The 57,671-nt window shown below is 38.2% G+C and carries 58 protein-coding genes (2 of these 58 cut by a window edge); 29 read left to right on the top strand and 29 right to left on the bottom strand.

All coding sequences use genetic code 11. The features are described from left to right. From AAY42_RS12000 to AAY42_RS11985, 4 genes are all read left to right on the top strand, one after another. A protein-coding gene (locus tag AAY42_RS12000; protein ID WP_055395517.1) for an aminotransferase class V-fold PLP-dependent enzyme crosses the window boundary here: on the top strand, positions 1–650 show its 3' portion. 577 nt of this gene lie to the left of the window's left edge; 650 of the gene's 1,227 nt are visible here — the last part of the coding sequence; its start codon lies off the left edge, out of view; its stop codon occupies positions 648–650. Positions 651–722: 72 nt separating this feature from the next. Then, a complete protein-coding gene (locus AAY42_RS11995; protein ID WP_055395515.1) occupies positions 723–1,145 on the top strand; it encodes a SufE family protein in 423 nt (140 codons plus the stop codon). 5 nt (positions 1,146–1,150) lie between these two features. Continuing rightward, complete coding sequence (locus AAY42_RS11990) at positions 1,151–1,480, top strand: SUF system Fe-S cluster assembly protein (RefSeq protein ID WP_055395513.1); 330 nt, start codon at positions 1,151–1,153, stop codon at positions 1,478–1,480. Between the two features lie 24 nt (positions 1,481–1,504). Next, complete coding sequence (locus tag AAY42_RS11985; RefSeq protein WP_055395511.1) at positions 1,505–2,008, top strand: DUF2480 family protein; 504 nt, start codon at positions 1,505–1,507, stop codon at positions 2,006–2,008. 46 nt (positions 2,009–2,054) lie between these two features. Here AAY42_RS11985 and AAY42_RS11980 read toward each other — a convergent pair whose 3' ends face one another. Then, positions 2,055–3,581 (bottom strand): IPT/TIG domain-containing protein, encoded by a 1,527-nt coding sequence (locus AAY42_RS11980; RefSeq protein WP_055395508.1) that lies wholly within the window; start codon positions 3,579–3,581, stop codon positions 2,055–2,057. A gap of 219 nt (positions 3,582–3,800) precedes the next feature. Here AAY42_RS11980 and AAY42_RS11975 point away from each other — a divergent pair, with 219 nt between their 5' ends. From AAY42_RS11975 to AAY42_RS11960, 5 genes are all read left to right on the top strand, one after another. Beyond that, entirely contained in the window at positions 3,801–4,727 is a 927-nt protein-coding gene (locus AAY42_RS11975) for a DUF3078 domain-containing protein (protein WP_055395506.1), read from the top strand. 512 nt (positions 4,728–5,239) lie between these two features. Then, a complete protein-coding gene (locus tag AAY42_RS11970) occupies positions 5,240–7,969 on the top strand; it encodes a hybrid sensor histidine kinase/response regulator transcription factor (protein ID WP_175288763.1) in 2,730 nt (909 codons plus the stop codon). A gap of 128 nt (positions 7,970–8,097) precedes the next feature. Then, positions 8,098–8,616, top strand: a complete 519-nt coding sequence (locus AAY42_RS11965) for a hypothetical protein (RefSeq protein ID WP_055395504.1) — start codon at positions 8,098–8,100, stop codon at positions 8,614–8,616. Next, positions 8,600–8,734 (top strand): hypothetical protein, encoded by a 135-nt coding sequence (locus AAY42_RS18580; protein WP_262491957.1) that lies wholly within the window; start codon positions 8,600–8,602, stop codon positions 8,732–8,734. Before AAY42_RS11965 ends, AAY42_RS18580 begins: the two co-directional genes overlap by 17 nt. Positions 8,735–8,846: 112 nt before the next feature. After that, complete coding sequence (locus AAY42_RS11960) at positions 8,847–9,416, top strand: porin family protein (protein ID WP_055395503.1); 570 nt, start codon at positions 8,847–8,849, stop codon at positions 9,414–9,416. Here the strand turns inward: AAY42_RS11960 and hflX are convergent. Further along, positions 9,413–10,624: a GTPase HflX gene (gene hflX / locus AAY42_RS11955; RefSeq protein WP_055395501.1), complete on the bottom strand. Its 1,212-nt coding sequence runs from the start codon at positions 10,622–10,624 to the stop codon at positions 9,413–9,415. The genes AAY42_RS11960 and hflX overlap by 4 nt on opposite strands. A gap of 97 nt (positions 10,625–10,721) precedes the next feature. On the opposite strand from hflX, the gene AAY42_RS11950 reads away from it, so the two are divergent. Next, positions 10,722–11,669 carry an endonuclease/exonuclease/phosphatase family protein gene (locus tag AAY42_RS11950; RefSeq protein ID WP_245625617.1) on the top strand — a complete coding sequence of 316 codons (948 nt, stop codon included), beginning with the start codon at positions 10,722–10,724 and terminating at the stop codon, positions 11,667–11,669. A 158-nt stretch (positions 11,670–11,827) separates the two neighbouring features. Further along, on the top strand, positions 11,828–14,023 hold the full coding sequence (locus AAY42_RS11945) for a S8 family serine peptidase (protein ID WP_055395499.1): 2,196 nt from the start codon (positions 11,828–11,830) through the stop codon (positions 14,021–14,023). Positions 14,024–14,118: 95 nt separating this feature from the next. On the opposite strand, the gene AAY42_RS11940 is transcribed toward AAY42_RS11945, so the two are convergent. Continuing rightward, positions 14,119–14,832: a 3'-5' exonuclease gene (locus tag AAY42_RS11940; protein WP_055395497.1), complete on the bottom strand. Its 714-nt coding sequence runs from the start codon at positions 14,830–14,832 to the stop codon at positions 14,119–14,121. Positions 14,833–14,965: 133 nt separating this feature from the next. On the opposite strand from AAY42_RS11940, the gene AAY42_RS11935 reads away from it, so the two are divergent. Beyond that, complete coding sequence (locus tag AAY42_RS11935) at positions 14,966–15,763, top strand: hypothetical protein (protein WP_055395495.1); 798 nt, start codon at positions 14,966–14,968, stop codon at positions 15,761–15,763. Positions 15,764–15,773: 10 nt separating this feature from the next. On the opposite strand, the gene AAY42_RS11930 is transcribed toward AAY42_RS11935, so the two are convergent. From AAY42_RS11930 to hemA, 12 genes are read right to left on the bottom strand one after another with little or no spacing between them, the layout of a single operon-like run. Next, a complete protein-coding gene (locus AAY42_RS11930; RefSeq protein WP_055395494.1) occupies positions 15,774–16,244 on the bottom strand; it encodes a methylated-DNA--[protein]-cysteine S-methyltransferase in 471 nt (156 codons plus the stop codon). Further along, complete coding sequence (locus AAY42_RS11925; protein WP_055395493.1) at positions 16,244–17,365, bottom strand: CNNM domain-containing protein; 1,122 nt, start codon at positions 17,363–17,365, stop codon at positions 16,244–16,246. Before AAY42_RS11925 ends, AAY42_RS11930 begins: the two co-directional genes overlap by 1 nt. Before the next feature lie 53 nt (positions 17,366–17,418). Then, the gene (locus AAY42_RS11920; RefSeq protein WP_055395492.1) at positions 17,419–18,711 is read right to left on the bottom strand and encodes a serine hydrolase domain-containing protein; all 1,293 of its coding nucleotides are present in this window, start codon (positions 18,709–18,711) and stop codon (positions 17,419–17,421) included. A gap of 24 nt (positions 18,712–18,735) precedes the next feature. Then, positions 18,736–19,725 carry a porphobilinogen synthase gene (gene hemB / locus AAY42_RS11915; RefSeq protein ID WP_055395490.1) on the bottom strand — a complete coding sequence of 330 codons (990 nt, stop codon included), beginning with the start codon at positions 19,723–19,725 and terminating at the stop codon, positions 18,736–18,738. 5 nt (positions 19,726–19,730) lie between these two features. Beyond that, positions 19,731–20,519: a PhzF family phenazine biosynthesis protein gene (locus tag AAY42_RS11910; protein WP_055395488.1), complete on the bottom strand. Its 789-nt coding sequence runs from the start codon at positions 20,517–20,519 to the stop codon at positions 19,731–19,733. 16 nt (positions 20,520–20,535) lie between these two features. Then, complete coding sequence (hemF, locus tag AAY42_RS11905) at positions 20,536–21,438, bottom strand: oxygen-dependent coproporphyrinogen oxidase (protein WP_055395486.1); 903 nt, start codon at positions 21,436–21,438, stop codon at positions 20,536–20,538. After that, positions 21,438–21,929: a DUF6973 domain-containing protein gene (locus tag AAY42_RS11900; RefSeq protein ID WP_055395484.1), complete on the bottom strand. Its 492-nt coding sequence runs from the start codon at positions 21,927–21,929 to the stop codon at positions 21,438–21,440. Before AAY42_RS11900 ends, hemF begins: the two co-directional genes overlap by 1 nt. Continuing rightward, entirely contained in the window at positions 21,926–22,468 is a 543-nt protein-coding gene (locus tag AAY42_RS11895) for a GNAT family N-acetyltransferase (protein WP_055395482.1), read from the bottom strand. Before AAY42_RS11895 ends, AAY42_RS11900 begins: the two co-directional genes overlap by 4 nt. A gap of 14 nt (positions 22,469–22,482) precedes the next feature. Beyond that, positions 22,483–23,508 (bottom strand): uroporphyrinogen decarboxylase, encoded by a 1,026-nt coding sequence (gene hemE, locus AAY42_RS11890; protein WP_055395480.1) that lies wholly within the window; start codon positions 23,506–23,508, stop codon positions 22,483–22,485. Next, positions 23,501–24,166, bottom strand: a complete 666-nt coding sequence (locus tag AAY42_RS11885; protein WP_055395478.1) for a uroporphyrinogen-III synthase — start codon at positions 24,164–24,166, stop codon at positions 23,501–23,503. The genes hemE and AAY42_RS11885 overlap by 8 nt, the downstream gene beginning before the upstream one ends. Further along, a complete protein-coding gene (hemC, locus tag AAY42_RS11880; RefSeq protein WP_055395476.1) occupies positions 24,144–25,070 on the bottom strand; it encodes a hydroxymethylbilane synthase in 927 nt (308 codons plus the stop codon). The genes AAY42_RS11885 and hemC overlap by 23 nt, the downstream gene beginning before the upstream one ends. Continuing rightward, positions 25,067–26,323 carry a glutamyl-tRNA reductase gene (gene hemA / locus AAY42_RS11875; RefSeq protein ID WP_055395474.1) on the bottom strand — a complete coding sequence of 419 codons (1,257 nt, stop codon included), beginning with the start codon at positions 26,321–26,323 and terminating at the stop codon, positions 25,067–25,069. The genes hemC and hemA overlap by 4 nt, the downstream gene beginning before the upstream one ends. A 209-nt stretch (positions 26,324–26,532) precedes the next feature. Here hemA and AAY42_RS11870 point away from each other — a divergent pair, with 209 nt between their 5' ends. Together AAY42_RS11870 and AAY42_RS11865 are read left to right on the top strand one after the other, a co-directional pair. Next, positions 26,533–27,411, top strand: a complete 879-nt coding sequence (locus AAY42_RS11870; RefSeq protein WP_055395472.1) for an AraC family transcriptional regulator — start codon at positions 26,533–26,535, stop codon at positions 27,409–27,411. A 78-nt stretch (positions 27,412–27,489) separates the two neighbouring features. Further along, positions 27,490–28,353 (top strand): ThuA domain-containing protein, encoded by an 864-nt coding sequence (locus AAY42_RS11865; protein WP_055395470.1) that lies wholly within the window; start codon positions 27,490–27,492, stop codon positions 28,351–28,353. Between the two features lie 8 nt (positions 28,354–28,361). Here AAY42_RS11865 and AAY42_RS11860 read toward each other — a convergent pair whose 3' ends face one another. Further along, entirely contained in the window at positions 28,362–29,174 is an 813-nt protein-coding gene (locus AAY42_RS11860; RefSeq protein ID WP_055395467.1) for an N-acetylmuramoyl-L-alanine amidase-like domain-containing protein, read from the bottom strand. 122 nt (positions 29,175–29,296) lie between these two features. On the opposite strand from AAY42_RS11860, the gene hemH reads away from it, so the two are divergent. Both hemH and AAY42_RS11850 read left to right on the top strand, forming a co-directional pair. Then, a complete protein-coding gene (gene hemH, locus AAY42_RS11855; protein WP_055395465.1) occupies positions 29,297–30,328 on the top strand; it encodes a ferrochelatase in 1,032 nt (343 codons plus the stop codon). Then, positions 30,329–31,702: an MATE family efflux transporter gene (locus AAY42_RS11850; RefSeq protein WP_055395463.1), complete on the top strand. Its 1,374-nt coding sequence runs from the start codon at positions 30,329–30,331 to the stop codon at positions 31,700–31,702. It begins immediately after the preceding gene. Here AAY42_RS11850 and AAY42_RS11845 read toward each other — a convergent pair. The 4 genes from AAY42_RS11845 to AAY42_RS11830 form a co-directional block, all read right to left on the bottom strand. Next, positions 31,699–33,138: a serine hydrolase domain-containing protein gene (locus AAY42_RS11845; RefSeq protein WP_055395461.1), complete on the bottom strand. Its 1,440-nt coding sequence runs from the start codon at positions 33,136–33,138 to the stop codon at positions 31,699–31,701. The genes AAY42_RS11850 and AAY42_RS11845 overlap by 4 nt on opposite strands. A gap of 24 nt (positions 33,139–33,162) precedes the next feature. Continuing rightward, entirely contained in the window at positions 33,163–33,588 is a 426-nt protein-coding gene (locus tag AAY42_RS11840) for a nuclear transport factor 2 family protein (RefSeq protein ID WP_055395459.1), read from the bottom strand. Between the two features lie 28 nt (positions 33,589–33,616). After that, positions 33,617–34,759 carry a PQQ-dependent sugar dehydrogenase gene (locus AAY42_RS11835; protein WP_055395457.1) on the bottom strand — a complete coding sequence of 381 codons (1,143 nt, stop codon included), beginning with the start codon at positions 34,757–34,759 and terminating at the stop codon, positions 33,617–33,619. Between the two features lie 79 nt (positions 34,760–34,838). Further along, positions 34,839–35,852, bottom strand: a complete 1,014-nt coding sequence (locus AAY42_RS11830; RefSeq protein WP_055395456.1) for a helix-turn-helix domain-containing protein — start codon at positions 35,850–35,852, stop codon at positions 34,839–34,841. An 82-nt stretch (positions 35,853–35,934) separates the two neighbouring features. On the opposite strand from AAY42_RS11830, the gene AAY42_RS11825 reads away from it, so the two are divergent. Next, positions 35,935–37,029, top strand: a complete 1,095-nt coding sequence (locus AAY42_RS11825; protein ID WP_055395454.1) for a lactonase family protein — start codon at positions 35,935–35,937, stop codon at positions 37,027–37,029. Positions 37,030–37,035: 6 nt separating this feature from the next. On the opposite strand, the gene AAY42_RS11820 is transcribed toward AAY42_RS11825, so the two are convergent. The 3 genes from AAY42_RS11820 to AAY42_RS11810 are packed head-to-tail and all read right to left on the bottom strand — an operon-like array spanning position 37,036 to position 40,594. Continuing rightward, on the bottom strand, positions 37,036–38,349 hold the full coding sequence (locus AAY42_RS11820; protein ID WP_055395452.1) for an SMP-30/gluconolactonase/LRE family protein: 1,314 nt from the start codon (positions 38,347–38,349) through the stop codon (positions 37,036–37,038). Between the two features lie 16 nt (positions 38,350–38,365). Beyond that, positions 38,366–39,457, bottom strand: coding sequence for a TFIIB-type zinc ribbon-containing protein (locus AAY42_RS11815; RefSeq protein WP_055395450.1), 1,092 nt, complete (start codon positions 39,455–39,457; stop codon positions 38,366–38,368). 3 nt (positions 39,458–39,460) lie between these two features. Continuing rightward, positions 39,461–40,594, bottom strand: a complete 1,134-nt coding sequence (locus AAY42_RS11810; RefSeq protein ID WP_055395448.1) for an SPFH domain-containing protein — start codon at positions 40,592–40,594, stop codon at positions 39,461–39,463. Positions 40,595–40,735: 141 nt separating this feature from the next. Here AAY42_RS11810 and AAY42_RS11805 point away from each other — a divergent pair, with 141 nt between their 5' ends. The 11 genes from AAY42_RS11805 (at position 40,736) to AAY42_RS11755 (ending at position 52,682) form a co-directional block, all read left to right on the top strand. Continuing rightward, a complete protein-coding gene (locus AAY42_RS11805; protein ID WP_055395446.1) occupies positions 40,736–43,873 on the top strand; it encodes a WD40/YVTN/BNR-like repeat-containing protein in 3,138 nt (1,045 codons plus the stop codon). Positions 43,874–43,948: 75 nt separating this feature from the next. Further along, on the top strand, positions 43,949–44,497 hold the full coding sequence (locus AAY42_RS11800; protein ID WP_055395444.1) for a CopD family protein: 549 nt from the start codon (positions 43,949–43,951) through the stop codon (positions 44,495–44,497). 111 nt (positions 44,498–44,608) lie between these two features. After that, on the top strand, positions 44,609–46,018 hold the full coding sequence (locus AAY42_RS11795) for a sensor histidine kinase (protein WP_055395442.1): 1,410 nt from the start codon (positions 44,609–44,611) through the stop codon (positions 46,016–46,018). A gap of 36 nt (positions 46,019–46,054) precedes the next feature. Next, positions 46,055–46,837 (top strand): enoyl-CoA hydratase/isomerase family protein, encoded by a 783-nt coding sequence (locus tag AAY42_RS11790; RefSeq protein ID WP_055395440.1) that lies wholly within the window; start codon positions 46,055–46,057, stop codon positions 46,835–46,837. A gap of 24 nt (positions 46,838–46,861) precedes the next feature. Then, positions 46,862–48,415 (top strand): hypothetical protein, encoded by a 1,554-nt coding sequence (locus AAY42_RS11785; protein ID WP_313777882.1) that lies wholly within the window; start codon positions 46,862–46,864, stop codon positions 48,413–48,415. A 6-nt stretch (positions 48,416–48,421) separates the two neighbouring features. After that, positions 48,422–48,868: an META domain-containing protein gene (locus AAY42_RS11780; RefSeq protein WP_082433420.1), complete on the top strand. Its 447-nt coding sequence runs from the start codon at positions 48,422–48,424 to the stop codon at positions 48,866–48,868. A 101-nt stretch (positions 48,869–48,969) separates the two neighbouring features. Beyond that, positions 48,970–49,425, top strand: coding sequence for an META domain-containing protein (locus tag AAY42_RS11775; protein WP_055395429.1), 456 nt, complete (start codon positions 48,970–48,972; stop codon positions 49,423–49,425). Between the two features lie 53 nt (positions 49,426–49,478). Then, positions 49,479–50,552, top strand: a complete 1,074-nt coding sequence (locus AAY42_RS11770; RefSeq protein WP_055395427.1) for a PA0069 family radical SAM protein — start codon at positions 49,479–49,481, stop codon at positions 50,550–50,552. Positions 50,553–50,654: 102 nt separating this feature from the next. After that, positions 50,655–51,008, top strand: coding sequence for a YciI family protein (locus AAY42_RS11765; RefSeq protein ID WP_055395425.1), 354 nt, complete (start codon positions 50,655–50,657; stop codon positions 51,006–51,008). A 12-nt stretch (positions 51,009–51,020) separates the two neighbouring features. Beyond that, positions 51,021–51,386, top strand: a complete 366-nt coding sequence (locus AAY42_RS11760) for a YciI family protein (RefSeq protein WP_055395423.1) — start codon at positions 51,021–51,023, stop codon at positions 51,384–51,386. Positions 51,387–51,428: 42 nt separating this feature from the next. Continuing rightward, complete coding sequence (locus tag AAY42_RS11755; RefSeq protein ID WP_055395421.1) at positions 51,429–52,682, top strand: RNA polymerase sigma factor; 1,254 nt, start codon at positions 51,429–51,431, stop codon at positions 52,680–52,682. A 2-nt stretch (positions 52,683–52,684) separates the two neighbouring features. On the opposite strand, the gene AAY42_RS11750 is transcribed toward AAY42_RS11755, so the two are convergent. The 6 genes from AAY42_RS11750 to AAY42_RS11725 all read right to left on the bottom strand — a co-directional run bounded on the left by AAY42_RS11750 (position 52,685) and on the right by AAY42_RS11725 (position 57,431). Next, a complete protein-coding gene (locus AAY42_RS11750; RefSeq protein ID WP_055395419.1) occupies positions 52,685–53,356 on the bottom strand; it encodes a hypothetical protein in 672 nt (223 codons plus the stop codon). A 10-nt stretch (positions 53,357–53,366) separates the two neighbouring features. Beyond that, positions 53,367–54,791: a Gfo/Idh/MocA family protein gene (locus AAY42_RS11745; RefSeq protein ID WP_055395417.1), complete on the bottom strand. Its 1,425-nt coding sequence runs from the start codon at positions 54,789–54,791 to the stop codon at positions 53,367–53,369. 48 nt (positions 54,792–54,839) lie between these two features. Beyond that, positions 54,840–55,505 (bottom strand): HD domain-containing protein, encoded by a 666-nt coding sequence (locus AAY42_RS11740; protein ID WP_055395415.1) that lies wholly within the window; start codon positions 55,503–55,505, stop codon positions 54,840–54,842. Next, positions 55,502–56,239: a lysophospholipid acyltransferase family protein gene (locus AAY42_RS11735; RefSeq protein WP_055395413.1), complete on the bottom strand. Its 738-nt coding sequence runs from the start codon at positions 56,237–56,239 to the stop codon at positions 55,502–55,504. The genes AAY42_RS11740 and AAY42_RS11735 overlap by 4 nt, the downstream gene beginning before the upstream one ends. 2 nt (positions 56,240–56,241) lie before the next feature. Continuing rightward, entirely contained in the window at positions 56,242–56,958 is a 717-nt protein-coding gene (locus tag AAY42_RS11730; protein ID WP_055395411.1) for an SDR family NAD(P)-dependent oxidoreductase, read from the bottom strand. Between the two features lie 62 nt (positions 56,959–57,020). Then, on the bottom strand, positions 57,021–57,431 hold the full coding sequence (locus tag AAY42_RS11725) for a BrxA/BrxB family bacilliredoxin (protein WP_055395409.1): 411 nt from the start codon (positions 57,429–57,431) through the stop codon (positions 57,021–57,023). Between the two features lie 124 nt (positions 57,432–57,555). On the opposite strand from AAY42_RS11725, the gene AAY42_RS11720 reads away from it, so the two are divergent. Then, on the top strand, positions 57,556–57,671 hold the beginning of the coding sequence (locus tag AAY42_RS11720) for a TerB family tellurite resistance protein (protein WP_055395408.1). 622 nt of this gene lie beyond the right edge of the window; only the first 116 of its 738 coding nucleotides appear in the window; it begins with the start codon at positions 57,556–57,558; its stop codon lies off the right edge, out of view.

Below are 57,671 nucleotides of genomic sequence, written 5' to 3'. Positions count from 1 at the left end.
ATAAAGTTAGCGCAGCTGTTTTAATTGATGGTGCTCAGGCCGCTCCTCATATTAAAGCGGATATGCAAGCTCTGGATGTTGACTTTTATACCGTTTCGGCACATAAGGTTTGTGGTCCAACCGGAGTGGGAATGCTATACGGCAAGGAGGAATGGCTAAATAAATTACCACCATACCAAGGAGGAGGAGAGATGATTGCAGAGGTTACTTTTGAAAAGACTACATACGCAGATTTACCGCATAAGTTTGAAGCGGGAACCCCAAATATTTGTGGCGGAATAGCTTTTGGCGCTGCTTTGGACTACATGAACAGCATAGGTTTTGAAGCTATTGCCCAATATGAAGAAGAACTGCTTCAATATGCTACAGAGCAACTGCTTGCCATTGATGGCTTAAAAATCTATGGAACCGCTAAAAACAAAACTTCTGTTATCTCCTTTAATATCGATGGAATCCATCCGTATGATATCGGAACTATTTTAGATAAATTGGGCATAGCCGTTCGCACTGGTCATCATTGTGCACAGCCCATTATGGATTTTTATAAAATTCCGGGTACAGTTCGAGCTAGCTTCAGTTTTTATAACACCAAAGAAGAAGTTGATGTTTTGGTTGAAGGAGTAAAACGAGCTAAAAATATGTTGCTTTAGCGTAGAAGTTATCTTTATCTTAAACGTTTGACTAACAATCATCCTAATTGTATTTTTGAACAAAACTGACAGATGACCATAGAAAGTATTCAAGAAGAGATTGTAGATGAGTTTTCCATGTTTGATGATTGGATGCAACGGTATGAATACATGATCGAATTGGGGAAATCACTTCCTCTGATTGATGAGCAATACAAGACCAATGATAATATCATCAAAGGCTGTCAGAGTAAAGTGTGGGTACATGCAGAACTGGATACTGATAAATTAGTTTTTACTGCGGATAGCGATGCGATAATCACCAAAGGAATCATTGCAATTTTGATTAGGGTATTTAGCAATCAGAGGCCGCAAGATATTATCGATGCCAACACAGATTTTATTGATGAAATAGGTCTTAAAGAGCATCTTTCGCCAACAAGGGCAAACGGATTGGTGAGTATGGTAAAGCAATTAAAATTGTATGCCATCGCTTATCAAACACAATTAAATTGAGAAAAATGAGCGAAGAAATCACAATAGACACACAAGAACTGGGAGAGAAAATAGTAAGGGTCTTAAAGACCATTTACGATCCAGAAATTCCGGTTGATATATATGAGTTGGGTCTTATTTACGATGTATTCGTAAATGAGGATAATGATGTAAAAATTCTAATGACCTTAACATCACCTAACTGCCCGGTAGCAGAAACATTGCCAGTTGAGGTAGAAGAAAAGGTTAAATCGTTGGACGCGTTGAAAGATGTTGAAGTTGAGATTACCTTTGATCCTCCATGGACCCAAGAGTTGATGAGCGAGGAAGCCAAATTGGAGTTGGGAATGCTTTAAGTAAAATAAGATATCTGAATTCATATGTCTGAAATAGTAAACAGAGTAGCACAAAGTAAACTAATAACTTTTGACCTTGAGGAGCTATACCCCAAAGGCCAAAGAGTTGTGTTGGATATAAAAGATTGGCTTCACGAAGGTTTTATTTTAAGGGAGAAGGAATTCAGAAAACACTTGGAAGAGCATGATTGGTCAGCTTATACAGACGCTTATGTTGCGTTGGGTTGTTCCACTGATGCAATTGTCCCAGGATGGGCCTATATGTTGGTCGCCTCCAAACTCAATCCCTATTCCAAAAAAGTGGTAATTGGAAGCTTGGACGATTTAGAATTATCCTTATATCAAACCCTTTTGGAGGATATGGATGTTTCCAGTTTTGAGGATAAACCAGTTATCATTAAAGGGTGTTCCAACAAACCAGTTCCTGAAAACGCCTATATCTTGGCAATGTCTAAAATTCAAGCTGTTGCAAAAAGCGTCATGTATGGAGAGGCATGTTCTTCGGTACCTCTTTATAAAAAGAAATAACCTAAACTTGTTCGGGGGTTATGTAGTTAGACGATACATTCCATGACTATTTTACAAATACCGAAAAGGCCCTGGCCGGAGTGACTCCGTCACTTAAATTTGTGGCAACACCATTTTTCCACATTTTGGCTGTATCAATTGCGTTTACACTTTCCTCATATCCTGCTACATAGATATCAGTTCCATTTATAAAAATAGAGTTTGCGATAGCTGGGTTGGTACCATCAGTTAGGTTATAAAGAATTTGTCCGTTCTTCCATACAAACAAGGCGTTACCCTCGGCTCCGGCAGCATACACATCTGTGCCCTTTACAACTAAAGATATTGCGTAGCTATATGTAGAACCATCAGTTAGATTATATAAAGGAACCCCATTTTTCCAAATTTTTGCAGTTGCCCCGTTTTCCGTTTCCTCATTTCCAGCTACATAAACGTCATTTCCATCTACATAAACTGAATATGCCTTGGCACTATTGGATCCATCGGTAATATTTGTTACAACTCCATTTTTCCATAGTTTGGCAATGTCCATACCATTTTCATTTCTCTCAAATCCAGCAGCATAGATATCAGTATTATTAAGGAAAAGCGAATACACCGCTGAAATTTTAGAGCCGTCTGTAAGATTATAAAGGAGTTGACCATTCTTCCAAATTTTACTAAATGTATTGAAGGATTCATTGTTAGCTTCTCTTCCTGCGACATAGACGTCAGTATTGTTCGCTACTACGGAATAAGCGTATGCATTTTCAGTTCCGTCGGTAAGATTGTAGAGTACTTGTCCGTTTTTCCATAGCTTGGCAACCTCTTTACTTCCTTCTATTTCTTGACCTGCTACATAAATATCGGTGCCATTCACAAAAATTGAGTTTGCTTGTGCTGCTGCACTTCCATCCGTTAAATTGATAGGTGTTCCGTTCTTCCATATCATGGCTATATCATCGTTACCGTTATCTTCTCTTCCTGATATAAAAACACTGGGGTTAACTTTTATCATACATTCAACATAAGCATCATTGCCCAAATCTGCGGTAATGATTACGCTTCCTTCCGCAACACCCGTAACTTTTCCATTTTCATCAACAATGGCAATTGCCTCGTCTTTTGAGGTCCATTCAATATCCGCGGCCGTCGCCGTTCCCACAATGGTAGGAATTAGGGTTTCACTATCCAGGGTGAAAAGTTCCAAAGTATTCTTGTTCAGGGAAATACTGTTTTCCGGAAGGCTTTCCATAACGGTAAAACCCCCAGCGGTATCAGTTTCCCCATCCACGGTAACGCTTATGGCACCGCTTACAGCGCCCTCTGGGACGGTCACAAAAATCTCAGTGGTGGAGGAACTGCTTATTGGAGCCACCACACTCCCTATTTTTACCGTGTTGGCTGATGAGGTACTACCAAAGTTTTTTCCGGTAATCCAAATGGTTTCTCCCACTTCCCCAAATAGCGGGGTAAAACTTAAAATACTTGGTCCTTCCTTTTCGGGAGTACTTGGACTATCTTCTTTGGAACAGGAGACGAAGAACAAGACCGCCGACAAGATTATTGTTGGTAAAAGTAAAAGCTTTTTCATAGTGTGGATTTTGTTGCTTAATTAAGCAAGTAATCCATAATTTGGGCTTCTATTATCAATCAGTTTGCGGATATGTCTTTTAGTTTGACAGATGCCCTGTTAGAGGAAACGGATTTAGCCAAATAGCCTTAACAACAACTTAGTTAAGGGCTATAAAAAAGTATATATTTCAATGTGACATTTCTTACTTTTGTGTTTCTAAACATAAAACTCCATACTATGAAAAAACTACTTTTTACTTTAATTGCATTCTTTATTCTCATTGCCGTTAAAGCACAAACAGAAGAAGAATTGAAAGCTTTAATGGCCCCCAAAAAAGATTCCATTGCTGCAATCCAAGGACGTGTTAATGCGCTACAAGCCCAAATAGATGCCTTGCCAGGATGGAAGTTGGGAGCATTTGGCACCATTGGTGGCAGCCTTTCAAATTTTAGCAATTGGTATGCCCAAGGGGTTCCAAACAACTCCTCAGGAAATATTGGTTTTACCTTTAATGCCTTTGCCAACCTAAAAGAAGAAAAATTCTTCTGGAGAAACGCATTGACCACAAACTTTGCCTGGATCAAGTTGGACGATAAAGACGACCCGGATGATGATGATGGTTTTACGGCAACAACGGATGTTTTTAACCTTTCCTCATTATACGGGAGGAACATTAGCAAAACATGGGCAGCTTCGGCTTTGTTGGAATACCGCACAACGGTATTGAACAATTTCAACGACCCAGGATATTTGGATATTGGTATCGGTTTTACCTGGAATCCTATTACAGATTTAGTTGTGGTAATCCATCCATTGAACTACAATTTTGTGTTTGCAGATGATGATACCATTTATGAGTCTTCTACAGGTGCTAAAATTGTTGCGGATTATACCAAAAAGTTGGGTGCCGTTAATTTCAAGACCAACCTTTCCATGTTTCAGAGCTACAAAAGTGGAGATTTGAGCAATTGGACCTGGACCAATTCATTTTCGTATACCTTATGGAAAGCAATAGGTGTTGGGTTCGATTTTGGGCTTCGAAACAACAAGCAAGAAGCTTTGGATTATTCCATCAATACTCTAGGGAATGATACAGAAACCTTTGCTACTCTTGATAATGAACTACAAACATATTGGACGCTAGGTCTTAGCTATGCCTTTTAAACTTGTAACTAAAAGAAAACAAAAAAGCCCTCAAATTTTGAGGGCTTTTTTTATGGGGTTATTCTACTAATTTGGGGTGTTTTGTTTACCAAGGTCTAAGTAGGTTAAGCTTATGGAGACCGGGTTATAACACTAACACTTAAAAACAATATGAAAGTAGTTTTTCTGTGGTTTATGCCTAAACTTTTGTTGTGAACAGGCAAAAAGATGTGGTAGAAAATGTTAAGGGATACACTTCAACGGTAAACTATGCAACTCGTCTGATTCTAAATATAACACCTCACTTTACTAAGGAGATTAAACAAATCTCTGTTAGCTTTTGAAACTCCAGTATTAGCAGGGCAGAAATTTTTCCATCAATTTGGTTTGTATACAACAACCTTAAAAAAAAGTACCTTTAGTCGTATAATATTTTGGAGATGAAACGATTAGCTCTTTCCTTTTTATTCCTTTTCCATTCGTTCTTGTTTTCGCAATCAAGGGTTGATAGTATCCTTCAAAATATACCCTTGATGCTAGATGACAGCACGAAGGTCAAGGCCTATTTTGATTTGTTTTGGGAAAGTTATAGACGAGATTATAAAATCTCTTTGGAATATGCTTCAAAGGCGGAAGAACTATCCAGAGAATTGGGACTATCATTTCAACTGGCAGATGCCCACAGAGTAAAAAGTTTCCCCCTCTCTGGAATGGGGAGGTATAACGAATCCAAAAAGGAGCTTGAAAAGGCGTTAGAGATTTTCAAAAGGTTAAACGATAAGAAAATGACCGCTTGGGTCCTAACTGAATTTGGATGGCTAAGTAAAACCCAATCCAATTTTGAGGAGGCTCTATCTTTTTTTTGGGATGCCCTGAGAATTTCAAGTGAAATAGGGGATAAAGACAATATGGCCCAAAACCGAAACTACATAGCTGCGGTTTATGTGGAACAAAAACAATACAACAAGGCGATTGAAAATTACAAAAAAGCACTAGATCTTGTTGAAGAGTTGGGAATAAAACCTGGAATTTCTGCCTGTTTAACCAATTTGGCCTCCGTATACACCCTAGCGGGGAGTTATGAAGAGGCCCTGAATATGAATGCTAGGGCTTTGGAGTTGAAAATTGAAATGGGTGACCGCCTCGGAGAAGCAAGAGTGCGGAACAACCTCGGCTCACTGCATAGTCGGCTCAGAAATTTTTCGAAGGCCGAAATGAACTTTGAAAAAGCTTTGGATATTGCAATGGAGGTTGGTGATAAAAGAACTCTTTCCACTATCCAGTTTGAAATGGCCCAATTCCATTTTGACCAGGGTAATTATTCAAAAAGCCTTGAGGTTTCCAGTACACTTAAAAACAGTACAAATCCAAATGAAGAATTGGAGCTTTCCGTAAAGCTCCGAAAGTTGCTTTTTGAGACTTACGGCAAGCTTGGGGATTATAAAAAAGCCCATGGCAATGCCTTGGAATGGAAATCCCTTGCAGATAGTCTATACAATAAAAACATGTTGACAGTTGCCAATGATTTGGAGGCAAAATATCAAAGCGAACAGCAAAGCAAGGAGATAGCGTTACTGGCCTCTGAACGGGAATTACAGGAATTGCAGCTCAGCAGCCGCGAAAACCAACGCAACGTCCTTATTGTGATTGCAGTTTTGGCGCTATTAATTATTGGATTACTTTACAACCAATACCGTATCAAACAAAAAGCAAATAAGGAGCTTCTGGAAATCAATCAGTTGAAGTCGAATTTTTTTGCGAACATTTCCCATGAGTTCAGAACCCCACTTACCCTGATAAAGGGCCCCATTGAGCAACTCGAACAAAATCCGGAGGAAAAATTGGAAAGGGAAGAGGTCAAAATGATTCGACGAAATACGAATAAGGTTTTGGGTCTGGTCGATCAGCTGTTGGAACTATCAAAAATTGATCAGGACAAACTCCAACTAAAACCTACGGAGGGAGATTTGTACAAATGCTTACGAACCGCTGTTTTCTCATTTAATTCCCATGCTGCCCAGCGACATATAGACTATAGGGTGGAGATTCCCAATAAAACACTTTGGGCTTCATTTGATCGGGATAAATTAGAAAAAGTCATCTATAATCTGTTGAGCAATGCCTTTAAATTTAGCGAGGATGGGGCCATGGTCAGTTTTTCAACTTCCTACGCCAATGATTACCTGAATATTCAAGTGTCTGATAGTGGAAAAGGAATTTCAGAAGACAAATTACCCTTTATTTTTGACCGGTTTTATCAAGTGGATGGAGGAACCACAAAGGAACAGGGAGGCTCTGGAATTGGATTGTCACTGTCCAAAGATTTGATAGAGCTAATGGATGGGACAATTACCGCATCAAGTGAGGAAGGCAAGGGAACTTTCTTTACGGTACAATTACCGCTCTTGAAGATTGAGACAAGGGAAAAAGGAAATAAAAACGTAATCGATGCCAATAGGAATGTTGCGGAAGAACCCCAGATCAAACCCTATGAGTTTGCAGAAACCGATGACCGAGGTCTACCCCAGATATTATTGGTAGAGGATAATGCAGATATGCGTCAATTTATCAAAGGTAATTTAATTCAATCCTATAAGATTTTGGAAACTCATGATGGTCAAAAAGGATTGGAAATGGCCCAATCAAACCAACCAGACCTTATAATTACTGACTTGATGATGCCCAAGATGGATGGAATCGAGCTATGTAAACAGTTAAAAGAAAGCTTGGATACCAGTCATATTCCAGTTATCATGTTAACGGCTAGAGCTGGTGTGGAAAACAAAATAGAAGGTTTGGAAAGTGGATCGGATGATTATCTTACTAAACCGTTCAATGCCAAAGAACTCATCACAAGAGTCCAAAATCTGATTGCCCAAAGACAAAGACTGAGAAATCATTTCAAAGAATTTGAAACTAAATTAGATCCTTCGAAAATAGCGACCACTTCTTTGGACGAAAAGTTCATAAAAAAATTCTTGGATTTGTTGGAACAGAAACATTCTGATTCTGGGTTTGGGGTACCACAAATACAAAAAGGCATGGCCATGAGCAAAACCCAATTACATAGAAAAATAAAAGCGCTTACCAATGAATCTCCTGGAGAAGTGCTACGGAACTTTAGGTTAAAAAGAGCCGCTCATTTATTGACCAATAAATCGGATACCGTAACCCAAATTGCATACCAAGTTGGATTCAATAACCTTTCCTATTTTGCCAAGTGCTTTAAAGCATACTACGGTGTTTCTCCCTCCTCGTATTGATTGGAACCAAATTGTTATAATCTGGCACCTTATTGTCAGCATTTCACTGGGTCTGACTTTAGCTTTGGTCTAAGACCCCCGCACAGTTAAGGCATATGATGCTTTTGTTAAATTTAAAATTATGTGGAATGAAATCTTTAGTAAAGTATTTATTTGTATTGATGGCGGCATGGTCCTGCTCCTCGGATAGCTCGGATGAAGGTGAGAAGCCCTCAGGACCCAGTTTCAGTTTTCAAATTAGCGGGGCTGTTAACAAGACGATATCTGGAACCGAGATTTTTTTCAATGAGACTTTTACTGATGTAAAGGACTTTGAGGAAAACGATGTCACCTTGTCAACATTGTTGATTATTGCCCAGGATGCCAATACACCATGTCAAGTCTCCTTTGCGGTAACTCAAGAAGGAAGTGTTGGATCAGGCAATTATCCAATGGGAACAGACCTGTTTTCCTTTTACAATGCCTTTATGAATTATTCAAGTGATGGTGGAGCCTCAATTTCGTATCAATCGGATTCGGGAGGTATAGACATTGGTTCAAATGGTGGGGGTTTTGTTTCTGGATCGGTGAATGTAACCCTACCAGGGGTAGGAGAATCCGAAGAGGCCATTACAATAACGGGATCTTTTGATGCTGAAGGAATTTGAGAGAATACATAGGGCAGACAGCAAATCCGATACGGCAACCCAAGTTGCGTATTTGGTTGATTTCAACAATCTCACCTACATTTTAAGACAGATTGCCATGTATATAAATGTACTCTAGGAACACTAGTGTTATCATCTGGGATTAAACTGTCAGCATAAAAGAGCTATCACAACTAGTTTTAAAGTGATTTCAAAGTGCCCCTCTACTATTAAACAAAAATGTAACCACGATGAAAAATTTAATTTTGTTTTCAATGGCCCTCATATTGTCTTTTTTGACGGTTCAGGCCCAGGATGTTCAATTTGGGGCCAAGGCAGGGCTAAATTTTGCAATACTTCAGCCCGATTTAAATGACCCAGCTACGCGAACTGCTGTGCATTTGGGTGCAGTTGCCGAAATCTCCATTTTAGAGAAGCTCTCCATCCAACCGGAACTTTTGTTCTCTACCCAAGGAGTAAAGGATGAATCGGACAATGATGAGATTGTGCGATTGGATTACTTGACCCTACCAATTCTAGCGAAATTGTATTTGACGGAGAATCTAAGCATAGAGGTCGGCCCACAAATAGGACTCTTGCTTAAGGCAGAGGTCGAGGATGATGGAGAAACAATTGATATTAAGGACGATACAAAATCAACAGATTTTGGAATTGCCTTGGGACTGGGGTATAAAATGGACAGTGGACTTAATTTTGGAGCGCGATATACTTTGGGGTCTAATGTAAATGATATTGATGAAGACCCGGATAAGTTTGCCAATCGGGTATTTCAGCTGTTCGTGGGATATATATTTAATTAATACTGATCTAGGTGTTCCGGGTATAAAAAGTTGTTATAGGGAAAACGGGTTACATGAATGTCACGTACCTCATCGTAGACCCGTTTTCTAAACTCGTCTAAATTTTCTTTGTTTAATGCCGAAATGAACAGTGCCCTATCGCCTATTTTTTCCATCCAAGTGTTTTTCCAATCTTCAATGGTAAAATGGGCTTTGGTTGGTTCGGTTACCAAATCATCTTCTTCAATGACTTCCGCTTCGTATTGGTCAATTTTGTTGAAGACCATTATGGTCTTTTTATCGGCACTCTTAATCTCATCCAAAATTTTATTTACGGAAGCGATATGTTCTTCAAAATTGGGATGGGAGATATCCACTACATGCAACAATAAATCAGCTTCCCGAACTTCGTCCAAAGTACTTTTAAAACTCTCTACCAGTTGAGTAGGTAGCTTTCTTATGAAACCAACAGTGTCACTTAATAAAAAAGGTAAGTTGCCAATGACCACTTTTCGTACTGTGGTATCCAAGGTGGCAAAAAGCTTGTTTTCCGCAAATACATCACTTTTGCTGATAACGTTCATCAATGTGGACTTGCCTACATTGGTATAACCAACCAAAGCAACTCTTACCAAGGCACCACGGTTACCCCGTTGGGTCTCCATTTGTCGGTCAATTTTGGTGAGTTTCTTCTTTAGAAGAGAAATTCTATCACGGACAATACGTCTATCCGTTTCTATCTCTGTTTCACCAGGACCACGCATGCCAATACCCCCTTTTTGGCGTTCCAAGTGAGTCCATAGTCCAGTTAGCCTTGGCAAAAGATATTGATATTGGGCCAATTCAACCTGGGTTCTGGCATAACTGGTCTGTGCCCTTTGGGCAAATATGTCCAAGATTAAGCTTGTTCTATCGATAATTTTACAACGAAGTTGTTTTTCAATGTTTCGTTGTTGGGCTGGAGATAGTTCATCATCAAAAATTACAGAGCCGATGTCATTGGCTTTTACGTATTTTTCAACCTCCTCCATTTTACCACTACCAATCAAAGTTTTGGGATTGGGAATTTCCATACGCTGTGTAAACCGGCAAGAGACCTCGCCTCCAGCAGTATAAGTCAAAAATTCCAATTCATCCAAGTATTCCGTGACCTTGGTTTCATCTTGGTCCTTACTGATAACACCAATAAGCACCGCCTTTTCATAATCTGTAACCTTCTTTTCTAACATTGAATCGATTAAAGTGCAAATCTAAACAATGTTTTGGAAGCCGTTTTTTGTACTTTGGGTTTTTATAATTTTAGAAACCCAACTAAGCTCAATTAAATTGAATAATTCAGAAACCCGATTTACCGTAGCATTTTACAATCTTGAAAATTTTTTTGACACCAAGAATGACCCTCATAAATTGGATGATGATTTTACTCCAGACGGAAAAAAAGTTTGGGATGAATCAAAGTTTAGCAGGAAAACTAAAAAACTAGCAAGGACCATATCACTTATTGGACAGGATGATAGTGGAACGCCTCCAGTCCTAATAGGTATTGCTGAGGTTGAAAATAAACAGGTGATAGAAGCTCTTCTTAAGACAAAGTCCCTTCGGGAGGTTAATTATGATTATGTTCATTTTGATTCTCCTGATGAAAGAGGCATTGATACAGCTCTCATTTATAACAAAGAACGTTTTGAAGTGATTTCTTCGGAGACCATTCCTTTAATGGTAGACAATGATAATGGAGATAGAGATTTAACCCGAGACATTTTATATGTGCATGGAAGATTGCACCAAGAGGAAATACATGTGTTTGTAAACCATTGGCCCTCTAGAAGGGACGGTGCAAATGAAACCAGCTATAAAAGAATAAAAGCAGCGGAGACGATACTCCAAAAGATTGGTAATATACCTACGGAAAGTTTCAACTGTATTATTATGGGAGATTTTAACGATGACCCTAATTCAGAGAGTATAAAAACAATAATGGATACCAAGATGTTTGTAAACCCAATGCAAACCTTATTATCTCCGGTTTCAGGAAGTGCCAATTACAAAGGGGAGTGGAGCTTGTTTGATCAAATTTTAATTTCCCATAGTTTTTTAAACTATGAAAAAGGCACACATAGTTTTAAAAAGGCCAAGGTCTTTGCACCAAAGTTTCTTAAAGAGTGGAAGGGAAAATATAAAGGCAATCCGTTTAGGACGTATGCCGGAAAAAAATACTTGGGAGGCTATAGCGACCATTTTCCTGTTTACCTTGTTTTGAGGGAAAACAAGTAAATATAAAAAGAAAGAAAAATACTACACAACATAAAATTAGAGTTTCACAACACCTCATCTTCAAACATTATGTAATTCATCGAAATAAAAGGGTTTTTTATCGATAGATTTAACACCGCTCATAGCTTTGTAGTCCAAATCTTACTTAACCAATCATTATGGATTGCAAAATACCTACTTGGGCACCAGGAATTTTTTCGTCCTTTTTATTTTCACTTTTAAGCATTTCTTCCGTTTTTGGACAATCAAAATCCGAAAAAGAATTTATTCAGTCAACTTATAATCAATACAAAATTGGGTCATTTATTTCCAAGATGGAGGCCGAACATCAATCTAAAGAAGCTAAAATAAAACAACTTCTAAATGACAATAATTGGAGGCAATCTGAAAAACTCAGTGATGGAACCGTTGTTGCACTTAAAGATATAGGTGCAGATGGAACCCCTCTTTTTTATACGACTCTTAATGATCCATCTAACCAAGTTTCCAGAGCACATACCTTATATTCAGATGGGCTCATGAGTTTGGGGCTTGATGGTAGCGGTATGCAGGTTGGCGTTTGGGACGCAGGAATTGCCCGCACAACACATCAAGAATTTGATGTAAGGGCTAAAAATGGAGATGGTTCTGATGAAGTGGGATCACATGCTACGCTGGTTACTGGGAATCTTATTTCCGCAGGAATAAAACCGAATGCCAAAGGGGTGGCCTATGGCGCTGAAGCTTTGACACATAATTGGACACGTGATAAAATTGAAGTTGCAGAAGCGGCTGCCAATGGGCTATTGTTAAGTAATCATTCCTATGGTATCAAATCCGACAGGGTACCAGATTGGTATTTTGGGTCTTACATTAGAGTATCCCAAGATTGGGACAAGATCATGTATAATGCACCTTACTATTTAATGGTAACGGCTGCTGGGAATGCTCAAAAATCATATGATAATGAAACTCCAATTTTTGGCACAACTGCAGATGGATTTGATCTTTTATTGGGTTTTGCAACATCAAAAAATGGTTTAACCATTGCTGGAGCAAACACAAAAATTGGAAGTAACGGAGAATTACAGGAAGCAAATGTTGCCAGTTATAGCAGTCTTGGTCCAGTTGATGATGGTAGGGTAAAACCAGATTTGGCAGGCGATGGGTCTTCTATATTTTCTACTTCTTCCACAACCAATACAAGTTATGATACCTCGGCAGGAACTTCAATGGCCGCGCCCGGTGTAACAGGAGCTTTATTATTATTACAGCAGTACCATGAGGAATTGTATGGTGGTTTTATGAAAGCAGCAACACTGAAAGGGCTTGCTTTGCATACTGCTGATGATGTGGATGCACAAGGACCGGATTACAAAATGGGATGGGGTATTATGAACGCAAGGGCTGCTGCCGAAGTTTTGCAAAACAAAGAATATAGTAGTTTAATAGAAGAAGAAAGCCTGGTAGATGGAGAAACATTTTCCATGACCATAAATGCTAAAGAAGGAGAAAAAATGGTTGCTTCAATTTCTTGGACAGATCCGGAAGGGGAATATATAAACAGAGGAGATTTAAACGGTACAACTCCAGCTTTGATGAACGATTTGGATATCAGAATAACCAAAAACGGAAATACGTATTATCCATGGAAATTGAATGCATCTAGGGTAAACGATGCTGCTACAAAAGGGGATAATCTTGTTGATCCTTTTGAACGAATAGAAATTGATAATGCCTCAGGAGAATATATCATTACCGTTTCACACAAAGGGGCATTAATAAATGGATTCCAAGATTTTTCATTGATTGTTTCAGGAGCGCAAGTTTCAAAATGTGATATAGAGACCCCATTGGATGTTGAATTGTTGTCCTCAACCGAGAATAGTTCTACCATTTTATGGACTGAAGCTGAAGAAACCCTTTTTGAGGTTCAATATAAATCAACCGCTGAAAACAATTGGAAAAGTGAACTGATTTGGGAAAACAGCTTGGAGCTTCCCAATTTGGAAGAAGGTATTACCTATGAAGCACGGATACGTTCCATCTGTACTGAGAATATAGTATCCGAGTTTTCAGAAGAAATTCAATTTGAATTTAATGGTACAGAAACAGAACTTATTGCTTATGAGGCTTTTGCGTTTGACGAAACGCTTCAGATTACGGTATACCCAAATCCAACAACAGAATGGTTAACTGTCGGGGCCAAATTATCTGAAGATGCCGTGTATTCTGTTATTACTACTTCTGGAAATACTATTAAAAAAGGAAACCCCACAGGTGCTATTAATGTTTCTGACCTGTCTTCGGGATTATATGTGCTAGTGGTTCAAGATTACTCAGGCATAAAGAGTTCCAAATTTTATAAAAACTAAACCTTCATTTATGTACTTTTTCAAAACTGGTGGAATCGTTTCTAACGATTTTAAAGCGTTGAAACTTTCTGAAAAAATTCGACTCTATTTAACCGTTATACTTTTTTGATTTCTTCTTCTGAGAGCAATTCTTCATTTCGTAGCTTCAGGAAAACCTGTGCGGTGGTCACAACATCCAATTCGCAATAGGAAACAATACGATCTAAATCATCTTCCTCATAAAAAACACCTTTTACCATACTCCCGTCCATATCTTCTTTAGGAGAGGGAATGCCCAATACGTGTGCCAATAATTTTAGGGAGGTAAAGTGTTTATAATCCCCAAATTTCCACAATTCCATGGTGTCCAAGTGGGGTACATCCCATGGCTTTTTCCCGAACAAATCTAATTTATAGGGAAGATTCATTCCATTGATTACCATGCGACGGGCTATATATGGAAAATCAAATTCCTTCCCGTTATGGGCACATAAAAGATGTCTGGTTTGATTAAAATGTTCCTGAAGTAATTGTTTAAACTGTTTTAATAATTCCAGTTCTTCTCCATAAAAAGAAGTGACCCGGAAATTTCGCGAATCTCCTTTTGAAGTAAAGTAGCCAACTGAGATACAGATTATTTTTCCGAACTCAGCCCAAATTCCAGCACGTTCATAAAATTCTTCTGGGGTAAATTCATCTTTACGTTGGTACTGTGATTTTTGTTCCCACATCATTTGGGTATTTTCATCTAAATCCGCAAAATTCGGTTTTTGGGGTACAGTTTCGATATCCAAAAAAAGGATGTGTTCTAGGTTAAGTTTATAAAGCATGGTGTTAAGTAAGTAAAATCTGTAGGAAAGATAAATATTTTAGGATTAATCGATAACCGGTAAAAGAATTTATGGGTTATATCGTTATTAAATTGATAACCTACTTATTATAGCATAACCCAAATCAATAACAATGAAATTCCCAAATTTTGATTCTTCTATAAGAACTTTAAAATATTTCTCCATGTTGTTGGTATTGGCATGTATTATTTCATGTTCAGATTCATCCGATGAAGATGCCCAGCCAGAAGGCGAAGTATCCGAAGAAGGTTCTGAAACACCAACAGACCCGAGTAGCGAATGTTCAGACTCGAGTAGCTTTATTTTTAATGAAAAGGACGGTTTGGTAAATGTTGAGTTTGAAAACGCCGAATTTTCTGGAGATTGGAAATTGAAAAGTTCGGATACAGATCATACCGGTGAAGGCTATATGGTTTGGACGGGGAGTCAATCCTTGGGAAATCCTGGGAATGGATTGACTGCTTTTAAGATCAATATCACTAACACGGGAACGTATCAGTTTATTTGGAGGTCTTCCGTCACAACAGGCACTAACGGTACAGAACATAACGATACCTGGTTACGCTTTGATGATGCCGATGATTTTTTTGGTGAAAAAGGAAATGGGAGTATCGTATATCCAGCGGGTAGGGATAAATCACCTACTCCGGAAGGTTCAAGTAAAGACGGATGGTTCAAAATTTATAGAAGTGGTAATGATTTAAGTTTTAAGTGGCAATCATCCACATCGGACAATGATGCACATGATATTTTTGTAAAGTTTGATGCTCCCGGAACCTACACTATGGAGATTTCGGCACGATCTTCAGGTCATGCGATTGATAAGTTTGTTCTTTTCAACGAATCATTTACAAAAAATCAGGCGACTGAAAGTGCAAATGTTTTGAGTGAGATTACTTGCGGGAATTAATAAAAACTCTCTAAAACAGAGAAGTCTGTTTTGCAGGACTCTCGTGTTCTAAAAGCCATTTCTTGCGGTGTAACCCTCCGGCATATCCAACAAGATCTCCATTGCTACCAATTACACGGTGGCATGGAACAATAATCCAAAGCGGGTTTTTACCATTGGCGGCCGCAACGGCGCGAATTGCTTTGGGATCTCCTAATTTTTTGGAAAGTTCAAGATAGGAAACTGTTTTTCCAAAGGGGATTTCACCAAGGGCCTTCCAAACCTTTTTTTGAAAATCAGTTCCTACGGGGTTCAATTTTAAGTCGAAATTCTTCCGGGTACCGTCAAAATATTCTTGAAATTGATATACCACATCTTCCAAAACCTCTGGAACCAAATCAATGGTTTTTTCTCCATTCAAAACAGAAACGGAAGCAAGTCCATTTTCATCGCCATGAAACTCAGCTAAACCCACAGGAGTTTGTAAATAAGCAACTTCCATCAATTAATATTATCCTTTTCTTCAATAATCCCTAACCGCTTTGCTCTGCTTTCCCAGTTCTTTCTGGCAAGTACTTGAAGGTCTTCAACATTATCACTTTCATCCATAATCTCCAATCCGAGCAAGGTTTCAATAACATCTTCCATGGTAACCAAACCACTTACCGAACCATATTCATCAACAACTAATGAAACATGTTCTCTTTGAGCCACGAATTTTTCAAAGAGTTCTGGAATGGGTTTTGTTCTGTCCGTTACCAGAATTTCACGTTTTAGTGTTGCAACGGTTTCCTTTCCTTTTTTATTAATGATGGCCTCCATAAGTTCATCTTTTAGGAAATACCCTGTTATATTATCCATTCGATCTTTGTAAAGAGGAATTCTAGAAAACCGTAAAGGTCTATTTGCTTCAAAAAAATCTTGAATGGTGGTTTCTTCGGATGCAATTTTCATAACCGTTCTTGGAGTCATGATGTCCTTGGCTTGAATCTCGTCAAAAGTTAAAAGATTTTTAATGACTTTGGATTCTGATTCTTGAAAAACACCTTCTTCATGGGCAATATCTGTCATTGCCGTAAAATCTTCTCTACTCAGAACACTTCCATGGTGCCCTTTTTTTCCAATAAGCTTGGTGAACAGTTGTAGCAACCATAACAATCCGGTCCACTTTAAAATAAAGACCATTACGTTTAGTGCTTTTGCGGTAAAATTAGATAGTTGTTTCCAATAGGTTGCACCTATGGTTTTTGGGATTATCTCCGAAGCCACTAAAATTAAAATGGTCATTATGGTAGACACCACACCAACCATAAGATCTTCGGTAAATTCAAATCCTAGAAAAGTGAGGGTTGAAGTTCCATAGAGGTCCGCATATGCAACTTTGGCCTGTACACCTACCAATATGGCTCCTACCGTATGGGCAATGGTATTTAAGGTAAGGATTGCTATTAATGGCTTGTCCACATCTTTCTTAAGAAGTTCCAGCTCTGTAGCATATTCCTTGCCCTCTTGTTTTTTTATATTGATAAAGGTGGGCGTAATACTCAGAAGTACCGCTTCCAGTATGGAACAGAGGAATGAAAAAAATATAGAAATGAATGCGTAAAAAAGTAGAACTCCCATTGATTTTTGCTATAAGCACCAAGATAATGAATACCGATGAATTCTACTTGCTGTTAATTGACGAAGGCTTGATAAAAAATATGTTGTAGGGAAGTTCTAATATTTAGTTCATAAAGATTTCTATTGGTCCTTGTGGGATATACCCTGTTGGAAAGAAAAATAAATACCAATTGGTTTTTTGGATCTGCCCATACAAGCGTCCCCGTAAATCCGGAATGCCCGAAACTCTCATTACCGGCCAATGGTGATGGATAGGAGTCTTTTAGGTCTAGTGTATCATTGCCAATTAAGGGTTTGTCAAAACCCAATCCCCTACGGTTTTCATTATCTGGAAATTGAACTTTTGTAAATTCCTTGACTGTCTTTTCAGAAATAAGTTGCTTGTCATTGTAGGCTCCATAATTTTGATAGAGCAACATGATTTTGGCCATATCTTCAGCGGTGCCAAACAATCCTGCATTTCCGGAAACACCGCCCAAGAGTGATGCATTTTCATCATGCACCCATCCTTTTACAAGATCTTTTCTAAAGAGTGTATCCATTTCTGTTGGAACAACTTCGTTTGGAGAATTCTTGTTCGTTGGATTAAAACCTAAAGTTGAACACTCCAAAGGGGTGTAAAAATTCTCTTGAAGATAGGTTTCATAATCCATCTGGGAGAGTTGGGAAATCAGCTCTGGAAAAATAAGAAAGGAGAGTCCAGAATATTTGTACACTTTTTCATCAGAGACTTTAGAGCGATTGATAATTCGATGCATTTTTCTCTGAAAACGATTTTTGATGTAGAGGCCATCATAAATTTGCTTTTGAAATCGTTTGCTTGGATTTTCTTTAATAAAACGCTTTTTAAGTTTACCATCTTTCATCACTTTCCCCATGAAAACAATGTACGGAACCAAACCCGCTTGATGGCTTAAGATTTGTCTTAAGGTAAGGTCTTTCTTGTCCCTTCTTTTTCTCCAAGACTTCCAATAGGTGCTGAACGGCTTGTCTAAATCCAGTTTTTTCTCATCAACAAGCTTCATGATTGCAGGGAGTGGCCCCGTAATTTTGGTTACTGAAGCCAAATCGTAAATGTCGTTTAAACTTACGGTTTGAATGCTGTCATAGGTGTGGTACCCATATGCTTTATGAAAAATCACCTCATTGTCTTTTGCCACCAACACTTGTGCTCCGGGAAAGGCACTGTTTTTTATGCCCAGAGCCATTATGGAATCTACTTGATAGGAAACGGACACTGTATCAAAACCTGTTTCAAGAATTATTTCTTTGCCAAGGTTTTGTTGCGCATAATTTGATTGCGCAAACAGAAAAATCGAGAAAATGAATACAACCAGATTTTTCATGGTCTCTATTTTGATTAGTAGTGGTTAACCGATTACCCGAATGAAATCTTTGGCAAAATAACTGGCAATAATATTGGCTCCAGCTCTTTTAATGGCGATAAGTTGTTCCATCATTACAGCATCATGATCTAACCAGCCTTTTTCGGTAGCAGCTTTTAACATGGCATATTCGCCTGAAACTTGATATACTGCAACGGGAACATCGACCTCATTTTTGATTTCGCGTACAATGTCTAAATACGCTAAGCCAGGTTTTACCATCACGATATCTGCTCCTTCATCAATATCCATTTGGGTTTCACGAATGGCTTCAAACCTATTGGCAAAATCCATTTGGTAAGTTTTTTTGTCTTTAGGGACATTGGCAATATCCACTGGTGCAGAATCCAATGCATCCCTAAAGGGGCCATAAAAAGCACTGGCGTATTTTGCAGAATAGCTCATGATTCCCGTGTTTTGATAACCTTCATCTTCCAAAGCTTCACGAATGGTTAGAATTCGGCCATCCATCATATCGCTTGGCGCAACAAAATCAGCTCCTGCCTGTGCATGCGAAACGCTCATTTCTGCCAAAACTTCCGAGGTTTCATCATTCAAAATTTGTCCATCAGCAACAATCCCGTCATGTCCGTACGAGGAGTAGGGGTCTAGGGCAACATCCGTCATGACCAACATATCTGGGCAGGCATTTTTTACCGTTTTAATGGCGCGTTGCATTAAACCTTCCGCATTTAGTGCTTCGGCTCCCTTATTGTCTTTCAGGTTATCTGGCACTTTCACAAAAAGCAGTACTGCACAAAGCCCCATTTTCCATAGTTCTTTTGTTTCCTTTTCCAGATTGTCCAAACTCAATCTGTAATAATTGGGCATTGAAGGAATTTCTTCTTTGATTCCTTTGCCTTCCACCACAAAGAGGGGCACTAAAAAATCATCTGGTGTTATTACCGTTTCGCGAACCAACCTTCTAATGGATTCTGATGCCCGCAGTCTTCTATTTCGTATTAGTGGGTACATAACCTTTATATTTCTATTTCACCGATAAGATATGGAACCGCTTTCCCCGATATTTTTACCCGCTCTCCTAAATATTCACAAATTAAATCTCCTCCTCTTTTAGAAAGTTGTTTTGCGGTCATTTTTGTTTTTCCAAGAGTTTTTGACCAATAAGGAGTCAAGGTGGTGTGTGCTGAGCCTGTAACCGGGTCTTCTGGAATTACACATCTTGGGGCAAAAAAGCGTGATACAAAATCCACCTTGTCGCCTGGAGCCGAGATAATAACTCCCCTACAGGCCAATTTGTCCAACAAATGGAAGTTGGGGGCTATGGCCTCAATTTCCTGTTGGGAATTATATATTAAAAGATAATCCGTTTTCCCTTTTATAGTTTTCAAAGGAGTAAGTCCAATGGCTTCATTAATTTCTGTAATTCCTCGTAAAGAAACTGTTTCATCTGTGGGGAAATCCAAGGTCATTAATCCTTTAAATCCTTTTTCAACTTGCAATTTACCGCTCCGAGGCGAATAAAACTGAATGGTATTATCTGGATGGCCGTGATAATTGAAGAGGACATAGGCCGCCGCCAAGGTCGCGTGTCCGCAAAGATCAACTTCGGTTTCTGGAGTAAACCAACGCAATTCATACGTAGAATTTTTTTGCACAATAAAAGCGGTTTCAGCCAGATTGTTTTCTTGGGCAATTTTCTGCATTAAACGAGAATCGAGCCATTCATCAAGAATACAAACGGCCGCTGGATTGCCACCAAAAACGGTGTCGGTAAAAGCATCTATCTGGTATAAATTCAATTTCATGGTATAAAACTACATATTAAACCCAATCTTTTGGGCTTTGTAATACTTGAATTAATTTTTCTTCTTGGCTACCTTTTTCTGGATGATGATCATATTTCCATTGTACATGCGGGGGAAGGCTCATTAAGATACTTTCTATACGTCCATTTGTTTTTAACCCGAATAGCGTTCCCTTGTCGTGAACTAGATTAAATTCCACATAACGTCCACGTCTTATTTCCTGCCAATCCCTTTGTTTTTGCGAGTATGAAAGTTCTTTTCTTTTTAAAACGATTGGTATATACGCTTCTAAAAAACTATTCCCGACCTCAGTTACATAGTTGTACCAGTCTTCCATTTGCATCGTATCTGTTGCTTTGCAATAATCAAAAAAAAGACCGCCTAAACCACGAGCTTCATTTCTATGGGAATTCCAAAAATAGTCATCGCATCTCTTTTTATAGTTTGAATAAAATTCTGGGTTATGTGCATCACAAGCTTTTTTGCAGATGGTATGAAAGTGTTTTCCATCTTCTTCAAACAAATAGTACGGAGTAAGATCTTGTCCGCCTCCAAACCATTGATCAATAATGTTACCTTCCTTATCATACATTTCAAAATACCGCCAATTGGCATGTACTGTTGGCACCATGGGACTTTTTGGATGTAATACCAAACTCAGTCCGCAGGCAAAAAAGTCAGCGTTTTTAACTCCAAAATATTGCTGCATACTTTTTGGAAGCTCTCCATGCACGCCAGAAATGTTGACTCCACCTTTTTCAAAAACACTTCCATTTTCTATAACCCGTGTTCTTCCACCACCACCTTCAGGACGTTTCCAAATATCTTCTTTGAATTTGGCCTTTCCATCAACCTCTTCAAGTTTTGAGGTAATAGTGTCTTGAAGCGTTTGTATGTATGCGTAAAATTTATCTTTCATCAGTCGTTAATAATATGAACCAGTCTATTCTTAAAATCATCAAAGTTGGAACTGGAATCCACTTTTACAGATATCAGTGTCATTTTTTTTAGAATTTTTATCACTTCATATTCTGTTTTAAGCGAATATTCTGAAAAGATGAACCTTCCAACTTCATTGTTATGCAAGTCCATTTTTTTTGCCAATTCACGATTGGGAAATGCATGCTCATGCCAATCCGTTATTTTTTTTGCCCACATAAGCAATGTAGCTTTATTTGAGGTTATGAAACTACATTTTTTAGCTATTACATAGTTCCAAAGTGCATGTCTGAAAGCATTTGCGGGACCATTTTTATAATGTTTCCGGCCATAATGTTCTGTTGAAATTGACATACATTTTTTGGTTGCTGATAGGGTTGGAAAAACAAAAAATGGAAATCTAAAACATAATCTTAGCAGTGTTAAGATGCTTTTAAAATCTAGCCTTTTTAGCTGTTTAATTAGTTTCATTGTTTTGGATTATGGAGTTCATAAAGTTCCATGTCTAGATGTTCGCCGGAGCCCGTGGTATGTTCTTTAGGCAAGGTTTTTTTCCAAACAAATTTATTTTTCTCCGCAATCCTTTTGCTGGCCAAATTGCTGTCGTGAACAATAATTTGCAGCGTGTTTAACGCCACTTCAGTAAAGCACCACGGGATTATTTTTTGAATAGCTCGAGTGACAATGCCTTTTCCCTCATATTGATATCCGACACAATAGGCCAACTCCCCTTGATGTTTAATCTTATGTAGTTCTTTTACATAAACGAGCCCAGCAATTGTCCTATTGGTATTTTCTTTTATTGTAAAGAGATACTCGGTACGGTTTAAAAATTCTTTGGCCTTTTTTGAAACAAATAATTCTGCCAAAGTAGGGGTGAGATTTTGTTGTAAGGTCTGTGGAAAATAGGCTTTAAGGCGTTCCGAGTTTGACACCACAAAATCACAAAGCCTCCAAGCGTCTTTTTCTTGGATGGGACTTATGCTATAGTTGTCAAAATCAAATTGCATCCTCAATATTAAAATTATTCCGAGTAGTCTTTCACGGCATCAATAAATGCCTTTGCATTTTCTAATGGTATGTGCGGTAGGATACCATGACCCAAATTGACCACGTATCTGTCTTTTCCAAATTCGCGAATCATTTGAGTTACCATGTTCTTTATCACTTCTGGAGGGGAAAGTAGTCGAGCAGGATCAAAATTTCCTTGTAAGGTTATTTTTCCTCCAGTTAGGTAACGTGCATTTTGCGCAGAACAAGTCCAATCCACACCTAGAGCTGAAGCTCCCGATTGAGACATTTCTTTTAGCGCAAACCAGCAGCCTTTTCCAAAGACAATTACGGGAGCTTCATCTTTTAATGCATCCACAATTTGTTGAATGTATTTCCATGAAAACTCCTGATAGTCCACAGGGGATAGCATTCCGCCCCAAGAATCAAAAATTTGGACGGCATTTACACCAGCTTTCACCTTTGCTTTTAGATAAGCAATAGTAGTATCTGTTATTTTTTGAAGTAGTTGATGAGCAGCTTCGGGTTGTGTAAAACAAAATCCGCGAGCTTTATCAAAACTTTTGCTTCCCTGTCCCTCAACACAATAACAAAGTATAGTCCACGGAGATCCTGCAAAACCGATCAATGGAATTTCATCTTGCAATTTTTCCTTAGTCATGCTTATGGCATCCAATACATAGCCTAGAGAATCTTGAATGTTGGGGACAACAACCCTGTCCAAATCTTCAACGGTTCTTATGGGATTAGGTAAATAAGGACCAAAGTTGGGTTTCATTTCCACCTCGATGTTCATGGCTTGCGGAATCACCAGAATATCGCTGAATAGGATAGCTGCATCCATTCCATAACGCCTAATGGGCTGTACAGTTATTTCTGAAGCTAATTCGGGTGTTTGGCAACGAGTAAAGAAATCGTACTTCTCTTTTAGTTCCATAAACTCTGGAAGATAACGGCCGGCCTGTCGCATCATCCAAACAGGAGGTCTATCTAATGTTTCACCTTTTAAAGCCCTTAGAAACAAGTCGTTTTTAATCATACTTTTTAAAATGTTTTATAGCTTGAACCAACACGTTTTCCACTGTTGGTTTATTCGCGATTATTATCTGATCTGTATATTTCTTTGCTTCGGCGGCGGTAGTACTCCCAATGCAAAAGGCCATACTTTTTAAAATTGAATTTTCCTGGGCGTAACTTTTAAACCCGCTTGGACTAAAAAAAAGTATACCATCAAAAGACCGATTGAACTTTCTAATTTCTAAATGGGTCTTATATACTTCTACTTCAGCATACCGAATGTTATTTTTTGATAATATTTCTGGTAATTCTTCTCTTCTCATGTTTCCACATAAAAACAAAAACTCATCGTTTTTATGATTTTTTACAATGAAATCAGCTAAATCTGATGCATTTTCAGTAGTTTTTATGATTTTAATGTCATTTTCTTCAAGTATAGTCTTCGTCTTTTCCCCTACACAAAATGCATTGCAATTTGAATGGTCTGTTTTTTTTGAGTGGTTCAAAAAAGCTTTTACAGCATTTTTACTTGTGAAAATATAGTTTTGATAGTGAAGGGGAATTAAGGTGTCCAAAAATTCAATTTTCAATGCATTATACTCAACTAGGCCAAGCCCAGAGTTTAAGAACAATTCCTTTTGTGAAGGTGAAAGTATTTTAGTGGAGAGTGCTGTTTTCATTTCGTATACTTTCCATGAGTTTAGCCCCTCCCTTGTTTAAAACATCTTTTGCACACTGCTCTCCAAACCCTTTGGCGGATTGAACAGGAACGTTCTTTTTTATGTCAATTTTTTGTTTTCCGTCCAATGAGAATACTGTTCCAATAAAATTAATGGATTCATCTTTTATGGTAGCCAAAGCTCCAATTGGAGCGGTACAGCCACCTTCCAAGGTCCTTAAAAATTCTCGTTCAATTGTGGTCGTAATTTCAGAGTTGTGATGGTTTAGCTTTTGAGTAACATCCTTGGAAAATTCATCTTTCTCCAAAGCAACGATTAGCATCGCTCCCTGGGCTGGCGCTGGAATCATCCAATCGAGGGATATGGCATCTTTAGGCAATAGCTTTATGCGTTCCAAACCTGCATGGGCAAAAATAGCACCGCTCCAATCATTCTCAATAAGCTTTAGAAGTCTAGAGTTAACATTGCCTCTCAAATCCACAACCTTGTGGTGAGGGTATTTATGTAACCATTGTGCTTTTCTCCGCAAGCTCCCAGTGGCAATTGTAGCTGGTTTTTCAGATTCCAAAAATTCTGAGCCCTTATGAACCAATATATCGCTGGTAACGGCCCGTTCCAGAACAGCCGTTTGAACAATTCCTTTTGGTAATTGGGTAGGTACATCTTTCATGGAATGCACGGCAATATCAATCTGACCTTTTAATAAAGCAACATCTAATGTTTTGGTGAAAATTCCGGTTATTCCAAGTTCATAAAGTGGTTTGTCCAAAACTTGATCGCCGGTGGATTTTATTGGAATCAAAGTGGCATCAAAACCAAGGGCTTCAATTTTTTGTTGTACAGTTGTTGCCTGCCACAATGCCAATTCGCTATCGCGGGTTCCGATTCTTATGATCTTGCTCATTTTGAATCAAGTTCTAACTGAAAAACCTTTTGAATAAGTTCCAAACTATCTTGTGTATCAACTTCGGAACTCTTTAAATGGTTAGCAAACTGTTTTGTGATTTTTTGAATAATACGTTCCGAAATTATTTCGGCTTGATCTTGATTAAAGTCGGATAATTTTTTTGAATGAAAGTCAATTTCTTCGGCCTTCATTGTTTTGAGTTTCTCTTTGAGCGCATTAATGACGGGGGCAAATTTTCTAGTTTCCAACCATTTTAAAAACTCTTTTCTTACCTGCTCATTGATAGCCTCTGCTTTGGGGACAAACTCTTTTCTTTTGGTTAGGGTATCATCCGTAATTTGAGAAAGCTGGTCCAAATGCACCAAGGATACATTATCCAATTCCAAAACGTCATCGGATACGTTTTTGGGCACCGAAAGATCCAAAATGAGCAATGGCTTTTTTGGGTAGATCAATGCTTTGGAAATTGTGGGCAATTGAGCTCCCGTAGCAACAACAAGAATATCGGCTTTTCTAATTTCGGTCTGTAAATCACCGTAATCTTTTACGGTTAAATCAAATTTCCCCGCTATGACCTCAGCTTTTTCTCGAGTTCTATTAATGAGGGTAATATGGGAATTTTTAGAATGTTTTATAAGGTTTTCGCAGGTATTTCTTCCTATTTTGCCCGTGCCAAAAAGTAGGATGTTCTTTTCGGAGATATCTGAAATTGTGTTTAGAATATATTTTACCGAGGCAAAAGCAACGGATGTAGCGCCCGATGATAATTCCGTTTCATTCTTGATTCGTTTACTGGCTTGAATAACGGCATTACATAAACGCTCAAGAAACGGATTCGCCATCTCTTGTTTTTTGGAACGATAAAAACCTTGCTTAATTTGGCTTATGATTTCAAAGTCACCTAAAATTTGACTGTCCAAACCTGTCCCTACCCTAAACATATGTGAAATGGCATCATGGTTTTTATAAACGTATGCAACCTCTTGAAACTCCTCCACGTTACCTAGGGTTTGATCACAGAGTAATTTAATAAGTTGAAAAGGGTGTTGTGCAAAACCATATAACTCTGTTCGGTTACAGGTGGAAATTACCAAAAGACCATCTATACCTTGCTCCTTGGCCTGGACCATAATGTGGTCAACCCCAAGGACATCTAGACTGAATTTTCCTCTTACTTCAGCATCCGCTTTTTTATAGCTTAAGCCAATAGCATAAAAAGAATTATGTTTTGAAATGTGGTAACTCCTCATGAGGGATTATAATCGTGCCACAAAAATAGGGTCACCATATTTTAAAAAATAACGCTAGCGGAACTATAAATAACAGTCAGTGTACAATTATGGTCACTTTTTGACTAAATACTTCAAAAACACTGCATTTATTGGTAAATTTGAATTATAAAAAACAATTTAGAGTCATTCTAAATAGAATTAGTTGCTTTAAAAAATAGTGTTTAGTAATGGAAAATGTCGCCAAAGGTTCATATGAGGAAATTCTGGTGGAAGATGGATTTTATATACTTAAAATTCAGAATGATACAGAAGAATTTAATGTAATTGAAAGGGAAATTGATAGCTCATTTATTCAATTTCATTTTTGTTTAAAGGGAGGGTCTCGCTTTCATTTTAATCAAGGAAATTATCATTTGGAAGTATCTGAGGAGAATTCCCTTTTGTTATACAATACACAGAAAGATTTGCCATTAAATTTGAATATTTCTCCCAATACTTGGTTGTTGTCTGTTATTATGACTATCAGAAAGTTTCACTCCCTTTTTTCCAATGAAGCCAATTATATTCCCTTTTTAAGTGATGACAATAAGGAAAAGAAATACTATTCACAGGAAGTTGTTTCTCCTGCAATTGCAGTAGTGCTAAGTCAAATGATGAATTATAATCTTCATCCATCCATTAAAGAATTATATGTAAGAGGAAAAGTATACGAGCTGATCTCGTTGTATTTTAATAAAACAAAAGATGCAGACTTGGAACAATGCCCCTTTTTAGCGGATGAAGACAATGTGCGCCGTATAAAAATGGCAAAAGAAATTATGATTTCCAGAATGGTGGAGCCACCAACATTAGATGAACTTTCTAAAGAAATTGGTCTAAGCTTGAAGAAATTAAAAGAAGGGTTTAAGCAAATCTATGGTGATTCGGTTTATGGTTTTTTGCTCGATTATAAGATGGAATTTGCCCGAAAAATGCTTGAAACAGGGGCACATAATGTAAACGAAGTTGGGCTTAGGGTAGGTTATAGTACGGCAAGTCATTTTATCGCATCCTTTAAAAAGAAATATGGGACCACACCCAAAAAGTATTTAAACAGCCTTGTTTGACTATAATCGTTAAGGAATTGTTAGTTATGAACCGAAGGGCAATATCTTATCGTATATTCTTGTAGATGAACCCACTAGATGTATAATTTTTATAAGTCAATTTTGAATGGTCTCCGTTTTGCTATTGAATCAACCAAAGCAGGGATAAGAAATGGATTAGCGGCGATTGTATTTATACTACCTGTTTTAAGTTCCTGTGAATCGGACGATGTAACTACGGAAGCAGGCTCGACTTCAATAAGAGTTCTATTATTTACCAAGACAAGCGGCTTCGACCATAACACGAGAGAAGAAAGCGAAACTATGGTTCAAGCTATAGCTGACCAACTAGGATTTGAGATTACTGTGGACAACACAGGTAGTGAATTTGATTCAGCAAGTAACTTAAATAATTATGATGTTATTTTCTTTACCAATACTTCAGGTGATATGCTTAACGCTTCGCAAAGAAGTAATGTGGAATCCTATGCTGCCCAAGGAGGTAATTTTATTTCGAACCATGCAGCTAGTGATGCCTATGGGCATAGTACGGCGAGTTCTGTCAGTGGCAATGGAAAAGGGGTGTGGGATTGGTATGCAGAGAATGTAACCGGATGTAGTGTTAGAAACAGTCCGAACCATACTTCCTCAGGATTTGGCGCAACGGTAAGCATACAAAATGGAAATACTGAATTAACCAATGGAATTAGTTTTCCTTGGAGTGATAATGAAGAATGGTATTATTGGGAAGACGGATATATTGATTCATCTTTTACCGAGCTATTAAGGGTTTCAGATACAGGGTCTAATAGTTATGACGATGCTAGAATGACAGCGCATTATTGGAACAGGGCAGATGGAGGTAAATCTTTTTACACAAGTATGGGACACGCTAAAGGTAAATATTCAGATACTGAATTCGTTCAATTAATGACCAATGCATTTGCATTTATGCTGCCCTGATATAGTTGCTATTGCGGCCTAGCTACAACGATACCAATGTTATTTTTTATTTTCCTTAAATAATCTACCAAAGGTTCTTCGGTTATTCTAACAGACCCAGAACTGGAAGCATGTAGTAGATGGATTCTTCCATTTTGTCTAATAGCAAAGCCGGTATGGGTCACATCCAAACCCTTAATAGATGTGGCCAAGGCTATGATGTCTCCAGATTGAATAAGGTGTTCGTTATTTTCAATTTGATTTTGAGGTAAAATACATAGACTTTGTTTCGCCAACTCTTTTTCAACTTTTAGCATATCCTCAAAATTCTTGTCATTCTTTAAAAAAGGATAAAGAGAGCGATGTGTTCCCATAAAGTTGATGGATTTATTCACTTCAATTCCTCCTAGACTCGATGTAATATCCTTAACCAACCCCTTGCTTTCATTATTTTTGATCCAATCTGTAAAGTAGTGCAAACGAGAAGGGTATCCATCTAACACGCTATTTCTATACCGAATGGTTTTTAAATTTTCCGTAAAACTTTCAAAGTCGGTTTGATTATTTTGGAGCATTAGACCAAAGGCCAAAACATTCTCAACATAGGTAGTACAATCAAAACCTCTTAAATTTATTACGATGCTTTCTTTGTCACCTATTTCCAAGGTTTTTTCAACGTACGGAGTACCTAAAAATGATTTTCCTATTTCTACGATTGAATCGTCCTTAAGCTCGGTCAATTTTGAATAAAACAAAGTGGAATCCAATGGAGAGTAAGTAATTTGAGAATTCAACGTCAACGTGAAAACAAAAATTAGATAGATGCAAATACGATGTAACATAGCCAAGTTTAGGTTTGCCCAACTAAATTAGGATTATCTATGGAATTATAAGGAAACAAATTGGTGGAATCAAATGTAAAACCATCTTCAAGTAGTATTTTTACTGCTCTTAACAAATTGCTATGAAAGGAGTATTATTGGTTAATTTGGGTTCTCCAGATAGTCCAACCGCAAAAGATGTAAAACCATATTTGGATGAATTTTTGATGGATGAACGCGTTATTGATGTTCCCAAATGGTTGCGAAACATCATTGTTAGGGGAATCATATTACAGACGCGCCCAAAAAAATCTGCTGAAGCGTATTCCAAAATTTGGTGGGAAGAAGGTTCTCCATTGATTGTAATCTCAGAACGATTTGCTGAAAAAGTGAAGAATCAAACAGAAATGCCTGTTGCCCTTGGTATGCGTTATGGTTCAATGACCATCAAAAATGCGTTACAAGAATTAAAAGATAAAGGCGTGGATGAGGTACTGTTGGTTCCTTTGTATCCGCAATATGCAATGAGTTCTTTTGAAACCGTTGTGGTAAAAACCATGGAAGTGCAGACTGCACATTTTCCAGAAATGGAAATTACTACGCTACCGGCTTTTTACAACAATCCGGACTATATAGAAGTGCTTTCAAAAAGTATTGAAAGAGGACTTGAAGAGTTCGACTATGACCACATCCTGTTTTCGTATCATGGTATCCCGGAACGTCATATTCGAAAATCGGATCCAACAAAATTCCACTGTAAAATAGATGGAAGCTGTTGTCAAACAAATTCTGTGGCGCACCATACATGCTATCGTCACCAATGTTTTGATACTACAGAAAAAGTAAAAGCTTTTTTAGGATTGCCAGAGGATAAAACAAGTATTTCTTTTCAATCTAGGTTGCCCAATGATCCATGGCTAAAACCATTCACCGATTTTGAATTTGAACGTTTGGCAAAAGAGGGAAAGACAAAGTTGGCAGTAATTACCCCAGCATTTGTCTCTGATTGTTTGGAGACGTTGGAAGAAATTGCAATGGAAGGTAAGGACCAATTTATGGAAGCCGGCGGCGAATCCTATATTCACATCCCTTGTCTAAATGATAATGAGGAATGGGTGGAGCTAATGGCCAAATGGGTCAATGATTGGCAGTCCAAAGAAACCCTGCCCGTGTAGATGGCAAAAGTCTCCTCTGATCAATTAGGAACAGAGCCGATTGGCAAATTGCTGATCAAGCAAGCGGTACCCGCTTCCATAGGAATTTTAGTGATGTCCCTGAATGTTTTGGTGGATTCCATTTTCGTAGGAAATTGGATTGGCTCCATTGCCATAGCCGCCATTAATGTTGTGCTACCCGTATCCTTTTTTATTGCTGCATTGGGAATGGCAATCGGTATTGGCGGTTCCAGCATAATTTCCAGGGCACTGGGAGCTGAAAACAAAGAAAAAGCCCTTAAAACTTTTGGAAACCAGATTACACTGACCCTTTTGGTGACTATCAGTATGGTGGCTTTGGGGCTCTACTTTGTAGATGATCTTATACCTGCCTTTGGCGGTAAGGGAACCATCTTTGAACCCGCAAAAATTTATTATACCATTATTTTATACGGAGTACCATTTTTAGCACTTTGTATGATGGGCAATACGGTCATTAGGGCCGAAGGGAAACCAAAATTTGCCATGATTGCCATGATTATTCCTTCTGTTGGAAACCTGCTCATGGATTACATCTTTATCTATGTTTTTGACTGGGGGATGCATGGAGCAGCATGGGCAACAACAGTTGGTTACCTGCTCTGTTTTGGCTACATCTTCTATTTTTTTCTTTCTAAGAATTCAGAACTAAAAATAAGTCTATCACATTTTGGGATGAACATGCCAATTTTAAAAGAAATTGGTTCTCTTGGTTTTGTAACCTTGGCAAGACAGGCAGTTACCAGTATCACCTATTTGTTGATGAACAATATCTTGTTCAATTTAGGAGGCGAGGCCATGGTTGCTGTGTACGCTATTATTGGTAGAATGCTCATGTTTGCGCTATTCCCTGTTTTTGGTGTTACCCAAGGGTTTTTACCTATTGCAGGGTTTAATTATGGCGCTTTAAAATATGACCGCGTCAAAGAATCCATTTATACAGCTATTAAATATGCGGCTTTGGTAGCCACACTTGTATTCATAGGATTGATGGTCTTTCCAGAAGCCATAACATCATTGTTCCTAAGTAGCAGGGAAGATTTGCCTGCAGAAGAATTAATAGCCAATGCTTTTGTATTGGAACATGCCCCTACAGCAATGCGATGGGTCTTTGCGGCAACACCTATTATAGCATTACAATTAATCGGGGCTGCCTATTTTCAAGCTGTTGGAAAAGCAATCCCTGCCTTGCTTCTAACCTTAACGCGACAAGGATTCTTTTTTATTCCACTTGTTTTGATTTTACCCTGTTTTTTGGGAGAATTGGGAGTTTGGATATCTTTTCCAATTGCGGATGTTTTGGCAACAATAGTCACGGGGATTTATTTGCGGAAAGAAATACGCGGTTTGGACTAGTCGCTAATTTTATTGACCAAAAGGTTTTTGACCCCGAAATTGGAAATTGAAAAACCAATCACTTTTTCTGCTTCTTTAAGAAAAGTGAGCTGAAAATTAAAATAATTGTTTCCTATAAAATCAGCCTCACCAGTTTGTGTCAATTTCATATTTCCCAATCTGTGGTGTTTGAGTACGAGCATATTATTTTCAATGTCTATTTCATAGCTCGTTTGAAGCTCATTACTGGCGTATAGACCTTTAAATTCTTTAAAATTACTTGTGAATTTAGGCCTTACTTCTGCTTTCGGCTGTTGCAATGGTTTTTCAAGATAATTTTCGGCTTGCCTTTTGCCTAAAAACAAATCTGCAATTTGAAATCCATTTTTTAGAATGTTGTAATGTTCATCATTACTAAGGGTGATTATTTTCCAGTCATCTTCAGGAAAACGGGCCAAGAAAGCTCTAAAACCTGCATCATGCCCACCATGACTGATGAGTTTGTGATCTTTGTATTTCCAAATTAATTGTCCTTTTGCATGGTAAAGTGTATCTTTTTTGGTTTGTCTATAGATAACAGCATTGCCATTTTCTAAGTTAGAAACCTTGTTGAATTCTTTGAATAAATCGATGTCTCCAACGATGGGATTGTCAAAATTATTGGCCCATTTCGCTAAATCTTCAACGGTTGTAAAGAGGCTTGTTGGTCCAACATTTGAGTAATTCAGTTCTTTTTTGATATAATTCCCATTCTTTATTTCATAAGAATATGCTCTGTTTTCCACCACTTTTTGATAATCATCATAAAACTGGGTATTACCCATTTTAAGAGGTTGAAAGATGTTTTGTTTTGTAAATACTGCAAAAGATTGCCCACTAATTTTTTCTACTATTTTAGCAAGTATAGTATATCCAGTATTACAATAACCAAAGGCAGTACCTGATTCAAAGTTTAAACCTTTTTGGTTATAGGCCAAACCCAAGATTTGTTCAGTGGTGATTACATCTTCGAGTGACCATCCTGCCAATGTCAATAAGGCCCATTGGTCTCGCAATCCACTCGTATGTGAGAGCAGATGTTTGATACGGATGATTTTGTGGTAATCAGGTAATTCGGGCAAGTATGTTCGAACATCATCTTCAAATGATAGCTTACCCTTCTTCTCTAAAAGGTAAATAGCAAATGCGGTAAACTGTTTAGAAACAGATGCGACATGAAAAATTGTTTTTGGTGTTATGGGAATGTCATACTCTAATGTGGCTTGACCATATCCCTTTTTGAATACAATAGTAGTGTCTTTGACGATGGCCACAGCTACTCCTGGAGTTTCTGTTGTATAAGAACTAAATAAATTATCAATTGCCTTTTCTAAATCTCCACTTTTGTCTTGAGAGAATCCATAGATAGATGATAATAGCAAAAAAAGCTTTAAAAGGGAAACACCAATATTTTTCATGTTTAAAATAATAAGATTAGAGTATTATTCAGTTATTAAAGTTGCCGCTTTGCTGATGATTTTCCATTTACCATCAAGTTTTTTCAATAGGAAGATGTCTATAAACTTTAGATTCTGTTTAGGAATCAGGATTTCAGCTTTAGCGGATGCTATATTGTTTGCATAATCCACATTCAGAATTTTTCCAACCCTTCCATTGAACTTTCCTTGTTCTCTATTCTTAAATAGGTTTGCATATTCCTCAGGGGATAAAACCCATAACTCTTGGTCTTTTTTGGAAAGGAACAAATCGGCGCCTTTATAAAATGCTGATTGAATAAGTTCTTGGTTGTTATACGATGAACCATCAATATAGTTCTGTAATGTTTGTTTAATTTCCTCTTCTTCAGACTGTGCTGATAAAGAAAGTGATAGGAACAAAAGTGTAATAGTCAAGAATTGTGTTTTCATGTGTTGCTAAGTTTTAGAATTGAATTATTTATTGTGCTTTAATTTGAATAAGTTTTCCATTATCCTCATCGGTAAGGATATATAATTTTCCATCTGGGCTTTGTCTTACTTTACGTATACGAACACGGTCGTCGATGAATAGTTCTTCGGCACTTTTGATAATTTCACTTTCAATGCGAAATCGCCATAGACTTCCACGGGATAAACCGGGAACAATTAAATTATTCTCCCATTGGGGGAATTCGTTGCCAGTATAGAATGTAAGTCCTGTGGGAGCTACGGTATGTTGCCAAAACCAAACAGGAGGTGTAAAGGTCACGCCTTCAAATTTTGGTGGAGTATAATCTTGACTACGCAATTTTCCAGAGGTTACATTGGGCCACCCGTAATTTGCTCTAGCTTTGAGAATATTGATTTCATCACCTTGAATAGTACCATGTTCGCTAAACCAAATATTACCCGTTTTAGGTTCTACAGTTATTCCTTGTGCTGCTCGTATACCCATTGCATATAAACCGGGCACGGCATTTGGACCAAAATCTGGGTTATCGTCTGGAATACTCCCATCAGGATTAATGCGATATATCTTTCCTCTTTTATCAGACACATCTTGTGCAATTGGTATTTCAGGCTCATCTTTTTCCCAATAGAGGCGCTCACCAATGGTGATGTATAGTTTGCCATCTGGCCCAAAGGTCATACCGCCACCATAATGATAGTATTCTTTTGTAAAGGGATTTGCCTCAAGAAGAGTTTGATGCTGGAGAAGGGAATCGTTCTTTAGCTGTGCGCGAACTATTTTGGTAGTTGTTCCTTTCCCTGGTACTTTGGCGGCGTATGAAACATATACCCATGGGTCACTAGTAAAATCAGGATCAATAAGCACCTCAAAAATTCCTGAATTGTCGCCAAAGTGAATGGCACGTATGCTATCGGTTAAATCCGTTGGAAACCCTTTGATGATTCGTTTTTCTTTTGAGTTAAGATTGATGCGTAGAAGATGTCCGTCTTTTTCGGAAACCAAAGCTTCTTCATTGGATAAGAAGGCCATGCTCCAAGGATGGTTGAGCCCGTCCATTACAATTTCCTTGGTCGGTAAAGATGGTATTGTTGATTGCTTTTCTGAACAACCGATCAAAAGAACTATAAAAGCAACTATCAAGTTTTTCATCCTATATAACTTTTCTACAAATGATAAAAAACCAGAACTAAAATCCTTTAAAAAACATGATTTTTAAGACGAAAAGAAGCTAGACTGTTCCAAATTCTTTTCGGTATTGCGAAGGTGTTAATTGGGTTCTGGCTTTAAAAGCCAAGTTAAAGGATGTGGCATTACTGAAACCACAATCGTAGGCTATGGCTACTATTTTCTCCTTATTGTAATCCGAATCAGCCAACAGTTTTTTGGCTTTTTCAATGCGATAGCCATTCACAAATTCTGAGAAATTCTTGTTCTCATTTTCATTTATGGCCTGAGACAGTTTTCTGGGTGAGGCATGTAATTTTTCCGCTACAGTTTCAAGTGAAATAGTATTATCAAGGAAAACCTGTTCTTGTTCAAAAAGATTTTTTATGGAATGCAAAAGCTCCTCCGAAGCAGATTTGTTCAAAGAAGAGGCATTGTACTTTCCCAATTGAAAAGCATGTTTCTGCAAAAAAAGAAAAGAGAAAATATAAATCAATACAGAGAAAAAAACAGCACCACCTATGTAAAGGGAGAACAACCCTGCAAGGTGACCCATGTAAAAAAGCCAGATTAAGGCAACTCCTATAACCAGATTTCTGTACCAAGAAGCCCGCTGCGGATGCACTTTTGTTCTATGCTTATAGAATACCTGAGAAGAGAAAACAACATAAGTTGCCAAATGTGCAAATACTGTAAGATAAATAGCATAAGAGATTGGACGACCATCGTTAGGAATAATGGCACATAAAAAGGCAAATAAAACAAATGGAACAATATGGATGTAATCCTTTAGAACGAATTTTTTTTGAGCGTCCAATAATGCTTTACCATAAAACCACAAAAAGGGACCAGTCAACAAAATACCGGATAGGCCCAAATTGCGTTGCCAAGGGTCTAAATTCAAATGCACATTAAGTATGGACTTGCCTATTCGCATGGTCAATCCAAAAATAGCCAGCCCCAAAAAAATGTTGGCATTTCTGTTTCCCTTTTTTAGGGTTAGAAGGTAAAAAGAAAGAAAGAGCGCTTGCGCAACGCCCAAAGAACTTAAAACCAAAATTAAGACATCCGTATTCACTGTTCAAAAATATAAAGAAGGAGATAAAGAAAACTTGCATGTCGCATTTAGTTACTATTTTTAGCAAAAGACCTTTTAAAACATGAAGTTTTCGTATTTAATTTTTAGTGTTCTTTTGATCGGTTGTTCAGAAAAGAAACAAATGGAAAAGATGTATCCATTATTTGTGGGAACCTATACCAATGGGGATAGCGAAGGTATTTATAAGTTGACTTTTGATGCCAATACAGGAATTTTAAGTGAACCAAAACTTTCAGCAGTTTTGCCCAATCCTTCGTTTTTGGAGATATCAAACGATAAAAAATATTTGTATTCAATTCAAGAAACTGCGGATTTTAATGACGTAAATGGAGGTATTTCTTCTTTTGAATTAATTGATGGGGAATTATCACATTTGAATACAGTCGATGTAGGCGGGGCTCACCCTTGTCACGTAACCTTGTCCGATAAGAGGCAACTGGCCGCTTCAAACTATACAGGGGGTAGTGTTTCTATTTTTGATTTGAATGCTGATGGAAGTTTAAAGCCCAATCCACAAATTATTGACCATAAAGTGTTGGATACTGCTAAGGTAGCTCATGCCCACAAGGCACATTTCAATAAAGATGGATTATTTGTTTCTGATTTAGGGCTGGATGCAATAAAAAGATATATTCAGAATGAGGGCTCATGGATACCTGCACATCAAGCTTCATTGGATTTTCCAGATGGCGCCGGGCCACGTCATTTTGAGTTTAATGCAGACGGAAGTTTCCTTTATGTAATCAATGAACTAAATGCTACTATTACTGTTTTAAAAAGGGATGATGAGGGGAGTTATAACCCAATTCAAACCGAAAATACCTTGGCACCCGATTGGGAAGGTGTAAAATCCTGCGCAGATATTCATTTATCTCCGGACGGACGGTTTTTATACGGCTCAAACCGAGGTGAAAATACCATTGTTATATTCTCGGTTGATCAGGCAACGGGAAAAATCAGCCTGACTGGTCGTGAATCTGTTCATGGAGATTGGCCCAGAAATTTCTCGATTGACCCTAGCGGTAATTTTGTGTTAGTTGCTAACCAAAGAAGCAATAACATTACCGTATTTAAACGAGATGTTGAAAACGGTACAATGGAATTTTTAAGTGAAACTAAATTATCCAGTCCTGTTTGTCTTGAGTTTTTGAATTGAAAAGCCCTATTCGCATTGATAGGTTTTATTATTGAAATCAAACGAAGTACCGGTATCTGGCCTAAGAGCGCCATGCCATGAATCTTTGTGCCATTTTTCAGGCTCATCATCGCTTCTATAATCAGCGGTAAAAAAAGAGAAGTCTTCCGTAAAGGTGATGATGATATCCCCTTTTCCATCAGCGTCATGCCATCTTCCGTTCATTACATTACCCTTTAGTCGCCCCCAAACACCACCCAAAGCATCTTTATGAATCAATAAATAGGAGCCGGCCACTTCATCCGCATCAATGAGCAAATCAAACCTGCCAATTTCAGTGCAATAGTTTTTGGCCTGTACCTTAGGTTTCAATGATTTTATGATCAACGAATAATCTTCCAACTTAGATTCATCCTGTATTGTATTGGCTTCTTGGTTCATTTGGTCCATTTGGGAGTCAGCAATAAAATACAGAACATCGTTTTCAATATCAAAGGTGGTTGGGATGTCCGTTTCGTTTTTAAGCTCCCATATTTTCTCTTTGCTTTCAATCGCGGTACCCTTTGTAGTGAGTTGAAATTGATATACGCCATTTTGGGTTTGATCTCGTTTGCCGTTTATTATGGCGATGAGCTTGTTTTTATAAAATTTCAATCCATCAACACCTTTATAATTGTTAGGAGGATTCACCAGTTTTTTTGAAGCGATATCTAGAATTCTTAGTCCACTAGCATAGGAAGCGAAATAGAGGTATTTATCATTGGAGGAGATAGCAATGCCATTGCTATGTTTAAGGTTGTCATGGCTTAAAAAGATTTCTAGGTTATCTTCTTCTTTGTTGATGGTATAGATGTTGTTACTTTCTGAATCAGTAATAAATACCGTTCCTTCATCACTTATGGCAATATCATTTAAATAAATAAACTCTGAATTATCAATGGAATATGATTTGATTAAATCACCTGTGAGGGTATTCAAAAGTAAAAGAATCGACTTGTTATCTGCTTTGGGCAAACTGTTGCCTAAAGCAAAAAGCGTATCACCCTTAATGGTCATTCCAAAACCGGATAAATACCCATGTTCATTTTCAATGATGAAATCTTCTGGATCGCTGCCATCCAGATTACAACGCACAATTTTGTTGTGCTTAAGACTATTGATATATACCTTTTTGGTTTTTGTATCGATGGCAATACCTTCTGGAATAAGGTCTTTTTCAAAATGAAGTGTTGTAATATGAGTGTTCCCTTGACCATAACATTTATGGTTGGAAATTAATATAGATATAAAGCAAATTCCAAAAAACCAGAGTTTAGATTCCAAAAAATTATAATTCCCCATTATCAATTTTTTATAATTACCCCTGTGCCAGAAATACCAATATGGCAATTATGATAACTCCAAAGACAACAGCTGAAAATATTTTCCAAAAACTATAAGGTCGTGTTCCTGAAATTGTACCATTTTCCCCATTAATGTAAAAATTGTATTCTTTGCCTTTGTACCGATATGCACTTATATAAACAGGTAATAAAATATGTTTGAAGGTTTCATCGGATAGACTCATGTTCATGCTGGTCACTCGTTGTGTATCTCCCCCAATATCTTGTCTGCACCAGCGCTTGGCAATACGTTCCGCCTCACCCTTTGCCGATAAATGCCCTTGCTTTAAAGGGATGGTATATTTTTCGGTGACAAACCCGGAAAGGAAACCACTATTGAAAGGCTGTAATTTTTTTAAATTCCAATGTGCGATTTTGGTTGGGATTCTGCCTGCCTTCTGTTTGGAAGCCTCTATCAAAGTATCATCTACAAAACCGGAAACTCTTCCAGAAGCAGGATACCAACGCGTTTTTCTAACCCGTTGCGAGACCATTTTACCTTGTGCATTCCTAACTCTACGTGTCTCATAATAATATTCACCTCGTTGCCCAGTATAAAAAGCTGAAAGTTGTGCGTCAAACGTCCAATAGGGCAGATACAATCCTTTGGTAAATTGAGGGTCTAAAGAAGCCTTTTTAAGTTTAGTGGGCGCACACCACAATTTACTGACCCACTTTTGAAAAATGAGGAATGATTTCTGTTTTTCAATCTGAAAAGGCAGCACGGCGCCGGGAAGTATCCAATCTTCTATATAAGCATCTTCTATGATTAAAGGCATACTGCAATAAACGCAATGAAGGGACTTGTAATTTTCTTCTACATGCTGATTGGCACCACAATTTTTACAATGAAGCATAGAGATTTCCTCACTGTGTTTTTGGGCACCCATCTCTTTCAGATATGGATATAACTCCAGTTCTGCAAACCCATTTCCATCTATATTGATAGATTCCTCATGCCCACAATACTCGCAACTAATATTGGTAGTTCCAGGTTTGTATTTGAGCTCTGCACCGCAATTAACGCAGGGTTTTTTAAGTTCTGTTTTTTGGATTGATGGTTCCAAAGATTAATTGTTTGGCAACGGTGGTGGGGTATTTCCCCCTAAAAACGATTTTAATTCCTCAACATCCTTCAAGGCGGTCCAAGCTGCCATGCCTTGTTTCCAAACCAAACTGTCTCTATTAACGGTACGCCCCGCAAAAAGAGCCTGTAATTGCTCAAAAGACACTGGTCCTTGTTGCGTTCCATTTGAAGCATAGAAATACTGAACTGCAGTTGGCATTGGTGGAGGAACTGTTACTCCTGGCTGCTGAATTTGTTGAACGCCACCCATTTGGGGGCTCATCATGCCACCCATTTGTTGAGCCAATACAAAACCCATTCCCATTCCCATACCAGCTCCGGCGGTACCACCTTCATTCTTGGCTGCTGCCTCAATAGCTTTTGCAGTTTTAAACTTGGTCAATTTGTCCAAATCCAACTTATCAATACGGCTGTACTCAAAGATTTCTTTTTTGAGGTCTTCGGGCATGGAGACGTTCTCGATATAGAATTTCTCCAAGGAAATCCCTACAGAAAGGAATTCTGGTTTCATGACGTCTTGACAAGTTTCTGAAAGTTCAGAAGTATTTGCGGCATACAATTCTATGGGCAAATTGGCTTCGCCGACGGTATCCGTGAATCGGGTTGCAATCAAACTTTTTAGATGTTCATTGATTTCAAAATTGGTGAAGTTGTTATCGGTTCCAACAATGTCCGTAATAAATTTTCCGGCATCCGAAATTTTAAAGGCATAAGTACCAAAAGCTCTGATCTCCACTAAGCCAAAACGATCATCGCTTAAAGTGATTGGGCTTTTGGTGCCCCACTTTTCATCGGTAAAAAGATGGGTGTTCACAAAATAGACCTCAGCTTTAAAGGGAGAATTAAAACCATATTTCCAACCCTTTAGGGTTGCTAAAATGGGGAGGTTTTGTGTAGTTAGGTCATAAGTGCCTGGTTTAAATACATCTGCCAATTGACCTTCGTTTATAAAAACAGCGGTCTGCCCTTCCCTTACAATAAGCTTGGCCCCATTCTTTATTTCATTTTGATAACGCTCAAATCTATGGGCAATGGTGTCATCAGTATAGTCGAGCCATTCAATAATATCAATAAACTCATGTGTGAGTTTCTCTTTGATCTTGCTAAAAATATCCATGGTAATGTGTTTGTGTTAATAATCTAAAACTACTAAAAATGAACGATTACTTCATCTGATACATTAGTATTAAATTATCCACATTGTTACATGCCATGTTTTTCCCTACATTTAATACCGACTAATTCAACACTTAAGAAAATGAAACAACTACTTTCCAAAGCCGGCTTGTTATTGCTGGCACTATGCCTTTTTACCCCTATAGCAGAGGCTCAACGACGCAATAAATCTTCACAAACAGCTCCTGAATATCCAGAAGAACTCTATTCCAGTTTGGAGTACCGTTTGGTAGGGCCATTTCGAGGTGGGCGTTCTGCCGCAGTAACTGGAGTTCCAGGAGAACCGAATCTTTTTTATTTTGGAGCCACTGGAGGCGGTGTTTGGAAAACATTGGATGGTGGCCGTAGCTGGGAGAATATTTCCGATGGCTATTTTGGAGGAAGTATTGGCGCTGTTGAGGTGGCCAAAAGTGACCCTAATATAATTTATGCTGGAGGTGGAGAAAAAACACTTCGTGGAAATGTATCCAGTGGTTACGGTATATGGAAGACCGAGGACGCTGGCAAAACATGGACTTCGGCGGGGCTTAAAAACAGTCGTCATGTACCACGAATTCGAATCCATCCAACAGACTATAACACAGTATTCGCAGCTGTTCTGGGGAATATCTACAAACCTACCAATGAACGCGGAGTGTATAAAAGTATTGATGGTGGAAAAACATGGAAGCAAGTCTTGTTCGTAAATGATCAATCTGGGGCCGTGGATTTAACCTTTGACCCTAACAACCCAAGAATACTTTATGCATCCACATGGCGAGCCAAAAGAACACCGTATAGCTTGAGCAGTGGGGGCGATGGATCCGCACTTTGGAAGAGCACTGATAGTGGGGAAACGTGGATGGAAATTTCAAAAAATGAAGGCTTTCCAAAGGACACTTTAGGAATTATTGGTGTTACCGTGTCACCAAAAAACAGTGACAGGGTTTGGGCCATTATTGAAAACAAGGAAAAAGGAGGGCTGTACCGTTCTGATGATGGGGGTAAAAAATGGACACGTGTCAATGAAGAACGAAAACTAAGACAGCGGGCCTGGTACTATACCCGAGTATATGCGGATACCGAAGATGAAGATGTGGTTTATGTTCTCAACGTACGCTATCACAAATCTACAGACGGGGGTAAAACCTTTAATACCTTTAATGCACCCCATGGAGATCATCATGATCTTTGGATTTCCCCAGAGAATTCAAAACGGATGATTATAGGTGATGATGGTGGAGCACAGATCAGCTATGACGGTGGTGAAACCTGGAGCACCTATTACAACCAACCAACAGCCCAGTTTTATCGAGTAACAACAGATAATGCTTTTCCGTATCGGATTTATGTGGCACAGCAAGATAATTCTACCATAAGAATTAATCATCGTAGCGATGGCGGTTTTATTGGTGAAGACGATTGGGAACCAACAGCTGGGGGAGAATCGGCTCATATTGCTGTAGACCCAACAAACAATGATATTGTGTATGGAGGTAGTTATGGCGGATTTTTAACAAGAGTAAACCATAAGAATAATACCGTTAGGGGAGTTAATGTATGGCCAGACAACCCAATGGGATATGGAGCCGAAGGCATGAAATATCGCTTTCAGTGGAATTTTCCAATCATTTTTAGTAAGCATGACCCTAAAAAACTGTATACGTTTTCCAACCATGTACATTTAAGCACTAATGAAGGGCAAAGTTGGGAATTGCTCAGTGGTGACCTGACACGAAATGATCCGAACAAACTGGTTAGCAGTGGAGGTCCAATTACGCAAGACAATACAGGAGTGGAATATTATTGTACCATTTTCGCCGCTAATGAAAGTCCCATAAAAGAGGGATTGCTTTGGGTAGGGAGTGACGATGGGCTGATACACGTGACCAAAGATGGTGGGGCAAATTGGGAAAATGTTACTCCACCCAATATGCCCGAGTGGAATATGATTAACAGTATAGAACCTTCAGCTTTTGATGAAGGTACTTGCTATGTTGCAGCAACACGATATAAATTGGGGGACTTTCAACCTTACCTTTACAAGACTACAGATTATGGCAAGACATGGTATAAAATAACGAACGGTATAAATAACGAACACTTTACACGAGTGCTTCGGGAAGACCCAAAAGTAAAGGGCCTATTGTATGCAGGAACTGAAACGGGAATGTATATTTCTTTTAATGATGGCAAAAGCTGGCAAAAATTTCAGTTGAATTTACCCATAGTTCCCATTACGGATTTAACCATTAAGAACAACAATTTGATTGTGGCTACCCAAGGGCGAAGTTTATGGGTCATTGATGATTTAACGGTTTTACATCAGTTAGATGTCTCCAAGAAGAGTTCCAATGCCATTTTATATCAACCTAATGACAGCTATAGAACCAAAGGTACTGCTGCTAAGAAACCTTCAAAAACGGAGGGTCAAAATCACCCAAATGGAGTTGTCACCCATTTTTACCTTAAAGATTTTACAGAAAAGGATAGTGTTGCTGTTACCTATACCAAAATGAATGGAGATACTTTGGCGGGCTACAGTAATTTTTCGAAAGACAAGAAGAAAAAAATAAAAATAAAAAAAGGAGGGAACACACATGTTTGGGATACGCGTGGTAAGGGAGCAGAAAAATTGGAGGGCATGATACTTTGGTGGGCCAATTTAGGTGGAGCAAAGGCGGTCCCAGGTAACTACCAGGTTCATTTAAATGTGAATGGGGACAATCAATCCAAAGAATTTAATATTCTCCTAGATCCTAGGGCCGAGGTTTCTGTTACCGATATGCAAAAGCAATATGATTTTATTTCAGACATTAATGAAACCGTGGATCTAGCGCATAAATCCATAAAAAAGATTAGGAAAATCAATACGAAACTAGATGCTTTTGTAAAACAATATAAGGACAATGGGCAAACTACAGATTTAGTGGAAAAGGCAAAAAAAATGAAAGAGGATTTTGGTGAGATAGAAAAAGCCTTGTATCAAACCAAGAACCGTAGCAATCAAGACCCACTTAATTTTCCAATTCGGTTGACAAACAAGCTGGGGCACCTCAACAGTTTGGTCTCCATTGATGATTTTCCACCAACAGAACAAGATATCGCGGTGAAAAATGAACTTTCATCCAAAATAAAAACACAACTAACTGCTTTTGATGCCTTAATAGAAAAAGAGATGAAGGAGTTTAATACCGAGTTTAATGGTTTACGCTTGGATTATTTAAGTATTGAGGAATAAATGGGCAAAGGATAAAGGTTACGGGTGTTTCATTTTTGAACGACACCCTTTACCTTTGATCCACCAACCGATAATATGGAAATCTACAATTACATAAAATCACTGCACCTAATTTTTGTGGTTACCTGGTTTGCCGGGTTGTTTTACATTCCTCGATTGTTTATTTATCATATTGAAGCTTGGCAAAAACCATCTCCTGATAAAGAAATCTTATCGGAACAGTTAAAGCTCATGACCAAAAGATTGTGGTACATCATTACCTGGCCATCGGCCATTTTATGTACCCTATTTGCCATTTGGCTTTTGATTTTGATGCCCGGTTGGCTTCAGCAAGCTTGGATGCATGTAAAATTGGGGTTTGTGGGTTTACTTTTTTTCTATCATTTAAAATGCCATCAAATTTTCAAACAGTTACAGCGAGATGATGTCAAGTATACTTCGCGTTTTATGCGCATCTGGAATGAGATTGCCACGTTGGTCCTGTTTGCAATAGTTTTCTTGGTTGTTTTAAAAAATGCCTTCAATTGGATTTATGGTGTGTTTGGGATTTTTGTCTTGGCTATTTTGTTGATGCTTGGTATCCGCCTGTATAAAAGGATTAGGGACAAAAATCCAAATGCTTGAAACTTGCTCTTAAATTCAACCTAAATATGGCGTGATAATTGCGTAAATTTACCTCAAATCAGTTTCAATTTGTTCAAGAAATTTTCCCTGAGGTCTCGAATTTTTATCACTATGATTTTGCTGGTGCTCATAGCATCTGTTTTAATCGCAGGAGTCACCATTTATCAGTATAGGGAACAAAGCAAGGACTACCATGAAAATAGGTTGGAGCGAAAAGAAGAACAGATACTCCAGAGTTTAGCCTACGCCTTAAGGGAAACTACTTACCCAACCACTCCTGAGAATCTAGAATTTATTTTCATGGACGAAATTTACAAGATTGCGGATGTGCAGAATGTAAATTTCAACATTTATGACCTTGAAGGAGCTTTGGTAAAAAGTTCCCGACCCAGTTTTGAGGCAGATTCCATTTCCAATTGTCTAGATGCGTCCATTTTAAATAATCTTCAGTCCAGTGCAAATAAACGTTATGTTGAAGAAAAGACAGCTGCTGGAGATAATTATAAGGCCTCGTATACCTACATAAACGATGCAAAGTTTAAACCAATCGGTATAATGAACCTGCCCTATTTTGAAGATAATTCCTTCAGCAATATGGAGTTGCGCGAGTTTATGTTTCGGTTGGGAGGGGTGTATTTGTTGATGCTACTTTCAGCAATTATCCTTGCCTATTTTATATCAAAATACATTACCCGGTCATTACAGACCATATCGGATAAGATGAACCAGACCAACCTAACCCAAGGGAATGAGAAAATCCACATCGAAAATCCAACAGAGGAGATTGGAAAATTGGTGGATTCCTATAATGGAATGATTGATGAGCTGGAACAGAGCGCGGTAAAATTAGCAAGAAGTGAACGGGAACAAGCTTGGCGGGAAATGGCAAAGCAAGTGGCACATGAAATTAAAAATCCATTGACACCCTTGCGGTTAACAGTACAGAGTTTTGAACGCAAGTTTGATCCCAACGATCCAAAAGCAGAAACCAAGATTAAAGAGTTCTCGAAAACATTGATTCAGCAGATAGATACCATGAGCAATATTGCCTCAGCATTTTCAAATTTTGCGAATATGCCGGCCCAGCAAAATGAGACCTTGAATGTGGTTAAAATCGTAAAACTGGCATTGGAAATTTTTAATGAAGAGTACATTCATTTTATTGCTGATGAAAAAGAAGTTATTGCCAAGCTAGATCGCACACAACTCATCAGGGTCATCACCAATCTGGTAAAAAATGCGATTCAAGCCCTACCTGAGGTAGATTCCCCAAGAATTCTTGTCACTGTGGCTTCCGAAGAAGAGATGGTAAAAATTTCGGTGGCAGATAACGGAATTGGTATTTCAGACCAATTCAAACAAAAAATATTTGAACCCAAATTCACTACAAAATCCAGTGGAATGGGCCTTGGTCTTGGAATGGTTAAGAATATTGTGGAAAATTACAACGGAAGTATAGATTTTACCTCACAAGAAGGCAAGGGAACCGTATTTACCGTGAAATTTCCCAAAGAGCTATAATATTTCATATAGAATTTAATTACATAGGACGTTAAGATGGATTACAAGAACATTTATATCGAAGAAGAGAACAATATCGCAACGATAACGATTAATCGTCCCAAAAAACTGAATGCGCTTAACAAAAGAACCATTGAAGAACTTCATGTTGCTTTCAAAGAGTTGGATGAGGATACTGGAATCAAGGTTATCATTATAACAGGAAGCGGAGAAAAAGCTTTTGTGGCGGGAGCCGATATTTCTGAGTTTTCCGATTTTTCCATTCAAGAGGGATGGCAGTTGGCGGCAGAAGGTCAAAAACTGTTGTTCAATTTTGTAGAGAACCTTTCCACGCCGGTGATTGCCGCGGTAAATGGTTTTGCTTTGGGGGGTGGATTGGAATTGGCAATGTCATGCCATTTTAGATTGGCGAGCGAAAATGCAAAAATGGGGCTGCCCGAGGTTACATTAGGCCTTATACCAGGGTATGGAGGCACACAACGCCTTCCAATGCTTATTGGTAAAGGAAGGGCCATGGAAATGATTATGACAGCTGGAATGATCGATGCAGCAACAGCTCTTGATTATGGCCTTGTAAACCATGTGGTTTCGCAAGAAGAATTACTCCCGTTAGGCCATAAAATAGCAAGCAGGATATCGAATAACTCCTCTGTAGCGATAAAATATGCAATAAATGCTGTAAATGCTGGTTTTAAGTATGATGTAAACGGTTATGCCGCAGAAGTTGATGCTTTTGGTAGCTGCTTTGGTACCAATGATTTTAAGGAAGGTACTTCGGCCTTTTTAGAGAAGCGGAAAGCAGATTTTCCTGGGTCCTAGCTGTTGGTCTAACCAAACCAGACTATGATGAAACAAAGATTTGTACTACTGTTCCTATTTTTGATGGGTGTTATGGGTAATGCCCAAAAAATGCCCGTTTCCTATGATTTTGGCGAAAAATTCAATGATAGATACCGATATTCCAACCTTTTGACCATCGCTGATGATGGTGAAGACGGATATGTACTGGTTAGAGCTTATTTTCAAGGGCTTATTCTTAAACCAAAAGGATATTTGATTGAGCGTTATGACCGAAACCTGCAGTTAGTCTCAGAATACAATTACAAGCTCAAAGGTCTTGACTTTGTAGATGGGTTTCTAAAAAACGGACAATTGAACCTGTTGTTTTTGAATTATAATTATGATCGTGGTCAGTATGAGTATTCAGTGCATACAAGCCCTATTCACGAATTTAATTTTAGAGAGAAAAAGCTATTGTCCATTTCTTCTGAGCAGGTACAGAATCCAGTGGGCAAGAATTATTATAATAGGAATTTTTCAAAAGGTTTCTCCACGGCCATACTTTTCAACCAAGAAAAGACGGGCTTCATTATTAGTACCCATCACAAGAAAGGAAAATCCAACAAACATATTATTCATTTGTATGACACCGCATTGAACAAAAAATTTGAGCATGACTTTTCATATGAAATAGAAGAAAAGAACTATGCGTTTGAAAATATTGCCATATCCTCAGATTTACAAACGGCATATATAATTGGTAAAGCCTATTTTAAAAAGAAACGGTTTCGAGTTGATGAGCGAAAATTTCAATACGAATTGATTAAGGTTTCACAAAATGGAAGTCAAACACAGTCTTTTGACGATCCCGGAAAGTATTCGGAAGGATTATATCCTATTATATTAAGTGACAGACTGGTCTGTACTGGATTTTATGCAGATAGGAAGGATAATAGATATAATGGTATTGCCTATTTTGATGTTAATCCCATTTCGCTGAACATCAATTCCAAAAAATACAATCCATTTTCGCAACAGTTTATGGAAGACAAATTTGGTAGGGATGAAGAAAAGGAAATCAAGAATTTGGTTTTTAAAGGAGTGGAGATAACACCTGAAGAAGAAATCTTTTTCAATGCTGAAGAGTATTTTGTGACCAATAGCATGGAAGTAACCGGAGCTGGGCAACGAATACGAATTGAACGGTTTCACCACAATGACATTGTAAGCGCCAAATTGAATACCAATGGAGATTTGGCATGGGCAAGAAATATTAATAAGGCTGAGGTTACCCAAGGTGATGGAGCATATGCTTCGTACAGCTCATATTCCAGAAATGGAAAAACATACTTCTTTATCTGTACATCTTCCGAGAACCCCCAATTGATAAATAATGAACGCATTATTTTCAAGCAGGGACTTAGTAGGAACAGGAATGTTTTTATAATCTCTTTGGATGAGGATGGAAAAATGGACTATGAGAAAATAATAGACAACCAAGAAGCCAGACTTCCATTGATGGTTTCAAAGCCATTAAAGAACATAGCGGAAAATAATATGCTATTTTATGCCAAACGTGGTTCCAAAAAACAATTGGTAAAAGTAGCGTTTAATTGATTTGTGATGAAAAGGTGCTTACTCGGCTTAGTTCTTTGTGTGTGCCTTGGTAGTTGCGGTGCCAAGGAAGAAAGCAATATTGGAGACAATAACAGTGCAATCCTTGGAACCTGGAAAATCACTTCCATTAAGGTTTCCTCCGCTAGCTTGACCCAAAGACCACCTACTGGTGAAGCAATTTCCATTTCTTTTTTAGAAGATGGAGCGTTCAATGGATCAACCCCGAACAATACGTTTAACGGACTTTATGGATTTGAAGGTACAAATACTTTGACGATAATCGAGTTTGGCGCCACAGAGGCAGAAGACACAACATATGGACAGGCATTTTTCAATGCCGTAGAAGCAGCTACCGTATCTGAATTGGAATCCACACAGTTTGGATATAGTTTTGAAAGCCAGGACCTGATTTTGGTCTTTGGTGACTCGGGAGAAATGGTTCTGGAAAAATGAATCACACGTTAGCCAAAAAAAGCTGTCTGTTAAAGTTTCTTAACCTTAAAATATCAAAGCAACGTTTTTCGTTTTATTGCCTCTAGAGAAAAATAACACGAATGAAGACTAGTTTTTTTAAAAAAACAGTAGCTTGTTTACTTTTTAGTTTGATTTTCAGTTGCAACAATGATTCTGAAACTATAGAGAATCAAATTATATTGGGAACATGGCATGTGGTTGCCATTCATAGTTCAAGCCCCACTGGGCTTACTTTAGGGCCCAATACCGAAGAAGTCATTTCCATTATTTTTCCACGTAATGGAGAGTTTATGGGAACAACTTCGGTAAACTCCTTTGGTGGTCGAAGTTCATCTACCGAGAATATGCTTTTCATTGAAGAAATGGTCACTACCGAAGTGGCTGATACTAGTTTTGGTCAAGCTTTTTATGATGCGTTCAACGAAAGCATAAATTCTGAAACAGGTTTTTCAGAATTTGAAATTGCGGTACAAGACGAAGATGAGCTGAACTTGGAACACAATGGCTTTAAATTTTTAACGCTACAAAGACAATAATCTTAACATTTAATATTGGATTTATTCCATAAATTTGGAATAAATCCAATAAATTGAATCACAAAGAATTTCTCAAAGGGCGTGGTGCCCAAAAAAATACCCCAAACAGGTTTCTTCAACATGTGTATGAACAACGTGAAGATTTCTTGGAGTTTTGCAGGTTGGAGGGTGAAGAAGCCGGAAACAACAAAACCGAATACATTCCCATTTTTCCAAAAACAATTGTAAATAAGGTAGATAGCCCAGATGTGGGAATGATGTTTTCCATGAACCCCTATCAGGGTTGTGAACATGGATGTATTTATTGCTATGCCCGAAATGCCCATGAATATTGGGGGTATAGTGCTGGACTTGATTTTGAGCGAAAGATTTTGGTTAAAAAATCAGCTCCCGAATTGTTGGAAGCCAAAATCAGACACAAAAATTGGAAAGCGCAGACCATTGTTATGTCGGGTAATACGGATTGCTATCAACCCGCAGAAAAGAAATTTGAAATCACCAGGAAATGTCTCGAAATCTTTCTAAAATATAGACACCCTGTCGGAATAATCACCAAAAATGCATTGATTCTTAGAGATTTGGACATTTTAAAAGAATTGACCTCCCATCAGCTGGTGGGAGTAAATATTTCGGTGACCTCTCTTTCAGAAAAGACGAGAAGAAAACTAGAACCCAGAACAGCTTCCATTCAAAAGCGATTAAAAACCATAAGAATATTATCAGAAAACAACATTCCGGTAAATGCAATGTTGGCACCTATGATACCGGGAATCAACAGCCATGAAATACTTAAGCTTGCCAAAGCTGTTTCCGATAATGGAGCATCCTCGTTTGCATTTACTGTAGTTAGATTGAATGGCGCCATTGGTCAAATTTTTACAGATTGGATAAAAAAAGCGATGCCGGATAGAGCGGAAAAGGTGCTGCACCTAATTCAGGATTGCCATGGCGGTTCTATCAACGATAGCAGATTTGGACTTCGTAATAGAGGAGAGGGTAAAGTAGCTACACAGATTCATGATATGGCAAGATTGGCTAGACTGCGTTATTTTAAGAACAAAAGTTTTCCAAAGCTTAACAAAGAGCTTCATGACCAATATAAAACTGGCCAAATGAAATTATTTTAAATAAATTTATAAAGATTGTCCAATTTGTACTTTGACCTTCGTCATAAGAACGTAAACAAAGTATAAATCAGTTTGTCATGGACGAACATAAAACTAAAACCAATGAGCAATTTTTTGTATTTATTCAGGGGAGGAGACGAAAACTTCAACCAATTGTCACAGGAAGAGAAACAAGCCCATATGCAGGTATGGGGAGAATGGATGGGTGGTCTAAAAGAAAAAGGCCATCTCTTGGATGGGCTCCCCTTGGGCGCGGATGGAAGAGTAGTGCACAATAGAGGGGAATTGGTGACCAATGGACCTTTTGCCGAAGGAGCAGAGGTAGTAGGAGGGTATTTAATTGTATCTGCAAAAGATATGGACGAAGCTGTTGAAATATCTAAAGGATGCCCAATTTTTGACTATGAAGGAAGCAATGTTGAGGTACGTGAAATCCACTCTATGGATGGGCATTAAATCAAATAATGTATGAGTAATTTTTTATATCTGTTTAGAGGCGGATATGATGACTATAACAAGTTATCCCAAGAAGAAAAGGAAGATTTGACCAAGGATTGGGAGAAATGGTTGGGACGATTAAAAGAACAGGGAAAACTTGTAGAAGGACTCCCACTCTCCCAAGAAGGCAAGGTTGTGCATATAAAAGGGGGTTTGATTACGAATGGGCCCTTTGCAGAAGGAGTGGAGGTAGTTGGAGGGTATACCATTGTAATTGCAAAAGATATTGATGAAGCAGTGGAAATATCAAAAGGGAATCCGCATTTTAACTTCGAAAATAGTATCTTGGAAATTAGAGAAATCACTTCAATGGACGTTCAGCAACCCAATAATTAATACTAAAGAGCCTGATTTTTATCAGGCTCTTTTATAAACCCTATGCAACCCAATAACCTAACCAATACTATAGACCATCTCTTCCGAAATGAATATGGAAAGGTAGTGGCGGTGCTTACCCATAAGTTTGGAATTTCAAATTTAGAACGGATTGAAGATGCTGTTCAGGATACTTTTTTAAAAGCCATGCAGGTTTGGGCTTATAAAGAGGTTCCTGACAAGCCAACGGCTTGGTTGTATAGTGTGGCCAGCAATTCACTTATAGATGTACTGCGAAAACAAAAAAAATCTTCTTTTTTAGAGGAAAACAATTTGTTGGAAAAGCATACGGATAGTTCTAATGGTGAGCTTTTGCCCGAAAATGCCATTTCTGATAGTCAACTTCAACTCATTTTTGCTTGTTGCCATCCATCCCTTTCAGAGGAGTATCAAATCATTCTAAGTTTAAAACTAATTGGTGGTTTTAGCAACAAAGAATTGGCGGAGGCCCTTTTGAAAAAGGAAGAGACGGTTGCCAAGTCCTTCACAAGGGCGAAGAAAAAGTTTAGAGAAGAGGTGCAGTTTTTACAGATTCCTGTTGAAATGGGATTGCAATCCCGCCTTTTTAAGGTGCTTCGGGTGATCTATTTATTGTTTTCAGAGGGCTATTCCGCAACCACGGGATCACAGGTGTTAAAAAGGGATATTAGTTATGAAGCCTTGCGACTCGCTCTTTTATTAAGGGAAAACAAGTATTGCAAACACCCTAATTTAGATGCTTTGATAGCATTAATCTGCTTTCACGCATCCCGTTTTGATGCACGGATTAACGAAAAAGGGGAACTGGTAACCTTGGAGTACCAAAATCGATCTAAATACAATCGGGAACTCATTAGAATTGGGATTCAACACCTCGAGAATTCAGGAACAGAAAATAGGTTGCCTTCAAACTATCATCTAGAGGCTGCGAGATCATACTACCATTGTGTGGCCGAAACATTTCTAGAAACGGATTGGAAGAGCATTTTGGAGCTTTATGACATCCAATTAAAGGCTCAATATTCGCCTATGCTGGCTTTAAACAGAATTGTGTCTTTTGAAAAGCTTCATGGATCAAAAAAGGCTCTTTTAGAACTTAATAACTTAGCAAACAGAACGGATTTTAGCAAATCAGGCTTGTATTATGCGATAAAAGCTGAGCTGCTTTTCGAACTGAAACATTCTGATTATACCGGTACCCTAAAAAAAGCAATTGAATTCACTGAAAATAAACTTGTTAGGAAGCATTTGCAAAAGAAACTGGTCCTATTTCTCTAACATTATTGGTTGTTTGATTTGGTAATTGTATATCTAAATTCAAGCTTTAGGGGTTCGTTTATGTTACTCTCTGTTCCTAGGAGGTTTTTCCAATCGGTATATGGAATGATTTTAGGTTCATATGGGATTTCCAAATAATACCGCTGGGTTTTAATTTTATTTGAACTAATGTAAAAATTTCTGTCACTCTCAAAAACAATAACAGTACTCTTTTCATAAATGTAAAAACTTCCCTCTGTTTTTTTATAGGTTAATTTACTGTTATAGCTGCCTTTAGACGACATAAATGAAAGCTTGGGGTTCTCTAGCTTTTCCGTTGTTTTAATTTGAATTGTTAGCCTATGCTCTTGTTCCTTTATTGAAGGCTCCTTAGGTATACCTGTTTGAAAATATTCAGCTGCAAGAACTGATAAAGGAAGGATTAGTGGAATAAAAAAAAGCAATTTAATCCAATACTGGGAAATATTTTTGAAAGAAAATGCATTAATGACCGTTAAGATCAGTGCAACTATAAATAAACCTAGTAGACCAAATAAAAAAGTCAGGCCACTTGCCATACCATTTCCGGCCGCATCATTACCTGTAAATTTAGTGTTGAAAAATAGGATGACTGAAACAATAAATAAGACAGTGTAAAAGGATACAGAAACTAAGACTCTTTTATTGGCAGACATATTTTAAATATTAAGTCAATTCCCAACCTTTTCGATAATCCCGTGTTACCCACTCGTTTGCCTTTTCGTAATTGGTGATTCTCATATTCTCACCATCCCAAAGTAACTTTCGCTGACCAGGGTAGGCATAAGGAGCCCAATCACCAATTTTTTTGCCTTCTTTCAATTCTTTGTATTGATATGCTTTTACAGCCAAGTTGCCCATAAGAACGGTTTCCGTTAGTGGTCCGGCTTTTGCGAAGTCAGAAGAAGTTTCGACTCCATTCATACACCCATCAACAAAATTAGCGATATGTCCATCCATACTTCCCGGAACTCTTGGATATTTGGGTGCTGGGGATTTGTAAAGATCCATCATTTCAGAGGGCAACAAACGTGCATTTCTTGAGTAGGTGTCCGTAACAATGATTCCTTTGTCACCATACATAATGGTTCCGCCACCACCATCACCAATGGTCTCGTTGTCTTTCAATTCATCGGGAAGGTTTGGCTTTATTCCCCCATCATACCAATTTAGCGCAATATCTCCGTGGTGTTCATGCTCAAACTTTAAATGGATTTTAGAAGATGGAGGGCATGAAGGACTGTAGTCGGCCTCCACAAAATCATCTACCCAAACAGTGGTGCAACTGGCTTCAGCTTCTTTTGGATAGCCTAAATTCAAAACACTAAAGGGAGTCTCCATAATGTGGCATCCCATATCCCCCAAGGCACCTGTTCCAAAATCCCACCAACCGCGCCATTTAAATGGCAAATATGCCGCATTGTAATCACGCATTGCAGCTGGACCAAGCCAAAGGTCCCAATCCAACTCCTTGGGAATTTGTTGTTTTTCTGAAGGAATGGGAACTCCTTGTGGCCACACGGGTCTATTTGTCCAACAATCAATAGTATGTATTTTTCCTATAATTCCAGATTCAACCCATTCGCGCGCAATTCTACTATCATCACTGGAAGCTCCTTGGTTGCCCATTTGCGTAACGATTCCGTTTTCTGCAGCAACTTTAGTCATCAATCTGGCCTCATGAATATTATGTGTCAAAGGTTTCTCAACATAAGCATGTTTCTTTTCACGCATAAAAGGAAGTGCAATGGTAGCATGGGTATGGTCTGGAGTTGCAACCATAACAGCATCAATGTCTTTTAAGTGTTTTTTATAGACCTTTCTAAAATCTTTATATCGTTTTACATCCGGGAAAAGTTCATAGGTTCCCTGAGCCCTGCGGTCATCAACGTCACAAAAAGCCACAAACTTTACCTTTTCGGTGGCAGCAAGCCCCTTAATTACCCCATTACCACGACCCCCAACTCCAAAAGCGGCAACATAAAGTGTATCACTTGGTGGAATATGGGTCTTTCCCAATACGTGACTTGGAACTATGGAAAAAGCGGCAGATGCCGCTGCGGTGTTTTTTAGAAACTTTCTTCTTTGCATTTTGGTTGAATTTGACGTTGCATTGAAGATACAAAAAACAACAATAGACTAGGGCAGTTGTTCCCCATTCCATTCTTTATAGAACTGGTCTAGGTAATCCAACATAAATTGATGCCGCTCTTTGGCCAGCTTTTTGCCCGTTTCTGTGTTCATTTGGTCTTTGAGTAGCAACAATTTTTCATAAAAATGGTTGATAGTCGGAGCATTTGACTTTTTGTATTCCTCTTTTGTCATCTTGGGATTAGGAGGTATGGAAGGATTGTGCAATTCCCTGTTTTTAAAACCGCCATAGTTAAAAGCTCTGGCTACACCGATTGCTCCTATGGCATCTAAACGATCTGCATCTTGCACTAACTTTAACTCTTCGGAAGAGAATGCTTTTTGGTTTTTTTCCAAACTGTTTTTAAAAGACATGTGCTGAATAATTTTTACCACATGAGCTATGGTTTTTTCATCAACCTTTATGGAATTCAGAAAATCTTGGGCAGTTTTGGGTCCTACGCTTTCATCACCGTTATGGAATTTTGGGTCGGCAATATCATGCAAGAGCGCTGCCAATTCAACCACCAGTCCATCTACCTGTTCATGTCTGGCGATTGATTTTGTGGTATTGAAAACACGTTCAATATGAAACCAATCATGGCCGCCTTCTGCATTTTTAAGGGTGTCTTTTACAAAAGTTATGGTTTTTTCAATGATTTCTGAATGCATCATTCTGTTAGGATTATACTTCCCGTAATTTGTTTTTCTACTTGAGCAATTAATTCATCCGCGTTTCCGGTATTTTCAATTGGAGGATGAACCTTAAATTTTAGATAAGCACCAATACCCATGGGGAATTTACCATATTTAAGAATCTTCCAAGAGTTGTTGATGGTTATTGGAACAAGTAAGGCAGATGGGGATTTTTTCATCAAAATTTTAAGCCCCAAGGGTTTAAAAGGTTTGGGTTTGCCGGTTCTGCTTCGGGTTCCTTCCGGAAAAATCACAGCACTTCTATTATGTTTTTCAATATATGCTCCCAACCTTCCTATTTCAAGAATGGCCTGTTTACCATCCTTTCTATCGATCAGGGCACCACCACCATGCCTAAGGTTATAGGAAACACTTGGAATACCCTTGCCCAATTCTTTTTTTGCAACAAACTTGGGATGATGTTTTCGCATGTACCAAATTATGGGAGGAATGTCGTACATGCTTTGATGATTGGTAACGATAATCAGAGGTCTGTCTGTTGGAATGTCCTGTTTGTTTTCAAATCTATATCGTGTGCCAAGAATATTGGTACACCGCATTAAAAACCAGTTAAGGATACTCACGGTTCTTTTGTGCGCATCATAACCTAAAACATTTAGACAGAACCATTGAATGGGATGAAATACAATCAAGGTAAATCCAAAAAAAATAAAAAAGAGGATAGTGAGAGGGTATGAAAGTAGTTTTTGCAAGGTTACATTCTTTTATAGAGCCAATTTGGTAAAATCTTAACAATAATAGCAATCAATCGCCACCTTTTGGTAATGTAGGCTATATCTTTTTTTCTTTTAATGGCCAGGTAGAGTTGTTTTGCCGCTTTTTTTGGCGAAGCCACCCAAAACTGTCCTTCCCCTTTTGCCATTGGGGTATCCACAAACCCAGGGCGAATATCAGTTATGGTAATTTTTAATTTTGATTTCTTTGCTTTTTGACGAAGCCCTTCCAAATAATTGATTTGGTATGCTTTGGATGCATTATAGGATGGAGCTATTCTGCTTCCACGTAACCCAGCAATGGAACTTATTGCCACTAAATGCCCATATCCCTGTTCTTGAAATAAATTAAAGGCCCATCCGATAATATTGGTAAAGGCAATGACATTTAATTGGTTTGTCCTATCCTCAATGGCGTATTCAAGGCTGTCATTTAGGTCCCCCGTACCAGAGGAAAGAACAAGAAGGTCCAATCCTCCTAAATCGGCAAGCAGTTCATTGAGGAATGTTAGTGTATTTTCTTCGGTGCAATCAAAAGTTTTTGGCACAAAGGAATTTGGGTTATTTTTTGTGAGCTCCGTTAACATAGGTTCTCGTCTACCGGTAATACCTACCAAGTAATCATTTTGAGATAAAACAAGAGCAAGTTCCTTTCCAATTCCTGAAGTAGCACCAATCACAATTACTTTTTTATCCATGACACCAAAAATAAAAAACCACCTGGATAGAGGTGGTTTTAAAACATTTTTTTAATTGAAGTTTAGCAGAACTCGTTATAGGCTTCCATTAAATTTTCAGCAATCATTTCTGCAGGTCTTCCTTCAATATGGTGTCTTTCAATCATGTGAACCAATTCCCCATCCCTGAAAAGCGCCATACTTGGCGATGATGGTGGGAAAGGCACCATATGGTTTCTTGCCGTATCAACAGCATCTGTATCAACTCCCGCAAAAACAGTAACCAAATTATTTGGTTTTTTGTTGTTCTGTAAACTTAGCTTTGCAGCTGGTCTTGCATTGGCAGCGGCACACCCACAAACAGAATTTACCACTACCAAAGTAGTTCCGTCTTGCTTAAGGGCATCTTCCACAGCTTCGCTTGTATATAACTCTTCAAACCCAGCAGAAGCTAGATCAGCTCTCATAGGTTTTACCAATTCTTCTGGATACATAGTCTCGAATTTTATTTAAACATTCAAAGATACGGCTTTTGTCGTATTTTTTCGAGGGCCTTAACATCAGTTTGGGCTTTATTTCTAGGTCAAAAGCCTATATTTGACCTTTAAATTTTTTAAGATGATTAAATGGGTAGCTGCATTTCTTGGCTATTTTATACTTCGTTTTCCAGGAGCTGTTTTGGGGTTTATTGTTGGAAGTCTGCTTGATAATCTTGGAGGCAGCAAAGGAGGCGG

Source organism: Flagellimonas eckloniae (assembly GCF_001413955.1).
GTDB classification, from domain to species: Bacteria; Bacteroidota; Bacteroidia; order Flavobacteriales; family Flavobacteriaceae; genus Flagellimonas; species Flagellimonas eckloniae.
This window is presented reverse-complemented; position numbering and strand designations above follow the sequence as displayed.

What these genes read in the sequence shown, in the direction of transcription:
- AAY42_RS11840 (WP_055395459.1), bottom strand. Translation starts at nt 33,588, where the DNA reads ATGAAAACACAATTCTTGACTATTACACTTTTGTTCCTATCACTTTCT.
- AAY42_RS11800 (WP_055395444.1), top strand. Translation starts at nt 43,949, where the DNA reads ATGGAAATCTACAATTACATAAAATCACTGCACCTAATTTTTGTGGTT.
- AAY42_RS11900 (WP_055395484.1), bottom strand. Translation starts at nt 21,929, where the DNA reads ATGAAACTAATTAAACAGCTAAAAAGGCTAGATTTTAAAAGCATCTTA.
- AAY42_RS11820 (WP_055395452.1), bottom strand. Translation starts at nt 38,349, where the DNA reads ATGGGGAATTATAATTTTTTGGAATCTAAACTCTGGTTTTTTGGAATT.
- AAY42_RS11885 (WP_055395478.1), bottom strand. Translation starts at nt 24,166, where the DNA reads ATGAAAACAGCACTCTCCACTAAAATACTTTCACCTTCACAAAAGGAA.
- AAY42_RS11730 (WP_055395411.1), bottom strand. Translation starts at nt 56,958, where the DNA reads ATGGATAAAAAAGTAATTGTGATTGGTGCTACTTCAGGAATTGGAAAG.
- AAY42_RS11845 (WP_055395461.1), bottom strand. Translation starts at nt 33,138, where the DNA reads ATGAAAAATATTGGTGTTTCCCTTTTAAAGCTTTTTTTGCTATTATCA.
- AAY42_RS11755 (WP_055395421.1), top strand. Translation starts at nt 51,429, where the DNA reads ATGCAACCCAATAACCTAACCAATACTATAGACCATCTCTTCCGAAAT.
- hemE (WP_055395480.1), bottom strand. Translation starts at nt 23,508, where the DNA reads ATGATTAAAAACGACTTGTTTCTAAGGGCTTTAAAAGGTGAAACATTA.
- AAY42_RS11810 (WP_055395448.1), bottom strand. Translation starts at nt 40,594, where the DNA reads ATGGATATTTTTAGCAAGATCAAAGAGAAACTCACACATGAGTTTATT.
- AAY42_RS11935 (WP_055395495.1), top strand. Translation starts at nt 14,966, where the DNA reads ATGAAATTCCCAAATTTTGATTCTTCTATAAGAACTTTAAAATATTTC.
- AAY42_RS11940 (WP_055395497.1), bottom strand. Translation starts at nt 14,832, where the DNA reads ATGCTTTATAAACTTAACCTAGAACACATCCTTTTTTTGGATATCGAA.
- AAY42_RS11975 (WP_055395506.1), top strand. Translation starts at nt 3,801, where the DNA reads ATGAAAAAACTACTTTTTACTTTAATTGCATTCTTTATTCTCATTGCC.
- AAY42_RS11965 (WP_055395504.1), top strand. Translation starts at nt 8,098, where the DNA reads ATGAAATCTTTAGTAAAGTATTTATTTGTATTGATGGCGGCATGGTCC.
- AAY42_RS11920 (WP_055395492.1), bottom strand. Translation starts at nt 18,711, where the DNA reads ATGAAAAATCTGGTTGTATTCATTTTCTCGATTTTTCTGTTTGCGCAA.
- hemF (WP_055395486.1), bottom strand. Translation starts at nt 21,438, where the DNA reads ATGAAAGATAAATTTTACGCATACATACAAACGCTTCAAGACACTATT.
- hemA (WP_055395474.1), bottom strand. Translation starts at nt 26,323, where the DNA reads ATGAGGAGTTACCACATTTCAAAACATAATTCTTTTTATGCTATTGGC.
- AAY42_RS11930 (WP_055395494.1), bottom strand. Translation starts at nt 16,244, where the DNA reads ATGGAAGTTGCTTATTTACAAACTCCTGTGGGTTTAGCTGAGTTTCAT.
- AAY42_RS11945 (WP_055395499.1), top strand. Translation starts at nt 11,828, where the DNA reads ATGGATTGCAAAATACCTACTTGGGCACCAGGAATTTTTTCGTCCTTT.
- AAY42_RS11775 (WP_055395429.1), top strand. Translation starts at nt 48,970, where the DNA reads ATGAAGACTAGTTTTTTTAAAAAAACAGTAGCTTGTTTACTTTTTAGT.
- AAY42_RS11835 (WP_055395457.1), bottom strand. Translation starts at nt 34,759, where the DNA reads ATGAAAAACTTGATAGTTGCTTTTATAGTTCTTTTGATCGGTTGTTCA.
- hflX (WP_055395501.1), bottom strand. Translation starts at nt 10,624, where the DNA reads ATGTTAGAAAAGAAGGTTACAGATTATGAAAAGGCGGTGCTTATTGGT.
- AAY42_RS18580 (WP_262491957.1), top strand. Translation starts at nt 8,600, where the DNA reads ATGCTGAAGGAATTTGAGAGAATACATAGGGCAGACAGCAAATCCGAT.
- AAY42_RS11850 (WP_055395463.1), top strand. Translation starts at nt 30,329, where the DNA reads ATGGCAAAAGTCTCCTCTGATCAATTAGGAACAGAGCCGATTGGCAAA.
- hemB (WP_055395490.1), bottom strand. Translation starts at nt 19,725, where the DNA reads ATGTACCCACTAATACGAAATAGAAGACTGCGGGCATCAGAATCCATT.
- AAY42_RS11725 (WP_055395409.1), bottom strand. Translation starts at nt 57,431, where the DNA reads ATGTATCCAGAAGAATTGGTAAAACCTATGAGAGCTGATCTAGCTTCT.
- AAY42_RS11960 (WP_055395503.1), top strand. Translation starts at nt 8,847, where the DNA reads ATGAAAAATTTAATTTTGTTTTCAATGGCCCTCATATTGTCTTTTTTG.
- AAY42_RS11870 (WP_055395472.1), top strand. Translation starts at nt 26,533, where the DNA reads ATGGAAAATGTCGCCAAAGGTTCATATGAGGAAATTCTGGTGGAAGAT.
- AAY42_RS11980 (WP_055395508.1), bottom strand. Translation starts at nt 3,581, where the DNA reads ATGAAAAAGCTTTTACTTTTACCAACAATAATCTTGTCGGCGGTCTTG.
- AAY42_RS11790 (WP_055395440.1), top strand. Translation starts at nt 46,055, where the DNA reads ATGGATTACAAGAACATTTATATCGAAGAAGAGAACAATATCGCAACG.
- AAY42_RS11990 (WP_055395513.1), top strand. Translation starts at nt 1,151, where the DNA reads ATGAGCGAAGAAATCACAATAGACACACAAGAACTGGGAGAGAAAATA.
- AAY42_RS11825 (WP_055395454.1), top strand. Translation starts at nt 35,935, where the DNA reads ATGAAGTTTTCGTATTTAATTTTTAGTGTTCTTTTGATCGGTTGTTCA.
- AAY42_RS11925 (WP_055395493.1), bottom strand. Translation starts at nt 17,365, where the DNA reads ATGGGAGTTCTACTTTTTTACGCATTCATTTCTATATTTTTTTCATTC.
- AAY42_RS11745 (WP_055395417.1), bottom strand. Translation starts at nt 54,791, where the DNA reads ATGCAAAGAAGAAAGTTTCTAAAAAACACCGCAGCGGCATCTGCCGCT.
- AAY42_RS11785 (WP_313777882.1), top strand. Translation starts at nt 46,862, where the DNA reads ATGATGAAACAAAGATTTGTACTACTGTTCCTATTTTTGATGGGTGTT.
- hemH (WP_055395465.1), top strand. Translation starts at nt 29,297, where the DNA reads ATGAAAGGAGTATTATTGGTTAATTTGGGTTCTCCAGATAGTCCAACC.
- AAY42_RS11995 (WP_055395515.1), top strand. Translation starts at nt 723, where the DNA reads ATGACCATAGAAAGTATTCAAGAAGAGATTGTAGATGAGTTTTCCATG.
- AAY42_RS11740 (WP_055395415.1), bottom strand. Translation starts at nt 55,505, where the DNA reads ATGATGCATTCAGAAATCATTGAAAAAACCATAACTTTTGTAAAAGAC.
- AAY42_RS11865 (WP_055395470.1), top strand. Translation starts at nt 27,490, where the DNA reads ATGTATAATTTTTATAAGTCAATTTTGAATGGTCTCCGTTTTGCTATT.
- AAY42_RS11795 (WP_055395442.1), top strand. Translation starts at nt 44,609, where the DNA reads ATGATTTTGCTGGTGCTCATAGCATCTGTTTTAATCGCAGGAGTCACC.
- AAY42_RS11970 (WP_175288763.1), top strand. Translation starts at nt 5,240, where the DNA reads ATGCTAGATGACAGCACGAAGGTCAAGGCCTATTTTGATTTGTTTTGG.
- hemC (WP_055395476.1), bottom strand. Translation starts at nt 25,070, where the DNA reads ATGAGCAAGATCATAAGAATCGGAACCCGCGATAGCGAATTGGCATTG.
- AAY42_RS11805 (WP_055395446.1), top strand. Translation starts at nt 40,736, where the DNA reads ATGAAACAACTACTTTCCAAAGCCGGCTTGTTATTGCTGGCACTATGC.
- AAY42_RS11760 (WP_055395423.1), top strand. Translation starts at nt 51,021, where the DNA reads ATGAGTAATTTTTTATATCTGTTTAGAGGCGGATATGATGACTATAAC.
- AAY42_RS11895 (WP_055395482.1), bottom strand. Translation starts at nt 22,468, where the DNA reads ATGCAATTTGATTTTGACAACTATAGCATAAGTCCCATCCAAGAAAAA.
- AAY42_RS11985 (WP_055395511.1), top strand. Translation starts at nt 1,505, where the DNA reads ATGTCTGAAATAGTAAACAGAGTAGCACAAAGTAAACTAATAACTTTT.
- AAY42_RS11780 (WP_082433420.1), top strand. Translation starts at nt 48,422, where the DNA reads ATGAAAAGGTGCTTACTCGGCTTAGTTCTTTGTGTGTGCCTTGGTAGT.
- AAY42_RS11860 (WP_055395467.1), bottom strand. Translation starts at nt 29,174, where the DNA reads ATGTTACATCGTATTTGCATCTATCTAATTTTTGTTTTCACGTTGACG.
- AAY42_RS11765 (WP_055395425.1), top strand. Translation starts at nt 50,655, where the DNA reads ATGAGCAATTTTTTGTATTTATTCAGGGGAGGAGACGAAAACTTCAAC.
- AAY42_RS11750 (WP_055395419.1), bottom strand. Translation starts at nt 53,356, where the DNA reads ATGTCTGCCAATAAAAGAGTCTTAGTTTCTGTATCCTTTTACACTGTC.
- AAY42_RS11910 (WP_055395488.1), bottom strand. Translation starts at nt 20,519, where the DNA reads ATGAAATTGAATTTATACCAGATAGATGCTTTTACCGACACCGTTTTT.